General features: G+C 65.8%; 56 protein-coding genes (1 of these 56 running past the window's edge). 17 read left to right on the forward strand and 39 right to left on the reverse strand.

What is annotated here, in order from left to right:
* From VIQ49_RS24350 to rimP, 4 genes are all read right to left on the reverse strand, one after another.
* Positions 1-839: translation initiation factor IF-2 N-terminal domain-containing protein (locus tag VIQ49_RS24350; RefSeq protein WP_331889164.1), on the reverse strand; the 839-nt coding region annotated here is incomplete at its 3' end.
* An 80-nt stretch (positions 840-919) separates the two neighbouring features.
* Positions 920-1,240, reverse strand: coding sequence for a YlxR family protein (locus VIQ49_RS24355; protein ID WP_331889165.1), 321 nt, complete (start codon positions 1,238-1,240; stop codon positions 920-922).
* A gap of 104 nt (positions 1,241-1,344) precedes the next feature.
* Positions 1,345-2,370 carry a transcription termination factor NusA gene (gene nusA / locus VIQ49_RS24360; RefSeq protein ID WP_331889166.1) on the reverse strand — a complete coding sequence of 342 codons (1,026 nt, stop codon included), beginning with the start codon at positions 2,368-2,370 and terminating at the stop codon, positions 1,345-1,347.
* Positions 2,367-2,951, reverse strand: a complete 585-nt coding sequence (gene rimP / locus VIQ49_RS24365; RefSeq protein WP_331889167.1) for a ribosome maturation factor RimP — start codon at positions 2,949-2,951, stop codon at positions 2,367-2,369. The genes nusA and rimP overlap by 4 nt, the downstream gene beginning before the upstream one ends.
* A 245-nt stretch (positions 2,952-3,196) precedes the next feature.
* On the opposite strand from rimP, the gene VIQ49_RS24370 reads away from it, so the two are divergent.
* Together VIQ49_RS24370 and VIQ49_RS24375 are read left to right on the forward strand one after the other, a co-directional pair.
* A complete protein-coding gene (locus tag VIQ49_RS24370; RefSeq protein WP_331889168.1) occupies positions 3,197-3,727 on the forward strand; it encodes a hypothetical protein in 531 nt (176 codons plus the stop codon).
* Positions 3,724-4,155, forward strand: coding sequence for a ferritin-like domain-containing protein (locus tag VIQ49_RS24375; protein ID WP_331889169.1), 432 nt, complete (start codon positions 3,724-3,726; stop codon positions 4,153-4,155). The genes VIQ49_RS24370 and VIQ49_RS24375 overlap by 4 nt, the downstream gene beginning before the upstream one ends.
* Positions 4,156-4,238: 83 nt before the next feature.
* Here VIQ49_RS24375 and VIQ49_RS24380 read toward each other — a convergent pair whose 3' ends face one another.
* Positions 4,239-5,978, reverse strand: a complete 1,740-nt coding sequence (locus VIQ49_RS24380; RefSeq protein WP_331889170.1) for a proline--tRNA ligase — start codon at positions 5,976-5,978, stop codon at positions 4,239-4,241.
* A gap of 96 nt (positions 5,979-6,074) precedes the next feature.
* Between VIQ49_RS24380 and yaaA the strand changes: the two genes are divergently transcribed.
* Positions 6,075-6,818: a peroxide stress protein YaaA gene (gene yaaA, locus VIQ49_RS24385; RefSeq protein ID WP_331889171.1), complete on the forward strand. Its 744-nt coding sequence runs from the start codon at positions 6,075-6,077 to the stop codon at positions 6,816-6,818.
* Positions 6,819-6,867: 49 nt separating this feature from the next.
* Here the strand turns inward: yaaA and VIQ49_RS24390 are convergent, their stop codons facing one another.
* The 4 genes from VIQ49_RS24390 to VIQ49_RS24405 form a co-directional block, all read right to left on the reverse strand.
* On the reverse strand, positions 6,868-8,373 hold the full coding sequence (locus VIQ49_RS24390) for an MFS transporter (RefSeq protein ID WP_331889172.1): 1,506 nt from the start codon (positions 8,371-8,373) through the stop codon (positions 6,868-6,870).
* A 73-nt stretch (positions 8,374-8,446) separates the two neighbouring features.
* Positions 8,447-9,685 (reverse strand): uroporphyrinogen-III C-methyltransferase, encoded by a 1,239-nt coding sequence (gene cobA, locus VIQ49_RS24395; RefSeq protein ID WP_331889173.1) that lies wholly within the window; start codon positions 9,683-9,685, stop codon positions 8,447-8,449.
* Positions 9,686-9,793: 108 nt separating this feature from the next.
* Entirely contained in the window at positions 9,794-10,042 is a 249-nt protein-coding gene (locus VIQ49_RS24400; RefSeq protein ID WP_331889174.1) for a hypothetical protein, read from the reverse strand.
* Complete coding sequence (locus VIQ49_RS24405) at positions 10,039-10,998, reverse strand: acyl-ACP desaturase (RefSeq protein WP_331889175.1); 960 nt, start codon at positions 10,996-10,998, stop codon at positions 10,039-10,041. Before VIQ49_RS24405 ends, VIQ49_RS24400 begins: the two co-directional genes overlap by 4 nt.
* A 100-nt stretch (positions 10,999-11,098) precedes the next feature.
* On the opposite strand from VIQ49_RS24405, the gene VIQ49_RS24410 reads away from it, so the two are divergent.
* Positions 11,099-11,782: a response regulator transcription factor gene (locus VIQ49_RS24410; RefSeq protein WP_331889176.1), complete on the forward strand. Its 684-nt coding sequence runs from the start codon at positions 11,099-11,101 to the stop codon at positions 11,780-11,782.
* Positions 11,783-11,819: 37 nt separating this feature from the next.
* Here the strand turns inward: VIQ49_RS24410 and VIQ49_RS24415 are convergent, their stop codons facing one another.
* The 7 genes from VIQ49_RS24415 to mqo are packed head-to-tail and all read right to left on the reverse strand — an operon-like array spanning position 11,820 to position 19,939.
* Positions 11,820-12,314, reverse strand: coding sequence for a DNA glycosylase AlkZ-like family protein (locus VIQ49_RS24415; RefSeq protein WP_331889177.1), 495 nt, complete (start codon positions 12,312-12,314; stop codon positions 11,820-11,822).
* Entirely contained in the window at positions 12,311-13,930 is a 1,620-nt protein-coding gene (locus VIQ49_RS24420) for a GAF domain-containing sensor histidine kinase (protein ID WP_331889178.1), read from the reverse strand. Before VIQ49_RS24420 ends, VIQ49_RS24415 begins: the two co-directional genes overlap by 4 nt.
* Positions 13,931-13,932: 2 nt before the next feature.
* A complete protein-coding gene (locus VIQ49_RS24425) occupies positions 13,933-15,354 on the reverse strand; it encodes a cobyrinate a,c-diamide synthase (RefSeq protein ID WP_414731712.1) in 1,422 nt (473 codons plus the stop codon).
* Positions 15,351-15,965, reverse strand: coding sequence for a cob(I)yrinic acid a,c-diamide adenosyltransferase (gene cobO / locus VIQ49_RS24430; protein ID WP_331889180.1), 615 nt, complete (start codon positions 15,963-15,965; stop codon positions 15,351-15,353). The genes VIQ49_RS24425 and cobO overlap by 4 nt, the downstream gene beginning before the upstream one ends.
* Positions 15,966-16,002: 37 nt before the next feature.
* Positions 16,003-17,964 carry a VWA domain-containing protein gene (locus VIQ49_RS24435; protein WP_414731713.1) on the reverse strand — a complete coding sequence of 654 codons (1,962 nt, stop codon included), beginning with the start codon at positions 17,962-17,964 and terminating at the stop codon, positions 16,003-16,005.
* Complete coding sequence (locus VIQ49_RS24440) at positions 17,948-18,403, reverse strand: GNAT family N-acetyltransferase (protein ID WP_331889181.1); 456 nt, start codon at positions 18,401-18,403, stop codon at positions 17,948-17,950. Before VIQ49_RS24440 ends, VIQ49_RS24435 begins: the two co-directional genes overlap by 17 nt.
* Before the next feature lie 12 nt (positions 18,404-18,415).
* Positions 18,416-19,939 (reverse strand): malate dehydrogenase (quinone), encoded by a 1,524-nt coding sequence (gene mqo, locus VIQ49_RS24445; RefSeq protein WP_331889182.1) that lies wholly within the window; start codon positions 19,937-19,939, stop codon positions 18,416-18,418.
* Positions 19,940-20,106: 167 nt separating this feature from the next.
* Here mqo and VIQ49_RS24450 point away from each other — a divergent pair, with 167 nt between their 5' ends.
* Positions 20,107-21,123, forward strand: a complete 1,017-nt coding sequence (locus tag VIQ49_RS24450; protein ID WP_331889183.1) for an alpha/beta hydrolase — start codon at positions 20,107-20,109, stop codon at positions 21,121-21,123.
* Positions 21,116-22,528: a mycothione reductase gene (locus VIQ49_RS24455; protein ID WP_331889184.1), complete on the forward strand. Its 1,413-nt coding sequence runs from the start codon at positions 21,116-21,118 to the stop codon at positions 22,526-22,528. Before VIQ49_RS24450 ends, VIQ49_RS24455 begins: the two co-directional genes overlap by 8 nt.
* A 4-nt stretch (positions 22,529-22,532) precedes the next feature.
* On the opposite strand, the gene VIQ49_RS24460 is transcribed toward VIQ49_RS24455, so the two are convergent.
* The 3 genes from VIQ49_RS24460 to map form a co-directional block, all read right to left on the reverse strand.
* Entirely contained in the window at positions 22,533-23,354 is an 822-nt protein-coding gene (locus VIQ49_RS24460) for an alpha/beta hydrolase (protein ID WP_331889185.1), read from the reverse strand.
* Between the two features lie 78 nt (positions 23,355-23,432).
* Complete coding sequence (locus VIQ49_RS24465; RefSeq protein ID WP_331889186.1) at positions 23,433-24,986, reverse strand: cobyric acid synthase; 1,554 nt, start codon at positions 24,984-24,986, stop codon at positions 23,433-23,435.
* A gap of 2 nt (positions 24,987-24,988) precedes the next feature.
* The gene (gene map / locus VIQ49_RS24470) at positions 24,989-25,852 is read right to left on the reverse strand and encodes a type I methionyl aminopeptidase (protein ID WP_331889187.1); all 864 of its coding nucleotides are present in this window, start codon (positions 25,850-25,852) and stop codon (positions 24,989-24,991) included.
* Positions 25,853-25,946: 94 nt separating this feature from the next.
* Between map and VIQ49_RS24475 the strand changes: the two genes are divergently transcribed.
* The 3 genes from VIQ49_RS24475 to VIQ49_RS24485 all read left to right on the forward strand — a co-directional run bounded on the left by VIQ49_RS24475 (position 25,947) and on the right by VIQ49_RS24485 (position 28,917).
* Positions 25,947-26,999, forward strand: coding sequence for a heme/hemin ABC transporter substrate-binding protein (locus VIQ49_RS24475; protein ID WP_331889188.1), 1,053 nt, complete (start codon positions 25,947-25,949; stop codon positions 26,997-26,999).
* Between the two features lie 80 nt (positions 27,000-27,079).
* Positions 27,080-28,078, forward strand: a complete 999-nt coding sequence (locus VIQ49_RS24480) for an iron ABC transporter permease (RefSeq protein WP_331889237.1) — start codon at positions 27,080-27,082, stop codon at positions 28,076-28,078.
* Positions 28,075-28,917: a heme ABC transporter ATP-binding protein gene (locus tag VIQ49_RS24485; RefSeq protein ID WP_331889189.1), complete on the forward strand. Its 843-nt coding sequence runs from the start codon at positions 28,075-28,077 to the stop codon at positions 28,915-28,917. The genes VIQ49_RS24480 and VIQ49_RS24485 overlap by 4 nt, the downstream gene beginning before the upstream one ends.
* A 119-nt stretch (positions 28,918-29,036) precedes the next feature.
* Here VIQ49_RS24485 and VIQ49_RS24490 read toward each other — a convergent pair whose 3' ends face one another.
* The 6 genes from VIQ49_RS24490 to VIQ49_RS24515 all read right to left on the reverse strand — a co-directional run bounded on the left by VIQ49_RS24490 (position 29,037) and on the right by VIQ49_RS24515 (position 36,078).
* On the reverse strand, positions 29,037-30,854 hold the full coding sequence (locus VIQ49_RS24490; protein ID WP_331889190.1) for a penicillin-binding transpeptidase domain-containing protein: 1,818 nt from the start codon (positions 30,852-30,854) through the stop codon (positions 29,037-29,039).
* A 62-nt stretch (positions 30,855-30,916) separates the two neighbouring features.
* Positions 30,917-31,753 (reverse strand): GNAT family N-acetyltransferase, encoded by an 837-nt coding sequence (locus tag VIQ49_RS24495; RefSeq protein ID WP_331889191.1) that lies wholly within the window; start codon positions 31,751-31,753, stop codon positions 30,917-30,919.
* A 68-nt stretch (positions 31,754-31,821) separates the two neighbouring features.
* A complete protein-coding gene (gene ispG / locus VIQ49_RS24500; protein WP_331889192.1) occupies positions 31,822-32,985 on the reverse strand; it encodes a flavodoxin-dependent (E)-4-hydroxy-3-methylbut-2-enyl-diphosphate synthase in 1,164 nt (387 codons plus the stop codon).
* A gap of 52 nt (positions 32,986-33,037) precedes the next feature.
* Entirely contained in the window at positions 33,038-34,243 is a 1,206-nt protein-coding gene (locus tag VIQ49_RS24505) for a M50 family metallopeptidase (protein ID WP_331889193.1), read from the reverse strand.
* Between the two features lie 17 nt (positions 34,244-34,260).
* Entirely contained in the window at positions 34,261-35,439 is a 1,179-nt protein-coding gene (dxr, locus tag VIQ49_RS24510; protein ID WP_331889194.1) for a 1-deoxy-D-xylulose-5-phosphate reductoisomerase, read from the reverse strand.
* A gap of 345 nt (positions 35,440-35,784) precedes the next feature.
* Complete coding sequence (locus tag VIQ49_RS24515; RefSeq protein WP_331889195.1) at positions 35,785-36,078, reverse strand: sigma factor-like helix-turn-helix DNA-binding protein; 294 nt, start codon at positions 36,076-36,078, stop codon at positions 35,785-35,787.
* 241 nt (positions 36,079-36,319) lie between these two features.
* Here VIQ49_RS24515 and VIQ49_RS24520 point away from each other — a divergent pair, with 241 nt between their 5' ends.
* The gene (locus tag VIQ49_RS24520) at positions 36,320-36,556 is read left to right on the forward strand and encodes a DoxX family protein (RefSeq protein WP_414731714.1); all 237 of its coding nucleotides are present in this window, start codon (positions 36,320-36,322) and stop codon (positions 36,554-36,556) included.
* Positions 36,557-36,590: 34 nt separating this feature from the next.
* On the opposite strand, the gene puuE is transcribed toward VIQ49_RS24520, so the two are convergent.
* Complete coding sequence (gene puuE / locus VIQ49_RS24525; protein ID WP_331889196.1) at positions 36,591-37,532, reverse strand: allantoinase PuuE; 942 nt, start codon at positions 37,530-37,532, stop codon at positions 36,591-36,593.
* Positions 37,533-37,703: 171 nt separating this feature from the next.
* On the opposite strand from puuE, the gene VIQ49_RS24530 reads away from it, so the two are divergent.
* The 3 genes from VIQ49_RS24530 (at position 37,704) to VIQ49_RS24540 (ending at position 41,663) form a co-directional block, all read left to right on the forward strand.
* Positions 37,704-37,958, forward strand: coding sequence for a DUF2631 domain-containing protein (locus tag VIQ49_RS24530; protein WP_331889197.1), 255 nt, complete (start codon positions 37,704-37,706; stop codon positions 37,956-37,958).
* A gap of 129 nt (positions 37,959-38,087) precedes the next feature.
* Complete coding sequence (locus VIQ49_RS24535; protein WP_331889238.1) at positions 38,088-38,675, forward strand: ankyrin repeat domain-containing protein; 588 nt, start codon at positions 38,088-38,090, stop codon at positions 38,673-38,675.
* A gap of 72 nt (positions 38,676-38,747) precedes the next feature.
* The gene (locus VIQ49_RS24540) at positions 38,748-41,663 is read left to right on the forward strand and encodes an AfsR/SARP family transcriptional regulator (protein WP_331889198.1); all 2,916 of its coding nucleotides are present in this window, start codon (positions 38,748-38,750) and stop codon (positions 41,661-41,663) included.
* Here the strand turns inward: VIQ49_RS24540 and VIQ49_RS24545 are convergent.
* Complete coding sequence (locus tag VIQ49_RS24545; RefSeq protein WP_331889199.1) at positions 41,592-42,692, reverse strand: class I SAM-dependent methyltransferase; 1,101 nt, start codon at positions 42,690-42,692, stop codon at positions 41,592-41,594. The genes VIQ49_RS24540 and VIQ49_RS24545 overlap by 72 nt on opposite strands.
* A gap of 105 nt (positions 42,693-42,797) precedes the next feature.
* Positions 42,798-43,907 carry a 23S rRNA (adenine(2503)-C(2))-methyltransferase RlmN gene (gene rlmN, locus VIQ49_RS24550; RefSeq protein WP_331889200.1) on the reverse strand — a complete coding sequence of 370 codons (1,110 nt, stop codon included), beginning with the start codon at positions 43,905-43,907 and terminating at the stop codon, positions 42,798-42,800.
* An 85-nt stretch (positions 43,908-43,992) separates the two neighbouring features.
* Between rlmN and VIQ49_RS24555 the strand changes: the two genes are divergently transcribed.
* A complete protein-coding gene (locus tag VIQ49_RS24555) occupies positions 43,993-44,388 on the forward strand; it encodes a LapA family protein (protein ID WP_331889201.1) in 396 nt (131 codons plus the stop codon).
* 4 nt (positions 44,389-44,392) lie between these two features.
* Here VIQ49_RS24555 and VIQ49_RS24560 read toward each other — a convergent pair whose 3' ends face one another.
* The 5 genes from VIQ49_RS24560 to rpsB all read right to left on the reverse strand — a co-directional run bounded on the left by VIQ49_RS24560 (position 44,393) and on the right by rpsB (position 48,555).
* Complete coding sequence (locus tag VIQ49_RS24560; protein WP_331889202.1) at positions 44,393-45,265, reverse strand: phosphatidate cytidylyltransferase; 873 nt, start codon at positions 45,263-45,265, stop codon at positions 44,393-44,395.
* Between the two features lie 51 nt (positions 45,266-45,316).
* Positions 45,317-45,874 (reverse strand): ribosome recycling factor, encoded by a 558-nt coding sequence (gene frr, locus VIQ49_RS24565; protein WP_331889203.1) that lies wholly within the window; start codon positions 45,872-45,874, stop codon positions 45,317-45,319.
* 48 nt (positions 45,875-45,922) lie between these two features.
* Entirely contained in the window at positions 45,923-46,654 is a 732-nt protein-coding gene (pyrH, locus tag VIQ49_RS24570) for a UMP kinase (protein WP_331889204.1), read from the reverse strand.
* Positions 46,655-46,817: 163 nt separating this feature from the next.
* The gene (gene tsf / locus VIQ49_RS24575; RefSeq protein ID WP_331889205.1) at positions 46,818-47,642 is read right to left on the reverse strand and encodes a translation elongation factor Ts; all 825 of its coding nucleotides are present in this window, start codon (positions 47,640-47,642) and stop codon (positions 46,818-46,820) included.
* A gap of 58 nt (positions 47,643-47,700) precedes the next feature.
* The gene (gene rpsB, locus VIQ49_RS24580; RefSeq protein ID WP_331889206.1) at positions 47,701-48,555 is read right to left on the reverse strand and encodes a 30S ribosomal protein S2; all 855 of its coding nucleotides are present in this window, start codon (positions 48,553-48,555) and stop codon (positions 47,701-47,703) included.
* 332 nt (positions 48,556-48,887) lie between these two features.
* On the opposite strand from rpsB, the gene VIQ49_RS24585 reads away from it, so the two are divergent.
* Positions 48,888-49,442: a M23 family metallopeptidase gene (locus VIQ49_RS24585; protein ID WP_331889207.1), complete on the forward strand. Its 555-nt coding sequence runs from the start codon at positions 48,888-48,890 to the stop codon at positions 49,440-49,442.
* A 23-nt stretch (positions 49,443-49,465) separates the two neighbouring features.
* On the opposite strand, the gene VIQ49_RS24590 is transcribed toward VIQ49_RS24585, so the two are convergent.
* Both VIQ49_RS24590 and VIQ49_RS24595 read right to left on the reverse strand, forming a co-directional pair.
* A complete protein-coding gene (locus VIQ49_RS24590; protein WP_414731715.1) occupies positions 49,466-50,377 on the reverse strand; it encodes a tyrosine recombinase XerC in 912 nt (303 codons plus the stop codon).
* Positions 50,378-50,476: 99 nt separating this feature from the next.
* Positions 50,477-51,313, reverse strand: a complete 837-nt coding sequence (locus tag VIQ49_RS24595) for a siderophore-interacting protein (protein ID WP_331889209.1) — start codon at positions 51,311-51,313, stop codon at positions 50,477-50,479.
* A 136-nt stretch (positions 51,314-51,449) separates the two neighbouring features.
* Here VIQ49_RS24595 and VIQ49_RS24600 point away from each other — a divergent pair, with 136 nt between their 5' ends.
* Positions 51,450-52,289, forward strand: a complete 840-nt coding sequence (locus VIQ49_RS24600; RefSeq protein ID WP_331889210.1) for an SDR family oxidoreductase — start codon at positions 51,450-51,452, stop codon at positions 52,287-52,289.
* 10 nt (positions 52,290-52,299) lie between these two features.
* Here VIQ49_RS24600 and dprA read toward each other — a convergent pair whose 3' ends face one another.
* The 4 genes from dprA to VIQ49_RS24620 form a co-directional block, all read right to left on the reverse strand.
* On the reverse strand, positions 52,300-53,439 hold the full coding sequence (gene dprA, locus VIQ49_RS24605) for a DNA-processing protein DprA (protein WP_331889211.1): 1,140 nt from the start codon (positions 53,437-53,439) through the stop codon (positions 52,300-52,302).
* 9 nt (positions 53,440-53,448) lie between these two features.
* Entirely contained in the window at positions 53,449-55,005 is a 1,557-nt protein-coding gene (locus tag VIQ49_RS24610) for a YifB family Mg chelatase-like AAA ATPase (RefSeq protein WP_331889212.1), read from the reverse strand.
* 1 nt (position 55,006) lies between these two features.
* On the reverse strand, positions 55,007-55,402 hold the full coding sequence (locus VIQ49_RS24615) for a YraN family protein (RefSeq protein WP_331889213.1): 396 nt from the start codon (positions 55,400-55,402) through the stop codon (positions 55,007-55,009).
* 157 nt (positions 55,403-55,559) lie between these two features.
* The gene (locus VIQ49_RS24620; protein ID WP_331889214.1) at positions 55,560-56,561 is read right to left on the reverse strand and encodes an alpha/beta hydrolase family protein; all 1,002 of its coding nucleotides are present in this window, start codon (positions 56,559-56,561) and stop codon (positions 55,560-55,562) included.
* Between the two features lie 519 nt (positions 56,562-57,080).
* On the opposite strand from VIQ49_RS24620, the gene VIQ49_RS24625 reads away from it, so the two are divergent.
* Positions 57,081-57,671, forward strand: partial view of a condensation domain-containing protein gene (locus tag VIQ49_RS24625; RefSeq protein WP_331889215.1) — the 5' end (the start) only. Its footprint extends 846 nt past the window's final position; 591 of the gene's 1,437 nt are visible here — the first part of the coding sequence; its start codon is at positions 57,081-57,083; its stop codon lies beyond the right edge, outside the window.

Here is a 57,671-nt window from a genome sequence, read left to right on the forward strand (position 1 = left end):
CCGGGACCGCTGGGCCTGGCCGAGCGTGCCGGCATCGCACCGGGGTTGGGGCGAGGAGGCATGCTGCCGGGGCTGGGACGAGGTCCGCCTTGACCCGGTGCGGGACGGGGACCGCCCTGACCTGGGGCCGGACGACCGCCACCGGCCGCGGTGCCACCGGCACCGGGACGCTGACCTGAGCCGGGACGGGCTCCACCTTGTCCCGGGGCGGGACGCGAAGGCCGTTCGACGGGTGCTGCACTCGAATAGGGGTTGTTACCGACCCGCGGTGCGCGCGGGCCGGGCTTGGGTCCACCGGGACGTGCGGCCGGAGCCGGACGTGACTGGGGAGCCGCAGCCGGAGCTGCTTCTGCGGCGGCGGCCGGGGCCTCCGGCGCTGCGGGAGCGGGAGAACTCTTGGCCGGTGCTGCCGGTGCGGGTGCACTGGGAGCGGGTGCGGGCTTCGACGGGGCCGGAGCCTGCGCAGCGGGGCGCGGAGCCGGGACTGCCTTGGGCGCAGGGGCCGGCCGCGGTGCACCGGGCTTGGCGCCGGTGGACGGCGCTGCCGGAGCACCTGCATTGCTGGTGGGTGCCGGTCCCGGGCGTGCTGCGCCCGGCTTTGCCGGTGATGGTCGTCCGGCCGGGGCGTTGCCTCCGGCGGATGCTGATTGCCCTCCGGCGTTACCGGCGGGGGCGTCCTTCCCTGGGAAGGACTGGCGAAGTCGCCGGGCCACGGGGGCCTCAACGGTCGACGACGCAGATTTGACGAACTCGCCCTGCTCGCTGAGTCGTGCAAGCACTTCCTTGCTTGTCACTCCCAGTTCTTTGGCCAATTCGTGCACGCGGGCCTTGCCTGCCACTGCTCTCCTCACTTGGAGGTCGAGCGGCATTGCCCGCTACGACCTCGGTTTACGTCCGAAACGTGCTCATCGCAAGAACTTCACGGTGTGCTCATGTCTTCTGCTACCTGTTCCTTAGTGGCCGGCTGGTGCCGGCCTCTCTGTTTGGCCACCGATTCGATCTCTCGACTCAGTAGATCGGCGTCGACGGTCAACCCGCCGATCCGAAATGCCCTGGCGAAGGCCTTGCGCTGTATCGCGGTTCCCAGACAATCGGGATCCGGATGCAGCCAGGCGCCGCGCCCCGGCATGGTCCGCCGATGGTCGATCACAACCACCGTTTCTTTGTCGTCGCGCCGCGCGACCAGCCGAACGAAATCGGCGGTCGGGTGACACTGTCGACATCCGACGCAGGTACGCATCGGCAGATTTTCGCGGTGGGGCGAAGGATCACTGTGGACCACCGGTGAGTCTACCGTCCCCTGCGAGTCAGATGCTAATGACACCCGCCTCGGCGCGTTACCGATCAGCTCGCACCTGCCGCGGACGGCTCCGGGTCCGAGTCGGTCTGGGCATCGCTTCGGATATCGATCCGCCACCCGGTCAGCCGGGCAGCCAGGCGTGCGTTCTGGCCTTCCTTCCCGATGGCCAGGGACAACTGGTAGTCGGGCACCACGACCCGGGCAGCCTTGGCTGCGAGATCGACGACTGTGACCGATACCACCTTCGACGGCGACAGTGCGTTGCCGACGAACACCGCGGGGTCGTTGTCGTAATCGATGATGTCGATCTTCTCTCCGGCGAGTTCGCTCATCACGTTGCGCACCCGCTGCCCCATCGGGCCGATGCAGGCACCCTTCGCATTGAGTCCGGCCACCCCGGTGTGCACGGCGATCTTCGACCGGTGCCCGGCCTCGCGAGCCACTGCCACGATCTCGACCGATCCGTCTTCGATCTCGGGCACCTCGAGCGAGAAGAGCTTGCGCACGAGATTGGGATGCGTACGCGACAGTGTGATCTGCAGTCCGCGCGCCCCGCGGGCGACACCGACGACGTAGCACTTGATCCGCTCGCCGTGCACATAGGTTTCGCCGGGTACCTGCTCGGCGGGCGGCAGCACACCTTCTTGGCCGGTTGCCTCGCTACCGATGCGCACGACCACCATGCCGCGCGCGTTGGCTCGCGCGTCCTGCTGCACCACGCCGCCGACGATCTCGCCCTCATGGGTGGAGAACTCGCCAAAGTTCTTGTCGTGCTCGGCATCCCGCAGACGTTGCAGGATCACCTGACGTGCCGTTGTCGCTGCGATGCGCCCGAAACCCTCAGGGGTGTCGTCCCATTCGGAGATGACGTTGCCGTCGGAGTCACGCTCCTGCGCCATCACCCGGACCTGGCCGGATTTGCGGTCGACGTCGATGTACGCGTGCGGGTGGAAGCCGTCGGTGTGCCGGTACGCCGTCAACAATGCCGACTGGATGGTCTCGATCACGGCATCGATCGTGATGCCCTTCTCGGCTTCGATCATGCGGAGAGCTGCGATATCGATATTCATTTGTTCCCTTTCCTTCTTGCCTCGATCTGCTCGGGATCAAGGCCGCACACCTCGAGTTCGGCAGCACCCGGCTCACCGAAATCGACCTGCACAAACGCTTTGCGTACTGACGCGAGCGCCACCTTGGTGGTGGCGAAACCCTTACTCGTCTTCGTGACCAGCGCGACGCCCGATTGATCCTCGTCGAGGGCTCCGATCCGGCCGGCGAGTCGCTCCGGCGGATCGGCGAGGAGGTCGACCACCACTTTGCGGCCCGCAGCGCGGCGCCAGTGGCGCGGCAGCGTCAGGGGCCGGTCGACACCCGGAGAGGTCACTTCGAGTGTGTACGTCGGCAATGCTGCCAACACATCTTCGTGTTGCGCGCCGGTCTCTTCGTCCGTGCCGTCGAGGATCACCGAGATCGAGCGGCTCAACTCGGCCAGCTCGTCGAGCGAGGCGCCGCCGTCGCGATCGACCACCAACTTCACCAGGTTCTCCGGGCCCGTCGCCACAACCGACAGTTCCTCGACGTCGTACCCCTTGTCGGTGACCACCGGTTCGATCAGCGCACTGATCCGGTCGTGGTCGATTGCCCCGGGCATCGGCGTCTCCTCCATGTGCAGTTGTCAGGTTCTTTACTCAGAACAGCTTAACGCGCCGCCACACCTGCTCTTGACCATCCGCCGCGCCGATCGGTGACGAATGGGCCACAGCCGGGCCGGCACATGCGCGCAGCCGGGCCGGCACATGGACGCAGCCGGGCCGGCACAGACACGCAGTCGGTCCGCGAACCGCCGATCGGTGAGCAGATCTGCCCTCGCCCGCGCGGGCTGGCACTATGACCGTTGTGACGGTCAGCGAAGTTTCGGCAACAGGCGGCAGGTGGGGAATCACACCCTCCCGCCGCATATTTCTGCAATCAGCGGCGGCGTTCGCCGCGGGTGGGGCCACGATCTCCGTGGTCGCGGCCTGTGGCACGAGCGCCGAGATCACGGCGCAACAACGCCTTGCCGACCAGCTTCTGCCACAGGTGACCGCCGCCAACGCCGATGCCGCCGCGGCGACCGCGGCGATCGCGGCCAATCCGGACCGGGCCGCGGCCCTCGCCGTCATCGCCGATCAGCGAAAGGTGCACGCGGTTGCCCTCACCGACGAGATCACCAGGCTCGATTCCGGGCGGGCCGAGACCGCGTCGAGTTCGGCGACGGCGAGCCCGGCGGTGACGACACCACCGGACATCGACGCCCTGCGGACCCAGCTCACCGATTCAGCGACCTCGGCAGGCAACCTGGCGATCGAACTCGACGGTTATGTCGCCGGACTCCTCGGGTCGATCAGCGCCGCCACCACAACTCTTGCGGCGGTGCAGCTTTCATGACCACGACCACCGATGCGATCGCCGTCGCCCTCGACGCGGAGAATGCCGCGATCTTCACCTATGGCGTCGTCGCGGCACATGCGGCACCATCTCGCGACCAGATGATCAGCGAGTACACAGCCGAACACCGCGCGCGGAGAACCGAATTGGAAGAAGCCCTGACGGCTGCGCAAGCTGCCGTCCCGGCGGCGGCCGCCGGCTACAACCTGCCCGTACCGGTGACCGACCCGGTGTCGGCACTGACCGTTGCACTGGCTGCCGAAGAGGACTGCGCCGTGGCCTATCGCAGTGTGATCGAGCAGTCGGACGATCCGGTCGCCCGCCGGCTCGGCCTTCGCGGACTGACCGACAGCGCCGTCCGGGCAGCGAATTGGCGTGTGGTGCTGCGAATCTCACCTGCCACGGTCGCCCTGCCCGGCTCGGCCTGACGCCGGCGGGCAGACCCACCCGAAGTGGTCAAACCCACGGGTTTCAGACCCGTGGGTTTGACCGGACGAGGTGGGTGTGTCGGTCAGCGACCGGCGAGCAGCGTCTCGACCGCCACGTCGGAAGCAACCTCCGTTGCCTCGCCGGTGAACCGGTCGCGGATTTCGACTGTGCCGTTTGCCCAGCCACGTCCGACCACGACAACCACGGGCATGCCCAGCAGTTCGGCATCCTTGAACTTCACACCGGGCGAGGCCTTGCGGTCGTCGAGCAGCACCGACATCCCGGCGGCGTCGAGTTCGACCGCGAGACTCTGTGCGCCGGCCCATGCCTGCTCGTCCTTGTTGGCGATCACGAGGTGAACATCGTACGGCGCCACGGACTTCGGCCAGCGCAGGCCCTTCTCGTCATGATGCTGTTCGGCGATGACCGCGACCATGCGCGAGACGCCGACACCGTACGAACCCTGGATCAACCGGACCGGCTTGCCGTTCTCCCCCAGGACGTCGACGGAGAACGCATCGGTGTACTTGGTTCCGAGTTGGAAGATGTGACCGATCTCGATACCTCGCGCCGTGACCAGTGTTCCGATGCCGTCGGGTGACGGATCGCCGTCGCGGACCTCGGCGGCCTCGATGGTGCCATCCGGCACGAAGTCGCGGCCGGCCACCAGGTCGACGACGTGTTTGCCGGGTTCGTTCGCACCGGTGATCCAGGCGGTACCGTCGACGATCCGGGGATCGACCAAATAGCGAACCTCGTTGTCCTGCAGACTCTTCGGCCCGATATATCCGCGCACCAGGAAGGGGTTGGCCGCGAAGTCCGCATCAGTGATGAGCTCGACGGCGGCCGGTTCCAACGCAGCTTCCAGACGCTTCATGTCGACGTCGCGATCGCCGGGGATCCCGACCGCGAGGAGCTCGTTTGTGCCATCGGGGTGGCGCAGTTTCACCACGACGTTCTTCAGCGTGTCGGCCGCGGTGAATCCGCGGTCGGGCAGCGCTTCCTGCGCCCAGGCGACCAGCGTGTCGATGGTCGGGGTGTCTCCGGTGTCGTACACGGTGGCCGCGGGGAGGCCTTCGATCGGCAGTGCGGGCGGGGCCGGGGTGATGACCGCCTCCACGTTGGCCGCGTAGCCCGATTCCGGGCTGCGCACGTAGGTGTCCTCGCCCACTTCGCTTTCGGCCAGGAATTCTTCGGACGCCGAGCCACCCATGGCACCCGAGGTCGCGGCGACGATCACATAGCTGACCTGCAACCGCCGGAAGATCTCCTGGTAGGCCTCACGGTGCGCGTCGTACGACGCCTTGGCGCCGTCGATGTCGAGGTCGAAGGAGTACGAGTCCTTCATGATGAACTCACGCCCGCGGAGGATCCCGGCGCGGGGACGTTCCTCATCGCGGTATTTGGTCTGGATCTGGTAGATCGTCAACGGCAGATCTTTGTACGACGAGTACTCCCCCTTGACCAGGAGGGCGAAGAGCTCTTCATGGGTGGGGCCGAGGAGCATGTCGGCACCCTTGCGGTCCTTGAGGCGGAACAGCGCGTCACCGTATTCGGTCCAGCGGTTGGTGGTCTCGTACGGCTCGCGCGGCAGCAGCGCCGGCAGCGAGATCTCCTGGCCGCCGATGTTGTCCATCTCCTGCCGGACGACGTCCTCGACTTTCCGCAACACCTTCAGGCCCAACGGGAGCCAGCTGTAGACACCGGGGGCGACGCGGCGGACATACCCGCCTCGGACCAGCAGCCGGTGGCTGGGCACCTCGGCGTCGGCGGGATCGTCGCGCAGCGTGCGCAGGAACAGGGTCGACATGCGTGTGATCACGTCAGACACCATATCTCTGCGCCCGCGCGGGGCTGCATTCCAGTGACCCGACCAGGTTTGGGCACCGGCCGGTGCGGACGGCTACGGTCTATCACTGTGTTGATCGTGCTGCCCCCATCAGAGACCAAGGCCACCGGTGGCCGTGGCGCTCCCCTCGACCTCGACCGGCTGTCGCTGCCCACGCTGACGCCGCTGCGCCGCAAGATCGCCGACGCGCTGGTGACCCTGGCCGGGGATTCGGTGGCAGCCCAGAAGGCGCTGGGGCTCGGTGTATCCCAGTTCGACGAGATCGAGCGCAACGCCCAGTTGTGGTCGAGTCCGACGAGTCCGGCGATCGAGCGATATACCGGTGTGCTGTTCGATGCCCTCGACCACAAGTCGCTGACCCGGGCCTCGAAGACCAAGGCCGCCGAGCGGCTGGCGATCGGTTCCGCATTGTTCGGTGTGGTGCGGGCGTCCGACCCGATCCCCGCCTACCGGCTGTCGGCCGGATCGAAACTCCCCGGCTTCGGCACGCTGGCCGCCACCTGGAAGCCGGCGCTCACCGACGCGCTCGTCGGACTCGGCGAGGATCTGTTCGTCGACCTGCGTTCGGGTGGTTATCAGCAACTGGGACCGATCCCCGGTGCGATCACCGTCACCGTTCTGACCGAGAACGCAAGCGGCGCCAGGACAGTGGTGAGCCACTTCAACAAGCATCACAAGGGTGTTCTGACCCGGTCGCTGCTCAGCTCACGCAAGCAGGTCCGGGACGTGAATTCCCTCGCCGCTGTCGCCGTCGCCGGAGGACAACGCGCAGAGATCGGCTCAGACCACGAACTCATCATCCTGACGGACTGATCGGCCGGGCCGAGAGCTCAGGTGACGGGACCTTCAGTGGCCGGGACGCTCAGGCCGTGTGATCGTCGGGGTCGACCTGGGTGTGGGCGGCTTCCTGTGCAGCCTGCCCCTCGGCCACGTCCTCGGGTGTGAACCGCATGAACAGAACCACGATGCCGGCCGCCAGGGCAATGAGCGCGCAACAGACGAACGCGAGTCCGTAACCACTTGCCAGCGCGTCGAGCTGCGCGGGGTTCATCTCGTCGACCGGACCCGTCGTTCCACCCTCGGCCAGCGTTCGGCTGGTGACCATCGCGCCGACAGCAACAAGCGCGATCGCGCCGCCGAGGTTCTGGGCAACCTGTGCCAGTGCGGTGAGCGGACCGATTTCGTTGGGTCCGACCCCGGCCACCACCGACAGGGTCAGCGGGATGACCGCCAGCCCGACTCCGGCGCCGATCACCACGACCGGGAAGTAGATGTGCGGGAAGTAGGCGGGTGCGTCACGGGCGATGCTCGCCGCATAGCCGCAGCCGGCCATCACCACGACGCCACCGGAGAGCACCAGCCAGCGGGGCTGGAATTTGAGCGCAAGTTTGGATGCGACCGCCGCCGCTGTGCCGAGCCCGAAGGCAAACGGAACCACAGCCAGGCCGCTCTGGATCGGTGAGTACTTCAGGATGCCCTGGAAGTAGAGCGAGATGAACACCGCCATGCACATGATGATGGCGCCGGCCAGCAGGATCGCGATCAGCGCCGCCACCCGACTGCTGTTCGCGAAGAGCGAGAACGGCAGGATCGGATTGTCGGTCTTGCGCTCGACGTGAACGAACGCGGCCAGCGAGGCCAGTCCGACGATCAGCGGGATCACGACAACCGGCCGCAACCAGCCACCCGGACCCTCGTTCACCGCCAGCACGACCAGGGTGCAGCCGAGCGTCGCCAGCACCGCACCGCGCACGTCGAGCGTCAACCGTTCGCCCTGCGATTCGCGGAGGAACAGGAGCGCCCCGACCACCACGAACAGGCCGATGGGCACGTTGATCAGGAACACCAGACGCCAGGAGAGCTCGGTGAGCATTCCGCCGGCAACCAGTCCGATGACGGAGCCGATGCCGGTCATCGCGGCATACACCGCAAACGCCTGGTTCCGGGGCTTTCCCGGAGCGAAGGTCGTGGCGACCAATGCCATCGCGGTCGGTGCGGCCACCGCGGCCGACGCCCCCTGCAGGGCGCGTCCGACTATCAGGCTGATCGGGTCCCATGCCAGTCCGCACAACAGTGAAGAGGCGGTGAAGGCCGCGACACCGGCCATGAACATCCGTTTGCGGCCGAAGGTGTCGCCGAGGCGACCACCGAGCAACATGAGCCCGCCGAAGGCCAGCACGTAGGCCGTGATGATCCAGGCCCCGCCGCTGTCGGACAGTCCGAGCGCATTCTGAATCCTGGGTAACGCCAGCGCGGCGACCGTGCCGTCGAGCACCACCAACAGCTGCATCCCGCCCAGGATGACGATCTGCGGCCCCCACACACGGGTCTGTCCGATGTCAGCGGCCACGTGTGGTGATGAGGTCATGGGGAACGACGGTACCGCTGTCAGGCTCCCGTTTCACAATCATGGTTGTCACGATGACACGTCGATCTGCTGCTCAGAGCGCGGCATCAAATCCGGCAACCGGACCGATCACCACGATGGCCGGTGGTTTCACCTGTTCGTTCTTGGCGTCGACGGCGGCGGTGCCCAGTGTGGTGCGGACCACGCGCTGGTTGCTCAGCGTCGCGTTTTCGATGATCGCCACCGGGGTCGACGCGTCTCGACCGCCTTCGACCAGTGCTTCGGCGAAGATGTCGAGTCGCTCGACCGCCATCATCAGGACGATGGTGCCGCGCATCTGTGCCAGGGCAGTCCAGTTGACCAGTGAGTCGGGGTGGTCGGGCGGGATGTGCCCGGACACGACAACCACCTCGTGGGTGACGCCGCGATGGGTCACCGGGATGCCCGCGGACGACGGGCCGGCGATGGCACTGGTGATGCCCGGGACCACGGTCACCGGGACCCCTGCCGCCACACATGCCTCGAGTTCCTCGAAGCCCCGGCCGTAGACGTACGGGTCGCCGCCCTTGAACCGGACCACGAACTTCCCGGCCTTCGCGCGGTCGATGAGGACTTCGTTGATGGCTTCCTGTTTCATGGCGCGGCCATAGGGCACTTTCGCGGCGTCGATGATCTCGACGTGGGGTCCGAGTTCGGCCAGTAGGGCCGGCGGGGCGAGCCGGTCGGCGACCACCACGTCGGCTGCGGCGAGCAGGCGTCGTCCGCGCACGGTGATCAGGTCCGGGTCGCCGGGTCCCCCACCGACCAGGGCCACCCCGGCCGGTTGCCGTTCCTGAGCCGCCGCCTCGATCCCGGCGGCGCCGAGGTCGCCGCCACCGAGCGCCGCGCCGATGGCGTTGCGGATGGCGGCCGAGCGACGATGATCGCCGCCGGCCAGGACACCGACGGTCAGGTTGCCCTGATGCAGCGAGGCCGGGGTGACGGCGGTGCCGTGGCGGGCATCGTCGGCGCGTACGCAGAAGATCCGGCGTTGTTCTGCTTCGGCGACCACGGCGGCGTTGACGGCCGGGTCGTCGGTGCAGGCCAGGACATACCAGGCGCCCTCGAGGTCACCTCGTTCATAGGGACGGGCGTGCAGGCTGATCCCGGCGAACGACTCCACAGTGGGCGTCGCTTCCGGGGTGATCACGTGGATGTCGGCGCCGCTGTCGGCGAGTGTGCCGAGTCGGCGTTGCACCACCGAGCCCCCGCCGATGATCACCACCCGCCTGCCAACAAGATTCAGCCCGACGAGGTAATGGTCGTGGGCCATCTCGGATGTCGATTCGGTCATGCGTAGACCGTACTGTGGGCCGGGGTCACCGACCGATTTGGACATGGCTGCGCCGGAACTCACCACATCTACGCCGCGGATCGCCGGGGGTGACGCCGGTCCGGTCGGTCAGAGGGGCAGGTTGCCGGACTCACGGATCCGTGCCCACACGTCGGCGGTGGGTATCCCCTGCCGATGCGCCGCCGCGGCGATCAGTCGGGCGAGCATCCGCGAGGCCAGGTACTCGGTCTCGGCACTGTCCGCGGAATCAGCGCGGATCTGATTCCACCAGCTGATGTTCCCGCAATGCGCGGCCTCGGCCATCGATATCGCGGCATCGAACGGAACCTTCCGATGCCCGACGTCCCCGACCGTCACGACGCCGCCTGTTCCTCGCGAGCGAGCATGCGTGCCCGCGATCGCTCGAACCGATCGACTTTGCCCTGCAGATCGTCGAGGAAGACGGCCAACTCGTCGCGGGTGCGTTCGCCTTCGGGTCCGAAGTCGTTGCGATCGAAAATGTTCCATTTGCGCAGGACGGGTTCGACAACCTCGTGCAGATGCTGCGGGAGATCGTAGATCCCGGCCTTGGCGATCAGCACCGCATTCCCGCGGAATCCCGGCATCGAGGCACCCGGCATCTGAAACATGGCCAGGACCAGTGCGATGGCCTTGATCGTCTGGTCGGGAGTCAGGTCGAGCGCGCCGGCAACGATGTTGCGGTAGAAGAGCATGTGCAGGTTCTCGTCCGCGGCAACCCGCGCGAGCATCCGGTCGGCGATCGGGTCTCCACACGCCTTTCCCGTGTTGCGATGTGAGACCCGGGTCGCGAGTTCCTGGAAGGTCACATAAGCCACCGCGAACAGCATGTCCGACGAGCGATCCCGATTGCCGTCGTCCGCGGGCATCGGGTTGAAACCCTGGGTCATGTGGATCATCCGGGCTTCCTCCAGCGCCACCGGATCGACACCGCGGGTGACGACCAGGTAATCGCGCATCACCACGCTGTGCTTGTTCTCTTCGGCGGTCCACCGCCCCACCCAATGGCCCCACGCGTCGTCGAGGGTGAAGTTCTCGGCGATCACCCGGTGATAGGACGGCAGGTTGTCCTCGGTCAGCAGGTTGGTGAACATCGCCGCCTTGGCCGTCTCGTCCAGCCGGGACTGGGTCGGGTCCCAGTCGATTCCGCCGAGCGCGGCGAAGTTCCGGCCCTGATCCCACGGCACGTAGTCGTGGGGATGCCACTCCTTCGACATCGCCAGATGCCGGTTGACCTCACCTTCGCAGACAGGCAACAACTCGCGCAGCAGATCCGACCCGGACATCGTTTTCATGCAATCGAGTGTGCCCGCGGACAGCGCGCCGGCGCGTGGGCCGAAAGTCCCTGTTCACCGAGGCCATCGTCGCCTTTTATGGTGCGGTACTTTGAAATCCATGACAGCGAGAATCAAGGCGTTCCTGGTCGATGACCACGAACTGGTACGCCGCGGACTCCGCGACCTCCTCGGGACGGCCGAGGACATCGAGGTGGTCGGTGAGGCCGCAAGCGTCAGTGAGGCATTGGTCGCGATCACCGCTGCGGTACCCGACGTTGCCATCCTGGACGTCCGCCTACCCGACGGCAGCGGGGTCGAGTTGTGTCGCGAGATCCGCAGTGCCACACCGTCGGTGCAGTGTCTGATGCTCACGTCGTACGCCGACGACGAAGCGTTGCTGGCAGCTGTGATGGCAGGTGCCTCGGGGTTCGTTCTCAAACAGATCCTCGGCCACAACCTGGTGGCGGCGGTGCGCACGGTCGGTAGCGGTGGTTCGCTGCTCGACGCCGGGAGTACGGCCGCGCTGATGGCCAAGTTGCGGGCCGACGGCAACGGCACCGATCCGCTCTCCGAGTTGACCGGTCAGGAACGCGAGGTCTTCGCATTGGTCGGAGAGGGAATGACCAACCGCCAGATCGCCGCGAGGATGTTCCTCGCGGAGAAGACGATCAAGAACTATGTGTCCCGGATCCTCGCCAAGCTCGATCTGCAGCGGCGGACCCAGGTTGCGGTGATGGCCACCAAATTGAAGGACAAACAGGCCAGGGCCGGCTATCTGGAACCGCCCGCCGACGGCATCTGACGATCACAAAACCCCTGGGCACGCACTCAGAAAGTACTCAGCCACCATCGAACTCGATCTCCACATCCGACGCGTCTCGAAGCGCCCCGATCTGGTCGGCTTCGTCCCGCAGCACACTGCGTTGACGGTCTGACAGCGAGCCGAAAACCGCGACGGTCATTGTGAGCGCGTGACCTTTCCTGCGGGCCCGCCAGGTCCCGGCGATCTCACCGGCGGCGAGAATGGTCCCCGGTGCGCCGACCATCTTCCACACATCCCGTTGGCGAGGTTTCTCGACGATCGTGTCGCGGTCACGCGTCTGGATGTACGGGTCACCTGGCGGGAGCAAGCGCACGCCGGTCGGCATCGATGCCGACCGGAGGGTCCCGCACCGACCGGCGGCCGCGAGTAGTTCACCTGTGCCCAGCCGCTCTGAGAGGTTATGGGAGGCAAGGCGAAAGGCGATGACCTCACCTCTCGAAACCCGTTCGACCACAGGAACAGACCATCGCCGCACCGACCCGGATTCTGCTGATCGTGGCCGCGCGTTCACAGGGGTACCGTCCAGGTGATGGTGGTCCCGCCGCCGACGGTGTCGGAAATGGTGAAGGTGCCGTCGTTCTGTTCGGCCCGCCGCGCCAAATTGTTCAATCCGCTGTGGGTCACGGCCGCACCGATTCCGGTCCCGTTGTCGGTGATCGAAATGCTCAGGACCTCGTCCGCGGAGACGAGGACGTCGATCCGGTCCGCCATCGAATGCCGCAGTGCATTCGAGATACCTTCGTGCAGAACAGCTTCGATATGCCCGTCCAACCGAGACGGAACCAGCGTGTCGACGGGTCCGGCAAAACGCACCGACGGTGAGACCGGCGAGTGCGCCGACAGCTCGGTGACGATGTCCAGTGCGCGCCGCCGCAGGGTGGCCGAATCCTGGGCACCCTCGCCCGTGGTGTTGAGATCGAAGATGGCCGTGCGGATCTGCTCGACGGTCCGATCCAGGTCGACGATCGCCTGGTCGAGCTGTCCATCACCGCCGCTGCGGGCCGAGAACGACTGCAACGACATCCCGATCGCGAACAACCGTTGGATCACATGATCGTGGAGGTCCCGGGCGATCCGGTGACGGTCGGTGAGCATGTGCATCTCCCTCGTCACCGCCTGCTGCAGGTCGTAGGCCAGTGCCATCGAGGCGATGTCGGCGGTGGCTGTCAGTCCGGACTCTTCCTCCTCGGCCCAGGCCGGTGGCCGGCGATGCGTCAACATCATCACGCCGAAACGTCCGCCCGCACGCAACAGCGGCACAAACGTGACCCACTGGGCACCGTCCCGCACGAGCGGGGCCGGAACCTCGTCGACGCCGGCGACGACGATCTGCGAAGACTGCCGCAGTTCGAACGCGCCGAGTTGAGGCAATTCTCCGGTGTGCGCCAACACGGTGGCCCGGTTGTCATCTGTTCCGAGAATGAAAACATCTGTGGCGCAGTCCAACTCGGCGAGGTCCACCGCGAGCGAGGTGAGGGTGTCCTCGAGTGCGGCTCCCACCAGCGGGCCGGCGCCGCGGCGCGCGAGCATCCGCATCCATCGTTCCCGGGTACGTGCACTCTCGAACAGGCGGGCGTTGTCGATCGCCACACCGGCTGCGGCGGACAGGACCCGAACGGCCACCTCGTCCGCGTCCGTGAATCCGCCGGAGGTGACCTTTTCTGTGAGATAGATGCTGCCGAACACCGATCCCCGGACGACGATCGGCGCCCCGAGAAAGGTCGCCATCGGTGGATGGTTGACCGGGAACCCCACCGCGCTCGGATGTGCGCCCACCTGGTCGATGCGCAACACCTGCGGATGGTTGATCAGCAGGCCCAGCACTCCACGGCCGACCGGGAGGTGACCCATCGTCTCCCGCACCGTCGGTTCGATGCCGGTGTGCACGAAGGCCGAGAGCTTACCGTCGTCGCCGCGCACCCCGAGCGCGCCGTATCGGGCATCGAGCGCACCCACCGCGACGTTGATGATCCGCTGCAGAGTGGCATCGAGATCCAGGCCACTGCCCACGGCCAGCACCGCTTCGAGGAGATCCCGCATGACCACCGGGCTTTCGCTCAGGTCGGTCATGTCCAGTCCCGCCAGCAGACCCGCGGACAGGTCCAGGTCCGGCGACCCGTCTGTCATCGCTACCCCACCCGCATCCGGCGGGCGGCACCCACCAGTCGCGACACCGCCCCGGGATTTCCGGCGGGGTGCGTGTGCAGGTACGAGGCGTGCACCGCGGAACCCGGCGCCGACGACGCCCAGCCTTCGGTCTCGGCGACCCCGTCGCGACGCCAGCCCCACGCCGACGGCGTCGAATCGCCCACCGCGGTCACCGTCGTCCGGTGGAACTCGTGGCCCCGGACCCGCGTCCCGGCGTCGAACAACACCGAATCGGTGATGGCCACCGCATCGCGATAACCCAAAGTCAGTCTCTTGCCGAATGTTCCATGAAGTGGCAACACCCCGGCCATCGCATGGTTGTCGAGACTGCGCGACAGATACAGCAGCCCCGCGCATTCGGCATGGATCGGGATCCCCGACCCCGCGGCCGCACGCAATGCGGTGAGCAACGGCCTGTTCGACGCCAACGCCGCGGCGTGTTCCTCGGGGAATCCGCCCCCGATCACCACCCCGGCGCAACCGTCCGGAAGGAGATCGACCACCGGATCGAAGGTGACGACCTCGGCTCCGGCCGCCCGCAGCAGTTCGCCGTGTTCGGCGTAGCCGAATGTGAAGGCGGCACCGGCCGCAACCGCGATCACCGGGCGCTGACCACTGCCGTCTCGGACCTTGCTCGTCGACTCCCCGACCTCGTCGTCGGCCGACCAGACCGGACCCGACCGGCCGGCCGGACCGATGTCGGCCGCGGCCACCAGCGCCTCGACATCCACGGCGCCACCGACCAATTCGGTCATCGCCTCGATGGCGGCGATCGCCTCGGGTCCGCGTTCGGCAGCCGGGATGAGACCGAGGTGGCGGGAGGGCACCGCCATCTCCGGATTGCGCGGCACAGCACCGAACACCTGGAGTCCGGCGCGGTCACAGGCCTGGCGCAACACGTATTCGTGTCGTGGTGAACCCACCCGGTTGAGGATGACACCACGGATGTCGATACCCGGGTCGTAGCTGACGAATCCGTGCAGGATCGCCGCCAGAGACTGGCTGTGCCCGGACGCGTCGACGACCAACACCACCGGGGCGCCCAAGATATTGGCCACCTGTGCTGTCGATCCGGGCGCGATCGCAGGCATGTGGTCCTCGGTGATCCGGCCGTCGAACAGGCCCATCACACCCTCGACGACGGCGATGTCGCAGCCGGCAGAACCCGACCGGTACAGCGGACCGATCCGATCCTCCCCGACCAGCACCGGATCGAGATTGCGACCCGGCCGACCCGCGGCGATGCCGTGATAGCCGGGGTCGATGTAGTCCGGCCCCACCTTGAACGGCGCGACCTGATGTCCACAGCGGGCCAGCGCACCGATCAAACCCGTTGTGATCGTGGTCTTTCCGCTGCCCGAGGACGGGGCGGCGATGACGATGGCGGGCGGGGAACCGGTCACCACTCGATCCCCTTCTGACCTTTCCGCCCGGCGTCCATGGGATGGCGGACCTTGACCATCTCCGTCACCAGATCGGCGGCCTCGATCAATGCGGTCGGTGCGCGGCGCCCGGTGATCACCACGTGCTGTTTGCCCTCGCGACTCGCCAGCACCTCGATGACATCGTCGAGGTCGATCCAGCCCCAGTTGATCGGATAGGTGAACTCGTCCAGAACGTAGAACTGATGCTGCTGATCGATGATGCGACGACGGATCTCGGCCCAGCCCTGTGCCGCCTGCTCAGCATGATCGGCGTCTGCGCCGGCATGGCGAATCCACGACCACCCCTCGCCCATCTTGTGCCACTGCACCGGACCTCCCTGACCGGTCGTGGCATGCAACTCCCCGAGGGCCGTCAGCGCATTCTCCTCGCCCACTTTCCATTTCGCACTCTTCACGAATTGGAAGACGCCGATGTCCAGGCCCGCGTTCCACGCGCGCATCGCCATCCCGAAGGCCGCCGTCGATTTACCCTTGCCGTCTCCGGTGTGGACCGCGAGTACCGGCTGATTGCGCCGCGCGCGCGTGGTCAGCCCGTCGTCCGGAATGACTGATGGAACACCCTTGGGCACAACAATTCCCTTCTGACACCACACATGCCGGACTCACTCAGGCCGCCGACCGGACAACTGCGGCGACACCACCGGAGGTCAATTCGGCCAACTCCACACAATCGCCGCCCAATTGGCCGGCCAGTACCCGTGCGAGACCGAGACGAACCATGCCTTGTTCACAATCCACCACGATTGTCGACGTTCCGTCGCGTCGCAGGCGATCTGCGGCGGCGCCGGCGCGGGCGAGCGCGCCGGAACCCGATGTTGCGCGTCCGTCCGTCAGCACCACCAGTAGCGGTCGCCGATTGGGTTCCTTGTAGGTGTTGCGGCGCACCACATCCCGCGCGGTCAGCAATCCTTCGGCCAGCGGCGTCCGGCCACCGGTCGACACACCGGTCAACCTGCGCACCGCGGCGTCCACCGAGCGGGTCGGCGGCACGGTGACCTCGGCTCCGGCACCCCTGAGGGTGACCACAGCAACCCGGTCGCGGCGCTGGTATGAGTCGGTGAGCATAGACACGACGGCGCCCGACACGGCGTCGAGACGCTTACGGGCCGTCATCGAACCCGACAGGTCGAGGACGAACACGACGAGGTTGCCCTCTTTGCCACGGCGCTGCGCCTTGCGGATGTCTTGCGGCAACACCTGCAAGCGGGTGTGTCCACGTTCGATGTGCTCGTCAGCCGCCGCCAGCACCGTGTCCATCAGATGCACGCCGTGGCCTCCCGCGCGCACACCACGCACGGCCTGGCCCCGACTGCTCAACGACGGCGAGCGCCGGCCGGGTTCACCGTTGCCAACCCCCGTGGCACGCAACGCTTTCACCGCGACACCGCGGCGATCCGGCGAGAAACCGGGCCCGGGTGGCGGCGCCCCGCCACCGCCGGGGCCGTCGGGATCGGGATCGGGCTTGTCCGACTGCGATTCGCCGGCATCAGGCGTCGCAGAGTCCTGAGGGGAACCGTTGTTCTCGGCACTGTCAGGCGCTTGCGACTGCTGATCGGCACTGTCAGGCGCTTGCGACTGCTGATCCGCGCTGTCGAGCGCGTCATCGATCTGCTGCTCGGTCAAGCCGGGTTCGTCGAAGGGATCGCGCCGGCGACGGTGCGGCAACGCCAACTCGACGGCACGCCGAATGTCGATGTCCTCGACCACATCTGCCCCACGCCACGCCGCGTGGGCCCGGGCCGTGCGGGTGACCACGAGGTCGCCGCGCAGACCGTCCACATCCAGTTCCAAACAGATCGCCGCGATCCGGCGCAGCTGGGCAGGCGGCAAGGTCACGGATTCAAGTGCTGCCCTTGCTTTTTCGATCGCAGCAGCGATCTCGGCATCGGCATCGGTGTACCCGGCGGCAAATCCGGCCGGGTCGGCCTCGTACGCCATCCGTCGTTCGATCACCTCGACGCGCTGCGAAACCTCCCGCGGCGCAGTGACATCGACGGCCAGCCCGAATCGGTCGAGCAGCTGCGGCCGCAGCTCACCCTCCTCAGGGTTCATGGTGCCGACCAGCACGAAACGCGCGGATTGCGTGTGCGACACACCATCTCGTTCGATGACCACCCGGCCCGTCGCAGCCGCGTCGAGCAATACGTCGACCAGATGGTCGGCGAGCAGGTTGACCTCGTCGATGTACAGGACACCGCCATCGGCGTGGGCTAGCAGACCGGGAGTGAAGGCCTTGGCACCCTCGGAGAGGATCTTCTGCAGATCCAGCGAACCGATCACGCGGTCCTCGGTGGCGCCGATCGGGAGTTCCACAACAGCCGCGGCCGTATTCGAGCGCCGAGGCAGCAACGGACCCAGCGCCCGAACCACCGTTGTCTTCGCGGTGCCCTTTTCCCCGCGGATGAGTACACCGCCGATCGACGGCGCGATCGCGGACAGGATCAGCGCGAGCTTGAGCTGTTCCTGCCCGACCACCGCACTGAACGGAAACGGAAGATCCGGGGCCGCCTCGCGAGCAACGACACCCGGACCGGACGGGACTGTCGGACCGTCAGCGATATCCGCCACGCTTCATCGGGACGTGCGGCACGCCGTCGAGCAGGTACTCGTCACCGTCGACCACAAAGCCGTGCTTTGCGTACATGTCCACCAAGTACGTTTGGGCGTGGATCTTGCAGAGGCTCGATCCGACGTCCGCCAGCGCGGTTTGAAGCAGGCGGCTCGTGTGGCCCTGTCCACGACGTGAACGTTCGGTGCACAGTCGCCCGATCCGGAACGACTTACCGCCATCGTGCTCTTCGATCAACCGCAGCGTGCTGATGATCTCGCCGTCTTCCTCGAGCCACAGATGCCGGGTGTCCGAGTCGAGGTCGCGACCGTCGAGTTCGGCGTACGGACAGGACTGCTCGACAACGAACACCTCGATCCGCAACTGAAAGAGCTTGTACAGGGTCGACAAGTCGATGTCCTGGGCATAACTGCGGTGAAGGCTAGCGGTGGCTGTCATATGCGATACCTATCACACGCCGGCAGGTGCTGCCAGGTGAGCAGGTGCCTCACCTGCGCGCTGATCGGTGTTCTCGGTCAATTTCAGGACTTTTGATGACCAATCCCACACCTGTCCGAACAGGCCGGGGTTGTCGTTCAGCTTGGTGCCGTACGACGGGATCATCTCGGTGAGCTGTGGCTCCCACGACTGGTAGTGCTTCGGGAAGCAGCGCTGGAGGACGTCCAACATGGCCGGAACCGCGGTCGAGGCACCCGGTGAGGCACCCAGCAGACCGGCGATGCTGCCATCTTCAGCGGCGACCACCGCGGTACCGAACTCGAGCACACCACCGCGACCCTTCTTACGGATCACCTGCACACGCTGGCCGGCGACGATCATCTCCCAATCCTCGGCGGCAGCCCGGGGCACGAACTCGGACAGTGTCTCCACCCGGTCGGCGGGGCCGGCGGCCAGTTCGCTGATCAGGTACTTCAGCAGGCCGAACTCCTTGGGAGCGATCGACAACATCGGGATCGCGTTGCCCGGCTTGATCGACGCGAGCAGATCGGTGTTCTTACCCTCTTTCAGGAACTTCGGCGACCAGCCGGCGTACGGCCCGAACAGCAGGCCTGCCGTGCCGTTGATCACCCTCGTGTCGAGGTGCGGGACGGACATGGGCGGTGCGCCGACCGCCGCCTTGCCGTACACCTTCGCGCTGTGGTCAGCGATCAGATCTTTGTTGGTGCAGCGGAAGAACGCACCGCTGACGGGGAAGCCGCCGAAGCCCTTGGCTTCCTCGATGCCCGACTTCTGCAGGAGCTGCAGTGCGCCGCCACCGGCACCGACGAACACAAAGCTCGCCTTGACGGTGGTCTTTTCCTTGGTGCGCAGATTCTTGACCTTGATCTGCCAGCTGCCGTCGGACTGCTTGTTCAGGTTCGTGACGGCATGGCCGAAGTTCACGGTGCCACCGGAGCGGCCCACGAAACCGAGCATCTGCTGGGTCAGGGCACCGAAGTCCACATCGGTGCCGCCGGTGAACCAGTTGAGCGCCACCGGATCCGAGAAGTCGCGGCCGGCCGACATGAGCGGCAGTCGCTTGGCGAACTCGCTGGGGTCGGTGATGTATTCCATCCCCTTGAAGAGGGTTTCGCCGGCGAGGTTGTCGTAACGCTTGCGGAGGTAGTCGACATTCGACTCGCCGTGGACGAAGCCCACGTGAGGAATGGGGTTGATGAACTCTTCGGGAGTACCGAGGACGCCGGTCTCGACCGAGTTGGCCCAGAACTGCCGGGACACCTGGAATTGTTCGTTGATCGTCAGTGCCTTGGTGATGTCCACATCACCATCGGCGGTCTGCGGAGTGTAGTTCAACTCACACAGTGCGGAGTGCCCGGTGCCCGCGTTGTTCCACGGATCACTGCTCTCGGCGGCGGCAGCGTCGAGTCGCTCGAAGATGCTGATCGACCAATCCGGCTGCAGGCGATGCAACAGCGTCGCCAGCGTGGCGCTCATGATTCCCGCGCCTACCAGCGCAATGTCGGTTGTTATCACTCCACCGTCACGCGGAGTTGCAGACTCAGACACTCCAGCTCAACTTCCTGTTTCAGCCTATCTACCTGTGCCGCACATTCTCCCTCATCCGCCGGGGCCATCTCCAACCGGCCATCCGTGCAGCGCCACGGCGCCGCCGACACCCGCGCGCTCTACAGTGAACAACCGTGGCACCTTCAACCTGGCAGCCCGATGCCCTCGGCCCGGACTTCTCGACATTGACCTTCGACCTGGGAGCCGATCCCGACGGGGAAGGCCAGATCGCGGCGACGCTCGTCCGGCATCGCCCACCTGCGTCCGCGGCCGCAGCAGTCCTCTACGTCCATGGCTTCACCGACTACTTCTTCCAGCGCGAACTCGCCGAGTTCTTCACCTCGCGAGGTTACGCGTTCCATGCCTTGGATCTGCGCAAATGCGGCCGTTCGCAACGACCCGGGCAGACACCCCACCAGATCACCGACCTCGCGGCCTACGACACCGAACTCGACCTCGCCCTGGAGCAGATCAACACGGACACAGGGGGTGTCCCGGTGATCGTGGTCGCCCACTCCACCGGAGGTCTCATCACCCCGTTGTGGCTCGACCGGCTTCGCTCACGGCCGGACAGCTCGTCCGGTCGCCCGGCGGGTCTGGTCCTGAATTCGCCCTGGTTCGATCTGCAGGGCGCGCCGATCCTCCGCACCGTCGGCACCACCGTCATCAATTCGGTCGGCCGGGTGCGGCCGCTGCAGGCGATCCCCCGCAAACTCGAGGGGGCGTATGGCCGGAGCCTGCACAACTCCGTCCACGGTGAGTGGGACTACGACCTGAATTACAAACCACTGGACGGATATCCGGTGACATTCGGATTCCTCAGCGCGGTCCGCCGCGGACAGGCCCGCCTGCATCAGGGTCTCGATGTCGGCGTCCCGTCGCTGGTGCTCCGCTCGGATGCGACAACACTGGCGGGTCCGGGACCCGATGGCGTGGTGGCGCACATCGATTCCGCCGACGGCGTTCTCGACACTCGTCAGATCGCACGCTGGGCCGGATGCCTGGGCGATCGAACCAGCGTGGTGCCCGTGCCGGGTGCCCGGCACGACGTCTTCCTGTCGAGCGCCGGTGTCCGCGAACTCGCGTACACCGAAATGGACAACTGGTTGCTGAGCAATCAAGAACGAATACGAGGTGGACAGAATGCCTGAACCGACGGCCGAACCCGAAGCGACGAGGGTTGATCTGGCGATCATCGGATCGGGTACCGGAAACTCCATCCCCGACGACCGGTTCCAAGACCAGCAGATCGCGATCTTCGAAGAGAGCATCTATGGCGGCACCTGCCTGAATGTCGGCTGCATTCCCACCAAGATGTTCGTCTACGCCGCAGAGGTCGCCGAGACGATCCGCGAGGGTGAGCGTCTGGGTGTCAGCGGCTCGATCAACAAGGTCGACTGGCCGGGAATCGTGGACCGGATCTTCGGGCGCATCGATCCGATCTCCGCCGGCGGCAAGCGGTATCGCGTGGAGGACTGCGACAACATCACGGTCTACCCCAGTCACGTGCAATTCGACGGAACCGACACCGACGGCCGGTATCGGCTGCGCACCGCCACCGGCGATCTGGTGCTCGCGACCCGGGTGGTCATCGCCGCGGGTTCTCGCCCGGTCATCCCCGACATCATCGCCGACAGTGGCGTGGTCTATCACACCAATGACGACGTCATGCGACTGCCGAAGGTGCCCGATCATCTCATCATCGTCGGCAGCGGCTACATCGCGGCGGAGTTTGCGCACGTGTTCGGGGCACTGGGTTCGAAGGTGTCGATCATCGCCCGCAGTGGCGCCATGCTTCGGCATCAAGACGAGGACATCTCGTCAAGATTCACCGAAATCGCCACTGCTGCTTGGGATGTGCATTTCCATGCCGCCATCGAGAAGCTCGAGGCCGTGGGCAGCGGTGTGCGAATGGAACTCGTCGACGGAACGGTGCTGAACGCCGACGCGCTTCTCGTCGCCGTCGGCCGTACACCAAACTCCGACAGCCTCGCGCTCGAGTCCATCGGCGTCGGTGTCGACACCGAAGGCCGGATCCGCCGGGATGCGTACGGCCGCACCGCAGCTCGAGGCGTGTGGACACTGGGTGACGTCAGTTCCCCGCACCAGCTCAAGCACGTCGCCAACCACGAGGGCCGCGTCGTCCAGGCAAACCTGTTGCGCGACTGGGACGGAACCGATCTCGATTCCTTCGACAACCGGTTCGTCCCGGCTGCCGTCTTCACCCACCCACAGATCGCGTCGGTCGGGATGACCGAAACCGAGGCCATCGCCACCGGTCTCGACATCACTGTCAAGATCCAGGCCTACGGCGACGTCGCCTACGGCTGGGCGATGGAAGACACCACCGGCCTGTGCAAGGTGATCGCGGAGAAGGGCACCGGCCGCCTGCTCGGCGGGCACATCATCGGCCCTCAGGCCCCGACCGTGATCCAGCCACTGATCCAGGCGATGTCCTTCGGCATCGACGCACACACCCTGGCCCGGGGCCAGTACTGGATCCATCCGGCGATGCCCGAGGTGCTCGAGAACGCCCTGCTCGGCCTGGAGATCTAGCGCTTCACCACACGGAGGACCGCAGGGCGACCTCGCTGGCAACAGCCGCGGGGGCGTTCTGCGGAATCCAGTGATCAACACCTTCGAGTGCCGAGAACCGGAAGTCCGAGTACACGAATCGACCGCTGGCCTCGGCCTGTTCGCGTCCGAGTGCGGCATCGCCGTCACCCCAGAGCACCGTGGTCGGCGCCTCGATCGGCCCGCAGGCGAGGTTCGACTTGATGTCACCTGTGAAGTTCGCGCGGTACCAGTTCAGTGCGGCGGTCAGCGCCGATCGTTCGATGAGGGGCAGAACGCTGTCGTCCGGCACGAGATCGCGCAGAGCCTTACCGTCGTCCGCGAGCAGCACGTCCTCGGATCCGGGCTTCACGAAGTCGAGGATGTACGACGACCTGTCGCGTTGATCGCTGGAAGCCAGCGCTGTCGCGATGGCCGACGGATGGCCGACACTGATCGCCACCAGTCCGGTGACCCGCTGTGGGTGTTTCGAGGCGAGGTGCCAGGCGACCAGCGACCCGAAGTCGTGGCCGACCACCATCGTGTAGGCGATGCCCAGGGCGTCGAGGATGCCGATGGCGTCGGACACCAGGTGCCCGAGCTGATAATTCTCGGGCCCCTCCGGGCGGGCCCCGGCGCTGTAACCACGTTGATCGGGAACGATCGTCCGGAGGCCGGATTCGTGCAGCCGGCCGACAACCTGGTCGAAACAGGCTCCGGTGGTCGGGAATCCGTGCAACAGGAGGACGGCTGGTCCGTTGTCCGGGCCGCCGATCCGGACGTCGAATTCCAGGTCGCCCACGGTGACACTGCGGTGTTCGATGCTCACCTGCGTCAGCCTACGTGCCGATGACCGCGCTGCGGGTGAACCCGGCCACAGCTGCGCCCGACACCATCTGTGTACGGGTCAGCTCAACGCGGTCGTGATCACCGGCAACCCGCCGGTCGGTCCGGTCGTGATGATCTCTGTCACGCGATCGAAGTCCAGGTGTGTCTCCACCAGATCGGCGATCAGATCGAGTTGCGCCATGCGGGCATCGTCGAACGAGGTACGGCCGACCACGAAGCCGGGCCGTTCGGCCTGCTCCGCCACGATCCTCAGGTAATCCCGCCGGAACTCGTCGCAGGCCAGCAATCCGTGCCAGTGCGTCCCGACAACCGCACCGCGGACACTGCCCTCTGGACCGAAGTCGCCATCCGTGAGCAGGGCCGCATCGCTGTTGGCAACAACCCGTCCGTGATGGATCTCGTACCCGTGCACCGGCTTTCCGGAAGCGGTGCCACGGACCTGCCGCAGCACCTTGTCGGTCTCGAATCGCACCCACAGATCGAGGACACCGAGTCCCGGTACCGTGCCCGACCCGGCCTCGACGTCGTCCGTGATCTCGCGTCCAAGCATCTGGTAGCCCCCACAGACCCCGAGCACCGGGCGCCCGGCCGCCGCCCGGTTGGTCAATGCGACGTCCAGACCACGCGATCGCAACCAGGCCAGATCCGAGACGGTGGCCTTGCTCCCGGGCAGCACTGCGAGATCCGCCGCCGCCACCGCTGCCGCGTCGTCGACCCACCGGACATCGACACCCGCCTCGCAGGCCAGTGCCTCGACATCGGTGGAGTTCGAGATCCGGGGCAGCCTGATCGCGGCCACCGACAGGCGCTCGGTGCCCAACGCCGGGGACGACCGGCCGACGGTGTGACCGACCACGGACGCCAGGGAATCCTCCGCGTCGAGCCATAGGTCGTCGGCGAACGGCACCACGCCCAGCGTGGGCCGCCCGGTGAGCTCTTCGAGTTGTGCCAGACCCGGCTCCAGCAAAGAGAGGTCGCCGCGGAACTTGTTGATCACGAATCCGGCGATGCGGGCCTGATCCGACGGACTCAAGCAGGCCACTGTCCCGAGCAGATGGGCCAGCACTCCCCCGCGATCGATGTCGCCGACCACCACCACAGGGAGATCGGCCGCCTCTGCCAGACCCATGTTGGCGATATCGGAGCGACGCAGGTTGATCTCGGCCGGTGAACCCGCTCCCTCACAGATCACCACGTCGAAATCAGCACGCAGAGAAGCCAATTCATCGGCAACGATATGTGCCAGTGCCGCGCGCCGGGTGTGGTAGTCGGCAGCGCCGACTGTTCCGTCCACACGTCCGAGGACAACCACCTGCGATTGCCGATCGCTACCGGGTTTGAGAAGCACCGGGTTGAACCGGACCGACGGCGCCAATCCGCAGGCAGCGGCCTGCATGGCCTGGGCCCGGCCGATCTCACCGCCGTCGAGCGTGACCGCCGAGTTGTTCGACATGTTCTGCGCCTTGAACGGCGCCACCGACACCCCGCGTCGATGGAGTGCGCGGCACAGACCCGCCACGATCAGACTCTTGCCGGCGTCAGAACTCGTTCCGGCGACCAGCAGCGCGCCCCGGACCTGCCCGGCAACCGCTTTCCCACGGGCGTCCGGCAATGTCAGGCGTCCGGCAATGTCAGGATCTCGGTACCGGTGTCGGTCACAACCAGGGTGTGCTCGAACTGCGCGGTCCACTTCTTGTCGGCGGTCACCACGGTCCAGCCGTCGTCCCAGATGGTGTATTCGAGAGCGCCGAGATTGATCATCGGCTCGATGGTGAAGACCATGCCGGGCTCGATGACGGTGTCGACGTTGGGCTGGTCGTAGTGCAGGATCACCAGGCCGTTGTGGAACGTCTCGCCGATCCCGTGGCCGGTGAAGTCGCGGACGACGTTGTAGCCGAACCTGTTTGCGTACGACTCGATGACCCGGCCGATCACGTTGAGTTCACGCCCCGGACGCACTGCCTTGATCGCGCGGGCCGTGGCCTCCCGGGTGCGGTCCACCAGGTCGACAACCTCGGGCGCAACGTTGCCCGCCAGGAACGTCGCATTCGTGTCGCCGTGCACGCCGTCGATGTAGGCGGTCACGTCGATGTTCACGATGTCGCCGTCCTCGATCACCGTCGAGTCCGGGATGCCGTGGCAGATCACCTCATTGAGTGAGGTGCAGCACGATTTGGGAAAGCCCTTGTAGCCCAGGGTCGACGGGTAGGCGCCGTGATCGATCATGTACTCGTGTGCCACTCTGTCCAGCGCATCGGTGGTGACGCCGGGGGCCACGGCCTTACCTGCCTCGGCCAACGCGTTGGCGGCGATCTTCGACGCCAGGCGCATCTTCTCGATCGTCTCCGGGGTCTGCACCCACGGCTCACTGCCTTCGTTGACAGTGGACTTCCACGCATATTCTGGTCGAGCGATCTTGCTGGGGACCGACAGTGTCGGCGAGATCTTTCCGGGGGCGAGGGCGGCACGAACTGGCATGCGCTCCAGCCTAGCCCGCGACGTCGCGCTTCAGGCCTGAGGTCGCCGTACCCGCAAGTAAGGTTATGCTCACATGGCCTGGGAGGAGTGACGTATGACAGACAACCGGAGGCCGGTTGCACGCGGATACACAGCCGTCGTCGCGATGCTGGCCGTCGTCGCGTTTGGTATCGCGGGCTGCTCGACCGCCCCGATCACGGACCCCTCGCAGAGTTCCGCGGCGCCCAGCGGATTCCTGCGAGAAGGACCTCAGACGGCGGTCATCGAAGGTCCGGTTGTCGAACCGATCGCGGTGGATCCCACTCCGGTTCTGCCCGTGACCGTTCCGTCCCTGGGCCACGGCGAGGTCACCGTCACCGACGTGAGCCGGATCATCCCCATCGACCGCGGCGGCACGATCGCGAACATCGTCTATTCACTGGGTCTGGGCCCCAACGTGGTCGCGAAATCACGCGCCGCCGGAATCCCGGAAGCCGACAATCTGCCCGTCATCACCGACACCGGCCACGCGGTCAACACCGAGGCCGTCTTGGCTCAGAACCCGACCGTTGTGCTCGTCGACGAATCGACAACACCGCCGGGAACCATCGATCAACTGATCGCGGCCGGCCAGACGGTGGTGGTGTTGACCAGCGAACGGAACATCGCCACAACGCCGACGTTGATCCAGGACGTCGCCGATGCGCTCGGCGTACCCGAGGAGGGCGAACAACTCGCCACCCGCACCGAGAACCAGATCAAGGCCGCCGAGGAACTGATCCCGGACACTGCACGCGGCGCGAAAATGGCCTTTCTGTACCTGCGCGGACCTCGACTCCAGCTGCTCTCGGGCCCGGGATCCGGCGCCGACGATCTGATCGCCACACTCGGTGGTGTCGACGCGGGTACCGCGGCCGGACTCAAGTCGGCGTTCACAACGGTCAACACCGAGGCCATGATCAATGCGGACCCGGACGTGATCCTCGTGATGACGCAGGGCGCCGACTCAGTCGGCGGCATCGACAAGGTCGTGGAGTTGCCCGGCCTGGCCCAGACCGATGCCGGACGCAACAAACGGGTGGTCCAGATGGATGAGGCCGAGGTCCTGACCTTCGGACCCAACACGGGGCGGGTGCTCGCCGCGCTGGCCCAGGCGATCTACCGGTGACCTCACTCAAGGATCGAACCGCCGCGACAACCACCACGCGGAAGATCCTGTGGACCCGCAACGCCGCGATCATCACCTCGATGCTCGTGTTGCTGGTCGTCCTCGTCGGCTGGTCGGCATCGGTCGGCCAGGTCTCGATCCCACCCGCGGAAGTCTTCGGTTCGGTCATGCATCACCTGGGTCTCGACATCGGTCCGATGCCGAGTTCACCCAATGGCGAGGCAACGTTGTGGGAGGTCCGCTTCCCGCGCATCGTGATGGGTCTGCTCGTCGGAGCGACACTGGCCTGCGGCGGCTGCCTGCTGCAGGGCGTACTCGCCAACCCGCTGGCCGAGCCCGGTGTCATCGGGGTGTCCGCGGGAGCCGCGGTCGGCGCCTGCGTGACGATCGTCTCCGGCGGGATCTGGGCCAGTGTCTGGGGTACCGCGGGGGCCGCGTTCATCACCGCGCTGATCACCGTGGCGATGGTCTACACGCTGTCGATGCGAGACGGCTCGTCGTCGCCGGTGATGTTGATCCTCATCGGTATCGCGGTCAACGCCTTCGCCTCCGGGATCATCGCATTCCTGACGTTCGCCGCCGACACCAATGACCGGGAACAAATCGTCTTCTGGCAGTTGGGATCCCTGCAGGGCATCGGCTGGAAGCCGGTGTGGGTGGTCTTGCCGATCGCCGTCGTCGCCATCTCCGCGAGCATGCTGCTGGTGCGCCGGCTCGATCTGCTCTCGCTCGGCGAGATTCAGGCCGCAGCCCTGGGTGTGCACGTGGAGACCGTGCGACGCATCGCAATCCTGCTGGTCGCGTTGTTGACCGCGGCCGCAGTCGCCTTCACCGGCATCGTGATGTTCGTCGGTCTCGTGGTGCCGCACGTGATGCGGCTCATCGTCGGCCCACGGCACCTCATCCTGTTGCCCACCAGCGTCATCGGCGGGGCCATCGTCGTCTGCGCCGCCGACCTCGGTTCGAGGACCCTGATCGACGGGGCCGACATACCGATCGGCGTCCTCACCTCGTTGGTGGGCGGGCCGGTGTTCTTCCTGTTGCTCCGGCGAAGCCGTCACGCGGGGGTGGGCTGGTGAATCGCAACGCCCTGACCGCTGCCGGCGCCGAGGTGACGATCGGCTCTCGTCGCATCGTCACCGGCGTCGACCTGGAACTGAACCACGGTGAGATCGTCGCTCTGGTCGGCCCCAACGGCTGCGGCAAATCGACGCTGCTGTCCGGACTCGCCGGCCTGCGACCGCTGTCCGCGGGATCGGTGACACTCGACGGCACAGACCTCACCGCCATCGGCGCGCTGGAGCTGGCCCGTCGGCGAGCCCTGGTCACCCAATCCGGACGGACTGACATCCCATTCATGGTCCACGAGGTGGTCGAGATGGGCCGCTTTCCGTGGAGCCGCACGCCGCAGGCGGCACAATCCGCCGCGATCATCGAGGAGTCGATGATCGAGTGCGATCTTCTCGAGATCAGGGATCGGCCGTTCAGCCAGCTGTCCGGTGGCCAGCAGGCCCGGGTCTCACTCGCGCGGGCGCTGGCGCAACACTCCGGCATCCTGATGCTGGACGAACCGACTGCGGCCTTGGACATCCACCATCAGGAACGTGTGCTCACACTGCTGGTCAAACGTCGTGCGGCCGACGCCGCGGTACTCATGGTGGTCCATGACCTCTCGCTCGCGGCGGCCTATGCGGACCGGGTGATCCTGATGAAGGCCGGGCAGATCGTGGCAGCCGGCCCAACCGAATCGGTGATGACCGCTGAACTCTTGTCGACCATCTACGACCATCCCGTGCTGACGTGGACACACCCGGACACCGGTGAACTGGTGGTGCTGCCGGACAGGTCGCATGCCCCGATCGACCGGTCACCCGGATCGGCGGGAAACTCCCCTCTAGTGCCCCGCCGACCCGAGTGATGATCTGACGTCGGTAATTCCTCTGTGGTTCCACTGACAACCGAATCCGCAAATAGGAGCAACCGGGGAAATTATAGGCAGGGTGTCTTTTCGAAAGCCAGCGCAGCGCTGATCTGCGACTACTCCGGTAGCACGGCCAACATCTCGTGGGTGACGGCCACCGCGTTGTCAGAGCTGCCGCCGAGGACAACCAGCGTCGCAAATGCCAGGTCACCGCGGTATCCGGCGAACCAGGCGTGCGAGCCGCCGTCGACCTCGGCCTCGCCGGTCTTGCCGTAGACAACCCCCAGATCCGCCATCCGGAGGGCGGTACCGGAGGCGATCACCTCACGCATCATCGGACGGATCCCGTTGATCGCATCCGCATCGGCCGCAGGATGCGGGCCGGCAATCGTGGTTTCGCGCCCCAGGATCAGCTGGGGAACCGGTGTCGAACCGTGTGCGACCGTCGCTGCCACCATCGCCAATCCAAACGGGCTGGTCAGCACTTTGCCCTGACCGAAGCCGTCTTCGGTCCGTTGCACCAGCTCCGGTGCGATGGGCACCGACCCGGAATCGAGGGGCAGACCGACCACGGAATACTCCGGCCCGATACCCATCGACGCCGCGGCCCGAGTCAGGTCGGACGGACCCATCTCACTGGCGAGTTGTGCGAAGGTGGTGTTGCACGACCGGGCGAACGCGGTCTGCATCGGCACGACGCCAAGCGCGAAACCGTTGTAGTTCGGCACACTTCGTTCACCGATCGTGATCTCCCCCGGGCACCCGACCATCGTCGAGGGTGTCGCCAGCCCGGTCTCCATCGCCGCCACCGACGTCACGACCTTGAACGTCGAGCCCGGCGGATACAGGCCGATCGTCGCGATCTGTCCGTCCTTGTCCGCCAACTCGTTCTGCGCCACGGCGAGAATCCGCCCGGTCGACGGCTGGATGACAACCATCGCCACCTGAAAGTCGTTGCGGGTGTTGACCGCTCGCTGCGCGGCTTCCTGCACCTGCCGCGACAGGCTGATGTCGACCGCCGGCGCCGGATCCGGGAGCCTTTCGGCCAGGACACCCGCATCGGCGCCATTGGGGTTGACTGCCAGCACCTGCCAGCCCGCTTTGCCGTCGAGGTCTTTCGACACCTCTTTCTTGACCTGCGCGAGCAGGGCCGGTGCGAACTCCGGATTCGGGGCCACCAGATCCGACTGCTCGATGGCGCTGACACCCGGAAGTCCGGCCAGGCGATCCCGCACCAGGTCGTAGTCGCGTTCGCTGAGGATGATCACCGAGTACGTACCGCTGTGACCGGTCGCCTGCTCGGCGATCACCTGCGCCGACATGTCCGGCTCGAACATCCTCAGCGCGTCGGCGAGCGCACCGGCCGTCGACGCGACCGCACCTGACTGTGCCGCCACCCCCGCGTCGAACTGGATGTTCAGGACCGTGCCGGGGACCAGGACGTTGGTTCCGTCACTCTCGCGAACCGGGGCACGATCCGGCGTCAGGGTCCGCAGCGACATCCTCTGGGTGCCGCCGAGCTGAGGGTGGATGGCAGTGGGTACCCAGCGAACCACCCATCCGGTGTCGTTGCGGGACATCTGCAATGTCGCCTGGTACTCCCAGCTGTCCTCACCTGGGAGCTCCCAGGTGTAGTCGACTCCGATCGTGGCGGTGTCGCCGGTGATCTTCACCTGCCCGGCATCGGCCGACATCTCGGTCGCCCGTAGTCCGTCCCAGGTCGCCGTCACCGCCGCTGCGGCGGGATCGGGGAGGTCGGTCGAGGCGCCGGCTTTCTCGGGATCGTTGTCGGCGAATGCGGTCAGGAAACGCTGCGCGGCCGCACCCGGGCCGTTGTCGTCGGCCGAGCACGACAGAGTGGTGACCGACAAGACGACTGTGGTGACAACAACCACGAGCGTCTTGATCGGCCGGCGGCGCGCGATACGGATCATCACCGGTCATGCTATTTGCGAGCAGCACCGGAACCGGAGTTGCCACGCGGGAGAGTCCGAGGTCAGTCGACCAGAACCGTGGCGAAAGTGCCCACCTCGTGCATTCCGACGCGCCGATAGGCCTCGCGGGCAGCGATATTGAACGAATTGACGTACAGGCTCGCCGTCCGGCCACCGGCGACGATCGCCTCGACCACCGTCGCCGTGCCGGATGCGCCCAGGCCCAGACCACGTTTGTCGGGCGACACCCAGACACCTTGGATCTGGCCGACTCTGCGCGAGAGCGCACCGACCTCGGCCTTGAACACCACCTCGCCGTTCTCGAACCGCGCGTACGCCCGGCCAGCGTTGATCAATCCCGCGATCCGGCGGCGATACGAACGACCGCCGTCTCCGGCGCACGGATCAACCCCGACCTCACCGATGAACATCTCCACCGCGGCGGGCAGATACGCGTCGATCTCATCGAGGCGGACGCGCCGGACCTGTGGATCCCCGGCGATCACCGGTGCCGTTGCCAGTGCCAAAAGGGGCTGACTGCACCGTATTTCACGCGCCGGGCCCCAGTACTCGCTGGTGTGCTCCCACAAGGGCATCACCAGTTCGGACGGTCCGACGATCGACGAGCAGGCCCGCGGATTCCGAACCGCACGCTCCGCGAAGATCCGGATGTCGTCCTGGGTGCCGAACAGGGGCACCAGATTGGCCCCGGAAAAGCACAGCGACGATGCCGGTTGGTCGTTGCTCCACAGCTCGCCGCCGAGGGATCTGGGATGGATGCCGTGGTCTTCGACCCGCGCGGCGACCATGCATGAGGCGACCGGATCCTGGGCCAGGGCATCGGTCACGGCACAGAAGTCCCGCTCACCGAGGGGACGGTCACCCAAAAGCTTCAGCACCGCGGCTCCCAGAGTCGTAGCAGACGTTGACGTTCTCTCGTCATTCTGCCAGTCGGGTGCCCCGGCGGTCAGCTCACTGTGACAATCGGTGCGCCGGATTCCGATTCGCCCGCGGCTTCGGCGATGCGCATGGCCTCTTCGATGAGCGTCTCCACGATCTGCGCTTCGGGAACGGTCTTGATGACCTCGCCCTTGACGAAGATCTGGCCCCGTCCGTTGCCCGAGGCAACACCGAGGTCGGCCTCCCTGGCCTCGCCCGGTCCGTTGACCACACACCCCATCACGGCCACCCGCAGTGGGATCTCCATACCCTCGAGCCCGGCGGTCACCTCTTCGGCGAGCTTGTAGACGTCGACCTGGGCGCGACCACAGGACGGGCAGGACACGATCTCGAGTTTGCGGGGGCGCAGGTTCAGCGACTGCAGGATCTGGTTGCCGACCTTGATCTCTTCGATCGGCGGCGCCGACAGCGAGACGCGGATGGTGTCGCCGATGCCCTCGGCCAGCAACGCCCCGAAGGCGACGGCCGATTTGATGGTGCCCTGGAATGCCGGGCCGGCCTCGGTCACACCGAGATGAAGTGGGTAGTCGCAGGCAGCCGCAAGCTGCCGGTACGCCTCCACCATGATCACCGGGTCGTTGTGTTTGACCGAGATCTTGATGTCGCCGAAGCCGTGCTCCTCGAACAGGCCCGCCTCCCACAGGGCCGATTCCACCAGCGCCTCGGGTGTGGCCTTGCCGTACTTCGCGAGCAGGCGCGGGTCGAGCGAACCGGCGTTGACACCGATGCGGATCGGGATCCCGGCGGCACCGGCGGCCTTGGCGACCTCTTTGACGCGGCCGTCGAATTCTTTGATGTTGCCGGGGTTGACCCGCACGGCCGCACAACCGGCGTCGATCGCGGCGAAGATGTACTTCGGCTGGAAATGGATGTCGGCGATGACCGGGATCTGCGACTTCTTGGCGATCGCGGGAAGCGCTTCGGCGTCTTCGGGACGTGGGCAGGCCACCCGGACGATGTCGCAGCCCGAGGCGGTCAGTTCGGCGATCTGCTGGAGCGTCGCGTTCACGTCGTGCGTCTTGGTGGTCGTCATCGACTGGACCGACACCGGGTGGTCGCTGCCCACCGGTACCGAACCGACCTGGAGCTGGCGGGTCTTGCGGCGCGGTGCGAGTACCGGTGGAGGTACCGGCGGCATCCCCAGACCGATGGCGATGGGGTCTGCACTCATCGTGTCACTTCCTGATCTGTGAAGGGCTGATCTGTACTGGGCTGGGCCTGGTCTAGAACGCCTTGATGGGGTTCACGATGTCAGCGGTGAGCGTGAGGGCCATGTACCCGCCCATGATCGCCAGTACGACATACGTGATCGGCATCAGTTTCATGTAGTCCACGGGCGGTCCGGCAGCCAGGCCACGGGAGCCGCGCAGGAGGTTGCGCACCTTCTCGTAGCCCACGATTGCCATGTGCCCACCATCCAAGGGTAGTAGCGGCACCAAATTGAACAGTGCCAGAAAGAAGTTGATGGAAGCCAACAGGAAGATGAAGAACCACCACACACCGTGGTCGGCCGCGTCACCTCCGATGACCGAGGCGCCGTACACGCTGACCGGGGTGTCGGCGGCGCGTTCCCCGCCGGTGACCGATGTCCACAGGGCACCGATCTTGGACGGCAACGACATCAGCGAATCCCAGGTGCGCACCATCAGGTCGCCGGTGAAACCGACCGCGGCAGGGACCGCACCGAGTACCGAGGGGTTCTGCCAACCGGTGTCGTAGCCGATACCGACCATCCCGATCTCCTTGGTGACCGGCGCACCCTGCTCGTCGGTGCCGCTCACGGTCACCTTTTGCGGTGTGACGATGACCTCACGCTCGGAACCGCTGCGCTCCACGGTCAGGGTCACCGGATCGGTTCCGGCCCGCAGCACCTCGCTCAATTCGGTGGTGCTGCTGATCTTCTCCCCGTTGGCGGCCACCACGGTGTCGCCGACCTCCAGTCCGGCCTGCTGCGCCGGACCCGCGCCGGAGCAGTCGGCGAGTTCGTTGTTGTCGATGGTGGTGCCCACACACGACAGCGATCCGACCTTTGCCGGCAGCGTCTCGCTCAGGCTCGGCAGACCCCAACCGATCGCCATCACCACGATGAGCGCGAACCCGAGGATGAGATTCATCGACGGCCCCGCGACGAGCACCACGATCCGTTTCCACGGTTTCTGCCGGAACATGGCCCGGGATTCGTCCTCGGGTGCCATCACGTCGTGGGTGGTCATGCCTGCGATATCGCAGAATCCTCCGAGCGGCACGGCCTTCACGCCGTACTCGGTCTCGCCTTTACGGGTGGACCACAGGGTCGGGCCGAAACCCACGAAGTAGCGGCGAACTTTCATGCCGGTGCGTTGCGCGGCCCACATGTGGCCACATTCGTGCCAGGCGATCGAGGCCAGCAAACCGAGAGCGAAGAGCACAACGCCCAGGACAAACATCATCGGTCGTACTTACCCTTCTAGGACTGTTGGCGACGTGCACCGGCAGCAACAAGTGCACGGGCACGTTCGCGCGCCCAGGCATCGGCCGCCAGGACCTCATCCACCGTACCTGGGTCCGCAGACCACTGATCTGCATCATCGAGCACCTCGCCGACGATTCCGACGATGCGCGGGAAGGTGATCTCACCGGCGAAGAAGCCGTCGGCGGCGGCTTCGTTGGCGGCGTTGAAGACCGCCGTGAGGCATCCGCCCCGCGTGCCGGCCTCCCTGGCGAGGTCGATCGCCGGGAACACCTCGTTGTCGACGGGCGCAAAAGTCCAGGTACTCGCCTGGCTGAAGTCGCAGGCGAGCGATGCCCCGGCGATCCGGTCGGGCCACCCGAGCGCCAACGCGATCGGCAGTTTCATCGAGGGCGGCGAGGCCTTGGCGATGGTCGCCCCGTCGATGAAGGTCACCATCGAGTGCACGATCGACTGCCGGTGCACGGTCACGTCGATGCGGTCGTACGGAACACCGAACAACAGGTGCGCCTCGATCACCTCGAGCGCCTTGTTCACCAGGGTCGCAGAGTTGAGGGTGATCATCGGGCCCATCGACCAGGTCGGGTGCTTACCCGCCTGCTCCGGTGTGACATCGGTCAATTGTGTTGCGCCCCAGCCGTAGAACGGCCCACCCGATGCCGTCAGCACCAGGCGATCGACTTCCGCCGCGGTACCGCCGCGCAGGCACTGCGCGATGGCCGAATGCTCGGAGTCGACCGCGACGATCTGCCCGGGTGCGGCAGCCGCCAGCACCAGGGCGCCGCCGGCGACAAGCGACTCCTTGTTCGCCAACGCCAGCCGGGCCCCGGACTTCAGCGCGGCCAGTGTCGGGCGTAGTCCCAGAGAGCCCACCACCGCGTTGAGGACAACGTCGGCCTCGACGTTCTCGATCAGTTCGCACATCGCATCCGGGCCGCTGCGGACGCCGTCGACACCGGCCATCGAGGCGACACGCTCTGCCTTGCCGTGGTCGGCCACCGCCACGGCCGAGCCCGGCAGACCGAGGTCCACGATCTGTTTCGCAAGCAGATCCACATTTCCGCCGCCGGCGCCGAGACCCACCACCGTGAAGCGGTCACGGTTGGCGGATATCACTTCGAGCGCCTGGGTACCGATCGATCCGGTGCTGCCGAGGATGAGAACGCGTGTGGTCACCTACCCAGTGTCCTCGATCCGGTGGACACATGGGTACCGCACCCGGTGATGCGGTCAAGGTGAGCCGGGCCGAGATCAGATCGGCTGCCGCGACAAGACGACCCCGCGGTGTGATGAGTACTGACGGCGCGCCGTCGACGAGCGCAACGAACGACACTGCCGCACGGTCGGCGAAGTACCGCGTCTGATCTGCGATCGCATCCGCCCGCGAATCACAGGCGCCACGTGCGGGGGCAGCATGCGCTATCGGAGATTCTGACCACATCCGGGGCGAGCAGCGTCAGCAGAGTCGCGACGTCGCCGTCGCGAGGGGCATCGAGATACGCCTTGACGAGAACGGTGTCGCTACACCACGGCGATGTCTTCGAACGGCATCGCGAACAGGTCGTGCAGCACGAAAGCGACACGTTGGGCGGGCGAGAGCCGGTCGAGGACAACGAGCAGGGCTGGTCCGACGGACTCGACCCACAGCGCCTCCTCTCCCGGCCCCGGCTCCGCTGCCGCGTGGTCATCGAGTCCATCGATGTCGACCTCGGCCTGTCGACGCCGGCGCCGAAGCACGCCCAGCGCGTCTCGGCAACGGCTCTCAGATGGGACCGGATCTCCTCGAACTGTGAGACCAACGTCTTTAGGATCCATGGGGTCACCTTTCGGGTGTCACCGACATCAAAGAAGTGTGAACAAGCCTCGCGCGACGACATCACGAGCAGGAACCACCGTGGCCTTACAAGGAAATCTCTGTCACTTCAGACTCGAAAGGGCGTGAAAGAGGCATGCACACAATCTATCTCGTCGTCGGCGGGATCGCCGTGGCATCAACGCGGCCATAGCCGGCGCCGACTGGTTCCGCGTTCGGTGCGTACTGGCCAACTCCGCCGAGGTGAACGTACCGATCCGCTGGCTGCCTTGGCCGGCAGCGTGCAAGGCGGCAGGAGCACTCGGAGTCCTGGTCGGGCTGATCTTCGACGTCCCTGCGCTGGTGGTTACCGCGTCCGCCGGACTCGTGCTGTCCTTCGTCGGTGCGATGGTCTTCCACGTACGGGCCCGTGGGTTCCACAACATCGCATTTCCCGGCGTCTACCTGCTCGTCGCCATCGCAACACGGGGCTGGCGATGACCGAGATCTCGTAGTCCAGCCGGCGCCGCCCGGGCTATCCGGTCGGCGGGTGAGTTGCGATCCAGTGCTGCGCGATGTCGATACGTCGGGTGATCCAGACCTTGTCATGGGACTGGACGTGGTCTAGAAACCGTTCGAGGGCCGCGGTCCGTGCGGGACGCCCCGCCAACCGGCAGTGCAGGCCGACCGAGAGCATCTTGGGTGCGCCCGCCTGACCTTCGGCGTAGAGAACGTCGAACGCATCTCGTAGGTGGGCATAGAACTGGTCCCCCGACGGAAACCCGGCCGGTGACGCGTATTTCATGTCATTGGTGTCGAGCGTGTAGGGCACCACCAGATGGTCGACCTGCGATTCGCCGGAGGGGACCTTCACCCAGTACGGCAGGTCGTCGGCGTAGCTGTCGGAGTCGTAGACCAGGCCACCGTGCTCGACGACCAGACGCCGGGTGTTCGGGGAGTCACGGCCGGTGTACCAGCCGAGCGGCGCGGTCCCGGTCAGTTCGGTGAGGATCTCCATCGCCTCTGCCATGTGCTCGCGCTCGACGTCCGGGTCGGTGAGTTGGTAGTTCAGCCATCGCAGTCCGTGTGAGGCGATTTCGTCGCCCCGTTCGACAAAGGCTGCCACGGCCTCGGGATTTCGCGCCATCGCCCTGGCCACCGCGAAGATCGTCAGCGGGAGGCCTCGGCGTCCGAACACCCGCAAGATCCGCCACAGGCCGGCACGAGAACCGTACTCGTACAGCGATTCCATACTCATGTGCCGGTTCGGGAACGCGGTGGCACCGGCCATCTCCGAGAGGAACGTCTCACTGCCCTGGTCGCCGTCGAGGACGTTGTTCTCCGCGCCCTCTTCATAATTCAGGACGAACTGGACGGCGATGTTCGCGTGGCCCGGCCACTTCGGATCCGGCGGCGTCGGGCCGTATCCGATCAGGTCTCTCGGATAGTCGGCATGGGTGTGATTCTCGAACGGCACGGCCATCATTCTGGCACCGGCCCCGCCACACCGCTGGTCGAGTCCGATGACGCTCCTCCGGTGCGCGCGGCCCCGTCTGTCCGTGGCAGACGGGGCCGCGACTGCTGGTGCTCGCCGGGTCACGATATGCTCAGCGCAGCACAAGTCGGATCGAAACCAGCAGGAGTAGCCGTGGCCAGCACTGAGGTCGAGTACAAGCCCGAACCCGCCGAAGCGCCTTCCTCTCGGTTCGGCTGGCACGGCGAAGGCATCAGAACCTTCAAGATCGCCGCCTGGGTCTCGGTCGTCGCACTGCTCGGCATGATCATCGGCAACCACGAAGGCCACGTCGAGGACTTCTACCTCCTCGGCTTCGTCGCCGTCATCGTGTTCATCCTCGTTCGCGGCGAGATCTTGAGCCGCGGAAAGTGGAAAAAGAAGAAGTAGGTTCACGATCCTCTCCGCCACCGTGCCGTGATGCGGGCCTGGCGGAACGTGCCGGTCGCGGCCTGCCTGGTTGTCACCGCGACAGCCTGTTCGGCCGCGTCCGCGCCGGATCGGGCAAACACCGGTTCGATGGATCAACAATCGACCAGTATCTCCGCAAGCCCCCCGATTCTCTCGGTTCCCCCGACAACTGTTGCTCCGCAACCTGATCTGGAACTCGAGACGAGGGACGCAGACGGTCGAACTCCGCTGGTGGTCGCAACGAAGGCCGGTGACGTCGAGGCCGCGAGAACGTTGATACTCGCCGGCGCCGACGTCAATGCCGAAGACAACATGTCTGACTCGGCCTTTCTCTATGCCGGGGCCGAAGGAATGGACGAGATCCTCATCTTGACCCTGGCCCACGGCGCCGACGTCCGATCGCTGAATCGATTCGGCGGGACCGCCTTGATACCCGCGGCCGAGAAGGGCCACCCCACCACGGTGCAATTGCTCATCGACGCCGGCGTCCCGCTCGATCATGTGAACGACTCCGGCTGGACCGCGCTTCTCGAAGCAGTGGTCTACGGCGACGGTTCACAGAGCTACCAGGAGGTCGTCGGGCGACTGGTCGCCGCCGGCGCCGACCCCGACATCAGAGACCTCCAGGGCCGAACCGCGCTGGACAACGCCCGAATCCGAGGCCAGTCCGGGGTGGTACGCCTCCTGGGTGGCTGATCGCCGACACCTGTCATCGCGAACACAACGCATCGCCGGCATCCGCAAGATCGGGTGTCTATCCTGTTCAGCATGGACATCCGCGTCCTGGGGCCGCTTCAGGTAGTGAGCTCTACCGGTGTGGATGTCACTCCCACCAGCCCGAGCCAGCGAACGGTGATTGCCGTCCTGGTCGCCGAATTCGGCTCCTATGTCGACCCCGATTCGCTGACCGAGGCCTTGTGGGGCGCCGAGCCTCCGGCCTCGGCGCACCGAACACTTCGTAGCTACCTGTCCCGGCTGCGCTCGGCGCTCGGTCCGGTGATCCTCTCCAGCGCTGCCGGATACGCGCTCGACCAGACGCGGATCCGCCTGGATGCAGCCGAGTTCCGAACGGCGACCGAGGTTGCCGGGGGTCTCCCCGCAACAACCGCCGCCGATCAACTGCGCGGTGCACTCGCCCTGTGGCGTGGCAAGGCGTTCGGGGAACTCGCCGGGCTCCCCCAGATCGCCGCCACCGCGCATGGACTCGAATTGATCCGGCTCGATGCGCGCGAGCAGTTCGCCGATGCCCTGCTGAGATCGGGTGACCACGGCGGCGCGATCGTCGAGGCCGACGCCATGGTCACGGAAGATCCACTCCATGACTCCGCGTGGGTACTGCTGGTACGGGGCTTCACCGCGGCCCGGCGCCAGGCCGAGGCGATCAACACCTTTCGCCGTGCCCACCGAGCCCTGACCGACGCGGGACTGGAGCCGTCCGAGCACCTTCATCGAGCGCAGCGGGCCGCGTACGACACAGCCGGCGCACCCCGGCAATCCCCTGATGCCGCAGACGAATCCGGGCTGATCGGCCGGGACACCGACCTCGACGCCATCTGCGCACTGCTCGAACGGTCGACTCTGGTCACGGTGGTGGGCCCCGGAGGCGTGGGCAAAACCGCAGTCGCGCAGGCTGTGATCGATCGTCACCGCGACCTCCACAGCAGCGATGTGCGCGTTGTCGAACTCGCAGCCGTCTCCGATCCGGGCGCGGTACCCGATGCGGTGATCACCGCGATCGGCCTGACCAGCGACGCCGGCAACCCGCTGGACGTTCTGCGGCAGGCACGGCATCTGGATCTGCTTGTACTGCTCGATAATTGCGAACACGTCCTCGACTCGGTCTGCGCCGTGATCGACGCACTGCTCGGTGGTGGGGACGGATCCCTGCGAGTTATCGCCACCAGCCGTGAACTGCTGGGCATGCCCCGCGAGTACGGCTGGCCGCTACGCCCACTGGACACCGCAGGCACCGATCCCACTGCGCAACAGTACTTCCGCATCCGCGCGTCGGCGGCCCGCCCTGACGCACTGGGGTCGGACGACGATCCTGTCGTCGACCGCATCGTCCGGGACCTCGACGGTCTCCCGTTGGCAATCGAGTTGGCGGCGGCGAGGCTGGCCACACTGGGTGTGGCCGACCTCGCGGATCAGATCGAGGCGAACATCAGCGGATCCACCGACACGACGCCGCTGACCCGGCGCGGAGGCGAACCACGACATCGAACCCTCAAGGCCGCGATCGACTGGTCCCGTGCGCTACTACCTCCCGACGCCGGTGACGCGCTGGGCCGGTGGACGGTGTTCGCCGGATCCGTGGGCGCCGATGACGCCGCCGCGGTCCTCGACGTCAGCCCGGCGATCATCGACCTGTTGGCGCAACAGTCGTTGCTGTCCACCGAAATCCGTTCCGGTAGAACCTATTACCGGATGCTGCAGACCGTTCGCGCGGTGGTGGGCGCGCCCGACGACCGCACCGTGCGGGCTCACCTCCGGCACTTCGGCGCGGTCGCGGCCACCTGCGCGCACACCCTGCAGACGGCCGGTGAGTACGATGCACACACGCGGCTGACCGGGCTGATCGACGAACTACGCATCGCCCACAGCCGGGCGCGGACACTCGACATCGATGCGGCGGTGGCCCTGTCGGTGAATCTGCACTGGTTCGGCGTGTCGCGTCTGCATACCGAATTGCTCGGCTGGGCAAGCAAACTGACGCCGCTCGTCCAGCATCGCCCCGAGCTCGCGGCGGCCGTCGATGCAACGCTGTCGTATCGTCTGGTGATCGCCGAGCAACTCGAGCCGGCCCTGATCCGGGCCACCGATGCCATCCGGGCGAGCTCCGACCACCGCACCCGTGCCCATGCTCTCGAGGCGCTCGGCGATTGCCGCCTGTTCGAAGGTGACCTCACAGCGGCGTACGGCCACTACGACATGCTCAGCGGTGTCGGTGTCGCGATTGGCAACACCTACTACGAACTGATCGGCAGGGTCGGCCAGATCATGACGCTGGCGTACGGGAATCGGCGCGCCGAGGCGTCCGACCAACTCCGCGCCCTCGGCGACGACTTTGCCGGCCGTGTGCTGAGTCCGACCCAGGCGAGCTGGCTGGAGTACATCCGCGGCGAAGCAGTCCTCGACGACGAACCGCTGGTCGCCACCGCGGCGTTCGACCGGTCGATCGAACTCGCCGACTCCGTCGGGAGCCGCTACGTCGCCGGTGTCGCGCGGGTCTCCGCGGTCAGCCTCGGGGCCCGCACCGGTGACCCGGCCTCCACACTGCCGCGGTATGCCGATGTGATCGAACACTGGCTCGGCACCGGTTCGTGGTCACATCTGCTCACCACGATGCGCAATCTGGCGCCCACGCTCGAGGCAGCGGGAGGCGCCGACCGCGCCGCGGCCCAACTGATCGGCGCGGTGTCACGTCCCGACCAGGCACCGTCATACGGAACCGAGGCCGCGCGCCTGTCGGACGCCACCGATACCCTGCGGGCCAGGCTCGGCACCGCAACCTTCGACAACGAGTATGCAACCGGTGCGAGCCGAGACCTGGCGAACGCCGGCGCTGCCGCCGTCACCGGGATCCGAGATCTGCTCGGCAACCGGACCCGGTCATTGCAGCCGGTAGAACCGGAACATGTCGTGGTCGATGTCGACGATGGTCGCTCCGTCGAATCCGGCTGAACGAGCGTAGCTTTCGAGCGTCGAATGCCGCATCACCGTCCCGGTGGCCGCACTGTCCGGGTCGGACATCCCGTCGGGGAGGCAGCACAGGATCGAGAATCCGTAGAGGAGTTGCTCAACGGGTCCGGCGTCGGCGGCGAATGATTCCGCCGTGCGTTCGTCCATGATCACCACCGGCGCGCCCGGCGCCGCGATACGCCGCGCAGTCGAGAGGAAGGCCACCGGATCGGACAGGTCGTGGACACATTCGAATGCGAAGACCGCGTCGTACCGGCCGGTCAGCTCGGCATCCCGCAGATCGGCGATCCGGAAATGCACCCGATCTCCCACCCCGTGAGCGGCCGCGTTGCGCGTCGCCGCAGCGATGGACGCCGCGTCCACATCGAACCCGTCGACCGCGATCTCCGGATATCCCAGGGCCAGAGCGATCGCCGACCAGCCTTCGCCGCAACCGATGTCGGCGACCTGACCACCGGATTGCAAACGTTGGTGCAGGTCCGGGATCTGCGGGAGGAAGTCCTGGGTGAGCTGGCCGAGGAACATGGGCCGGTTGGCGTAGGCCTGCGCCTCACGGGCGTCGGTGCCGAGTTGCTGCCACGACACCCCACCTCCGTTGCGGTAGGCCTGGACCAGCGACGGCAGGGCCGCTCCGGTCGCGGCAAAGAATCGCGACAACGACGCCATGTAGCTCAGACTGTCCTGGTTCACCAGAACCTCGGCATGAGCCTGCGGTAACTCGAACCGGACGGGATCGTGCCGCACCTGCGCAGTGAGGTATCCGGCAACACTTTGATGTTCGAGCCACTCGCGGGCATACCGCGGGACGGTGCCGGTGCGATGCGCCAGTTCGTCTGCGGTCATCGGCCCCTCGGTTGCGAGCGTCCGGTACCAACCGAGTCGGTCGCCGAGATAGAGCGCTGACACGTTCTGCGCTCCGAGCAGGTCGGCGAAGACGGTGTCGGCGAACTGTTCGACCGTGGATTCTGTTGTAGCGGGTGACGTCGTGCCGGTTGTCGTCGTTGTGTCCATGTCACGATTCCTTTCCTCGTATCGAATGATGCGAGTTCCAGAATCGCGGGCCGACGTTGCAGCCCGGATGCAGCTCGATTGCAGCGTCGGAGCCGAAGCCCGACGCTACTTCTCCTCGGCCGCCAACTGCCCGCAGGCCGCGGCGATCTCCTGCCCGCGGGTGTCCCGGACCGTGCACGACACACCCTGCGCGATGACCCGCCGCACGAACTCTCGCTCGGCGGGCTTCGGGCTGGCATCCCACTTCGACCCCGGTGTCGGATTGAGCGGGATCAGGTTCACGTGAACCAGCGGTCCGAGAGCCTTGCGCAGCTTCTCACCGAGCAGGTCCGCACGCCACGGCTGATCGTTGATATCGCGGATGAGGGCGTATTCGATCGAGACCCGGCGACCGGTGTTGTCCGCGTAGTAGCGGGCGGCGTCGAGCACTTCCTTCACCGACCACCGGTTGTTCACGGGTACCAGCGTGTCCCGCAGTTCGTCGTCCGGAGTGTGCAGCGAGACGGCCAATGTGACGGTCAGGCCCTCATCGGCCATCCGCCGGATCGCCGGCGCCAGACCCACCGTCGAGACCGTCACCGAACGCTGAGAGATGCCCAGTCCCTCGGGTGCCGGTGACGTGATCTTGCGGACCGCATCGATCACGCGCTTGTAGTTGGCCAGCGGCTCACCCATGCCCATGAACACCACATTCGACAGGCGTCCGGGCTCACCCAGCTCGCCGTCGCGCATCGCGCGGGCCGCCGACCGGACCTGATCGACGATCTCGGCGGTCGACAGGTTGCGGTCCAGTCCACCTTGCCCGGTGGCACAGAAGGGACACGCCATACCGCAGCCGGCCTGACTCGAGATACAGAGTGTGGTGCGGTCGGTGTAGCGCATCAGCACCGATTCGAGGAGCGTCCCGTCGTGCAGCCGCCACAGCGTCTTGCGGGTGGTGTTGTCGTCGCAGGCGATGTGCCGGACCACGGTCATCAGCTGCGGGAACAGCGCTTGGCCCACCGACTCCCGCATTGCTGCAGGTAGATCGGTCATCTCCGCCGGATCGGCGTTGAGCCGGGTGTAGTACTGGCGGGCCAACTGGTCGGCGCGGAACTTCGGCAGGCCGAGCTTGGCAACGGCCTCGACGCGGCCTGCGGCGTCCAGATCCGCCAGGTGCTGCGGAGGTTTGCCGCGTTTGGGCGCGTCGAACACCAGCGGAATCGGAACAGTCATCCTCAAAGCGTGACGTAGATCGGCCGGAGATGCCAATTTCGCAACTGTGATTGTCGTCGGCCGGTTGTGAGAGCACCATGGTTGCATGACGCAACCGCCAGAGGGATACCCGCAGGAACCGACCGGTGACTACCTGCCACCCAATCAGGCGCCGCAAGGCAACCACCCCGCCGCGGAAGACGTCCCGGTCGCCGATCATCGCGATGAACTCAATCGCCAGGCCCTCGAGGACGTGAAGCACACCCGAACCCGTGCCTTGTGGGTCGGTTTGATCGCCGGTGCGATCATCACGCTGCTATTGCTGATCTTCATCGTGCAGAACGTCGACAGCCAGAGCATTCACCTGCTGTTCTGGACCGTCGATCTGCCACTCGGTGTCAGTCTGCTGATCGCGGCCATTCTCGGTGCGGTGATCACCGGACTCGTCGGCAGTCTCCGGATGTACCAGGTTCGCCGGGCGGTCAACAAGGCGCAGAAGTAGGGGGTCAGAGCAGAGCGCCCAGGATCGCCCACACCACAAACGCGGAGGGCAAGAGGGAATCGAGGCGATCCATGATGCCCCCGTGTCCGGGCAGCAGCGTTCCCATGTCCTTGATCTTGAGGTCCCGTTTGACCTGCGATTCGACGAGGTCGCCGAGGGTGGCGCAGACGACCAGGACCGGACCGAGGATCAGGCCGATCCACCACTGCGCGTCGACGACGAACATCACGGTCAGGATCGAACCGACAACACCGAAGATCAGTGAGCCGACCATTCCCTCCCAGGACTTCTTGGGACTGATCGCCGGCGCCATCGGATGTTTGCCGAACGTGACGCCGAAGACGTAGCCGCCCACGTCGGAGCACACGACCACGATCATCAGCGTGAACACCCGTGCGGCGCCGTTGTCCTCGAGTACCATCGACGCGCCGAAAGCGCCCATCAGGGGCAGCCAGCAGAGCACCAGAGTGGTGCCGGCCAGGTCCTGCAGGTAGTTCTCGGGCGCCGACTGCAGCCCTTGGGCCAACAGCTTCCAGATCATCGAGACCAGCACGGTCGCGGCCAGGGCCACGATCGACGCGGTGACACCCCACGGCCAGCTGACCCACATGATGGCCTGGCCGCCGAGCAGGATCGGAACCAGCGCGACCTTGATTCCGCTCTCGCGGAATCGCTTGGTGACTTCCCAGCTCGCGACACCGATCGCCACGGCCACCACCGGAAACCAGACCTCGGGCACAAAGCTGAGGATCAGGATGAGGCCCACACCGAGTGTGCCGCCCACCCCGATCGCGGCAGGCAGGTTTCGTCCCGCTCGGGAGGTGGATCCCTTGGGCTTCGGATCCGGTGTGCCCTGCGGCCGATCTGTGTCGGTCACCTGTTGCACTGCTCCTTTGGTCACCACCTGAGATGTGTTGTCGACGATGACTCAGACCTCGAGTAGTTCGGCTTCTTTGTGCTTCACCAGATCGTCGATCTGGGCGACGTACGACGCGGTGGTCTTGTCGAGATCCTTCTCCGCGCGACCCACCTCATCTTCACCTGCCTCGCCGTCTTTCTGGATGCGTTTGAGCTCATCGACCGCTTTGCGCCGCACGTTGCGGATGGAGACCTTGGCGTCTTCGCCCTTCGACTTGACCTGCTTGACGAGCTCGCGGCGACGCTCCTCGGTCAGCTGCGGGATCGAGATCCGGATGATGTTTCCGTCATTGGTCGGATTGACGCCGAGGTCGGAGTTGCGGATGGCGGTCTCGATCGGTCCCAGCGAGCTGGCCTCATAGGGCTTGATCACCACCATGCGCGCCTCGGTGGTGTTGATGGAGGCCACCTGGGTGACCGGTGTCGGGGAACCGTAGTAATCGATCATGACCCGGTTGAACATCGCCGGGTTGGCGCGGCCCGTACGGACTGAGCCCATATCGTCCCGCGCGACACTGACGGCCTTTTCCATTCTTTCCTCGGCGTCTAGTAGCGCGTCGTCGATCATGGTGTCCTCCGTTGTCGGTGTGTGTGGCGTCCGGGGTGTGGCTACCGGTCAGGTGGTGACCAGTGTTCCGATCTTCTCACCTGCTACCGCTCTGGCAATGTTGCCCTGCTCGAGCAGGTTGAAAACCAGGATCGGCATCTGGTTGTCCATGCAGAGGCTGAATGCCGTGGCATCGGCGACCTTGAGGCCCTTCTCGAGGACCTCGCGATGGCTGATCTCACGGAACAGGGTGGCGTCGGGATCGACGCGCGGGTCGGCCGAGTAGACGCCGTCGACGCCCTTGGCCATCAGGACGACCTCGGCCTGGATCTCGAGTGCGCGCTGGGCTGCGGTGGTGTCGGTGGAGAAGTACGGCATGCCCATGCCGGCACCGAAGATGACGACGCGGCCCTTTTCCAGATGCCGCTGCGCTCGCAGCGGAATGTAGGGTTCGGCGACCTGGCCCATGGTGATGGCGGTCTGCACACGCGTCACGATTCCGCGCTTTTCCAAGAAGTCTTGCAGTGCAAGGCAATTCATGACCGTACCGAGCATGCCCATGTAGTCCGAGCGGGACCGGTCGAGGCCACGCTGCTGCAGTTCTGCGCCGCGGAAGAAATTTCCGCCACCGATGACCACGGCCACCTCGACACCCGAGTTGACCACCTCGGCGATCTGGTCGGCGACCGTGGAGACGACGTCGGGATCGAGCCCGACCTTTCCGCCGCCGAACATCTCACCACCGAGCTTGAGAAGCACGCGCTTGAATCCGGTGCGGGTTGGCGCGCTGTTCTCGGTCATGTGGGGAGTCCCTTCGTTGTGCCGGTGTTCCTCGGGCCAATTCTCACGCCCGCCACGCTGCGATGCATCTGGGTGATCTGCGTCGGGCTCGATCGTATCGAGACCGTTGCACAAAAGAACCCCGGCGAATCAGAGGATTCGCACGGGGTTCCTTGCACAAAAATCAGGCCTGTCCGACCTCGAAACGGGTGAACGACACTACTTGTGCGCCCGCTTCCTCGAGAACAGCCTTGACCGTCTTCTTCGACTCGGTGACCGACGCCTGGTCTACGAGGACAACGTCCTTGTAGAACCCGTTGACGCGACCTTCGACGATCTTGGGGAGCGCAGCCTCGGGCTTGCCCTCCTCACGAGCGGTCTGCTCGGCGATGTGACGCTCGGAAGCGACAACCTCCTCGGGGACCTCGTCGCGGGTGGCGTACTTGGCACGCAACGCAGCGACCTGCATCGCAGCGCCGCGAGCGGCCTCCGCTGCAGCGTCGGTGTCGCCGGTGTACTCGACCAGGACACCAACGGACGGCGGCAGATCAGACGCGCGCTTGTGCAGGTACGAGGCAACCTTGCCCTCGTGGAAGGCAACGCGACGCAGGACCAGCTTCTCGCCGATCTTGGCAGCGAGTGCCTGGACGAGCTCGTCGACCGTACTGTCGCCGACCTTGGCGGCCTTGAGGACCTCCACGTCGGACGTCTTCGCAGCGACTGCAGCATCGAGAACCTGAGCCGCGAGGGCCTGGAACTCTTCGTTCTTCGCCACGAAGTCGGTCTCTGAGTTGATCTCGATCATCGCGCCGTCTTTGGCGGCGATCAGACCTTCGGCGGTGGACCGCTCGGCGCGCTTGCCGACGTCCTTGGCGCCCTTGATCCGCAACTCTTCGACGGCCTTGTCGAAATCGCCATCGTTAGATGCCAGAGCATTTTTGCAATCGAGCATTCCCGAACCGGTGAGTTCGCGGAGCCGCTTGACGTCAGCGGCGGTGTAGTTCGCCATGGGTGGGCGAGCCTCCTGTAGTCGAGTGTTTCTCAGAAGTGGTTGAGCCAGAAGGAAATCAGGCCTGTGCGGGGGTTTCGGCCTCAGCGGCCGGAGCCTCTGCTGCCGGTGCCTCTGCGGCAGGAGCCTCGGCGGGTGCGGTGGCCTCCGTCAGCAATTCCTGCTCCCACTCGGCGAGGGGCTCTCCGGCTGCGTTCTCCGGCTTGGCATCGGACGAGCTCTGCCCGGCGCGTGCCTGCACACCCTCGGCAACCGCGGCAGCGATGACGTGGGTCAGAAGAGCAGCGGAACGGATGGCGTCGTCGTTGCCCGGGATCGGGTAGTCGACGAGGTCGGGATCGCAGTTGGTGTCCAGGATCGCGATGACCGGGATGTTCAGCTTGCGAGCCTCGGAGACCGCGAGGTGCTCCTTGTTGGTGTCGACGACCCAGATGGCCGACGGAACCTTGGCCATGTCGCGGATACCGCCGAGGGTGCGATCAAGCTTGGTCATCTCACGCGTGAGCATGAGGATTTCCTTCTTGGTGCGTCCTTCGAAGCCGCCGGTCTGTTCCATTGCCTCGAGGTCCTTCAGGCGCAGCAGGCGCTTGTGGACGGTCGAGAAGTTGGTCAGCATGCCGCCGAGCCAGCGCTGGTTCACGTACGGCATGCCGACGCGGGTGGCCTCTGCGGCGATGGATTCCTGAGCCTGCTTCTTGGTACCGACAAACAGGATGGAGCCGCCGTGGGCAACCGTCTCCTTGACGAACTCGTACGCCTTGTCGATGTAGGTCAGCGTCTGCTGCAGGTCGATGATGTAGATGCCGTTGCGATCGGTGAAGATGAATCGCTTCATCTTCGGATTCCAACGACGGGTCTGATGCCCGAAATGAGCGCCGCTGTCCAGCAGCTGCTTCATGGTTACGACAGCCATGTGTTCACTTTCATGTGCAGTTGACGTCGGCATCCGGGTTGGTTGCCGACCCTGGCACCTGTCAGGTGTGGAACCTTCTCGAAAGAAGGACTGCCCACACCCCGTGTCGGACGAACTGACGTTGGCCGACCGCAGGCGCGCGAAGTCACTCCCGCCGAGGCGAGAGCGCCATATGAGTCTACGCGCGTGGGCCTCACAGGCGAAATCGTGTCGCCACCTCAGTCATGGGCGCCCGTCAAGCCCTTCGGCCGAACTGTGGATGACCGGTCAGGTTCTCCACAAACAGGTCACCGACCTGGACTGATCCCCTAGTTGACACCACCATCGTCGACATGACCTCGGGACGGGCATTTCACCGGGCGACAACCGTCCTTGTCGCCGCCGCAGTCATCGTCTCGATCCTCTCGGCACCCTGGACCCCGGCTGCCGGTGCCCTACCCGCGCCCGGCACCGATCAGGCGTTCAGCTGGCCGCTGTCGCCGGTGCCGTCTGTGGTGCGTCGATTCGAACCGCCCGCGCAACGGTGGCTCGCCGGGCATCGGGGGGTCGACCTCGCCGCCGGCGTCGGCGCGGTTGTCAGATCGGCCGGTGACGGCGTCGTCCACTACGCGGGCCAGGTCGGCGGAAAACCGGTGGTGTCCATTCGGCATCCGGACGGGTTACTGACCACCTATGAGCCCGTGACCGCCTCGGTCCGGGCCGGGACGCCCGTCATTCGCGGATCGCCGATCGGCGTGCTCGACGCCGGCCACATCGGCTGCCCCGGCGCCTGCCTGCATTGGGGTGCCCGCCGCGGTGCCGGTGCATCGGCCGTGTACATCGATCCCCTGGCATTGCTCGGCTTGGTACGCGTCCGCCTCAAACCACTACAAGCGGGCGATCGATGACCACGCGGCGGCCGCGACCGGCGTCACGCCCGAGGATGTGCCTGGTCGTGGACTCGTCGCAGACGTTCGACGCTGACGTGGGTGTAGAGCTGGGTGGTCGCCAGGCTGGCGTGCCCGAGCAGTTCCTGCACGACCCGAAGGTCGGCACCGCCTTCGAGCAGGTGGGTCGCAGCGCTGTGGCGCAGGCCGTGGGGTCCCAGATCGGGTGCGTCGGGTGAGGCCGACAGCACCCCGTGTACAACGGTCCGCGCCATTCGCTGATCGAGTCGCCCGCCCTTGGCGCCGAGCAGGAGGGCGTGACCGGATTTGAGCTGAGCCAGCACCGGCCGACCGCTCCCCAGCCACCGGTCGATGGCCGCGGCCGCCGGGGTACCGAACGGTACCGTCCGTTCTTTGTTGCCTTTACCGATGACCCGCAACACATTTCGCGAGCGGTCGACGTCGTCGATGTCGAGGCCGCAGAGTTCACCGACCCGGATACCGGTGGCATACAGTAGTTCGACGATGAGCTGATTGCGCTGCGCGATCGGATCGTCGGGATCGTGGTCGGGCGCAGCCGGCGTCAAGGCGATCTTCGCCTGATCGGCACTGAGCACACCCGGCAGCGTGCGGTGCGCGTTCGGTGCCTGCAATCGGGTGCCGGGGTCGGCGGCGAGGATGCCTTCGCGCGTGGCCCAGCCCGTGAACCGCTTGGCCGACGAGGCCTGCCGCGCAATGGTTGTCCGGGCCGCGCCGCCTTTGCTGTGGGCGGCCAGCCACGCTCGCAAGGTGGCCAGGTCGATATCCGAGGGACCCTGACCTCGCACCCCGGCAAAGCTGATCAGCGAGCGGATGTCACCGATGTAGGCGCGAACGGTGTGCTCACTGTGTCCACATTCGAGGCGCAGGTAGCTCTCGTACTCGTCGATGATCGATGTGCTCACCCGCTCAGACAATCGACCTGCGTCCAGGACTGCAAGCCGCCACACCCCCAGACCCGATAATGTGTTGTTTTGGTTACGCCCACTCGGGAATATGCTCGCCAAAACAACACATCATCGGGATTCCTCCAGCGTGCGCTGACCGGCTTTCCACTGACGGAAGCCCTCTTCGGTGTGGCCGCGTCGCCAGTAGCCACTGATCGATGCGTTGGCCGCCGGAACGCCGCGCTCTTTGCGGATGTATCCGCGCAGATTCTGCATCACCACTTCGGCTTCACCGTGGATGAACACCTGCACTGAACCCGGCAGCCATTCGGTGGCCCGGACGGCCGCGACGATCGGGGCGTTGGCCCCACCGAATTCGTCGGTGATCGCATCTGAACTGACACCGCGATGCAGCCAGACGATCTCGGCGGTGTCGGGGGCAACCAGATCGACCTCGTCTTCGGGCCCCCCGACCTCGATGAACGCCTTCACAACTGTGCCGTCGGGCATGGCCTCGAGTGCCGCGGCCACCGCGGGAAGTCCCGCCTCGTCGGCAGCCAGCAAATGCCAGTCGACGTCGGTCTTGGGGCGGTACCCGCTACCGGGGCCCACAAATCGGATCTCTTCGCCAGGTTGCGCCGCGGCCGCCCAGGGCCCGGCGATGCCCTGGTCACCGTGAACAACGAAGTCCACCGCGATCTCACGTGCCGCGTGATCGACCCGCCGCACCGTGTACGTGCGCAGGATGGTCGGTTCGTCGCCGCGGAGCTTGGCCCGGACCCGTTGCAGCCCGCGCGGTTTGGCGGCCGCCGCTTCCTCTTCCGGGAACATGAACTTGATGTACATGTCGGTGTCGTCGTTTGCCTGGAAGTCGTCGAACCCGGGATCACCGAGGTACACCCGCACCAAGTGGGGTGTGAGCTGTTCGGTCCGCCGAACCGTCATCGTGTTTTCTCGCCTGGCCACGTGTGAGTCCTCTCGTCGATGCGGCTGCGGGCCGGCATCTTTCTCAGCGCCGGCTCCGGCCACCCGGTCCACCGTACCCGAATATAGGGGACCCTAAGTCGTGTGCAATTCGCTCGCGAGCCGATAGCGTGGTCGGATGCCAACGATTTTGATCACCGGAGCATCCCGCGGTATCGGCCGGTCCACGTCCCTGCGGTTGGCATCAGCGGGATGGGATGTGATCGCCGGCGTGCGTGATGCCGCTGTGGGCGACGAGCTGAAAGCCGCCGCACCCGATCGAATCTCCCCGGTCATCCTCGACATCACCGACGCCGAACACATACGCGCCGCGACAGATGCGCTGCCCGACCGTCTCGACGCGGTGGTCAACAATGCCGGGATCGTTGTCGGTGGACCTGTGGAGACCATCACACCCGAACAGTTGCGTCATCAGCTGGAGGTGAACGTGGTCGGGCAGCTCGCGGTGACGCAGGCCGTGTTGCCACTCCTGCGACGCTCGAAGGGCCGGGTGATCTTCGTGTCGTCGGTCAGCGGTCGGATCGCGACGCCGATGACGGGGGCGTACAACGCGTCCAAGTTCGCCTTGGAGGGGATGGCGGACGCCCTTCGAATCGAATTGCGGCCGTGGAAGATTCCGGTAGTCCTCGTGGAACCCGGCCAGACCGACACGGACATCTGGCGCGACGCCGAGTCCACCCTCGACGCCAGCACCACCGCACTCTCCGAGTCGCAACTCGGCCTGTACTCGAAGCACATCAACGGTTATCGCAAGACGATTGCGTTGTCGCAGAAGGCCGCGGTCCCGGCCGATCTGGTTGCGGCCTCGATCGAGTCCGCGCTGACGGACAAGCGTCCGCGCGCCCGCTACGTGGTGGGAACTGCGAACAAGATCCAGGCACCGCTGGTCGGATTGCTGCCGACCAGACTCTCCGACATCATCATCGGGAAAGTGACCGGCGTTCCCCGCACTCCGTGAGGTCGGCGGGTTACCGGCCACGCGCCAGACTCCAACCCGATCCATCGGTACTGAGCATCCCGCGGGCCTCGAGGACCGCAAGCGCCGAGCGCACCTGACGCAACTCGAGTCCACAGGCGAACGAGATCTCACCGATCGTGAGCGTGCCTGTCGCCGGAACCGTGTCGTAGACCCGCAGTTGATTCGCATCGAGGTTGTCGGTCGGACGTTCTCGTGATCCGGTGGACCGCTGAACATCCTCACCGCCGGGCCGGGCGAGGCGCAGGATGTCAGCAGAGTCGGTGACCAGATGCGCGACCCCGTCGGCGATCATTCGATGGCAACCCACCGATGTCGCCGAGGTGACCGGGCCAGGAACCGCCCCCAGCGGGGTCCCGAGTTTGCGCGCCCAGGCGGCGGTGTTCGCGGCTCCGCTCCGTTGGCCGGCTTCGACAACAACCACCGCCGACGACAGCGCGGCCACCAACCGGTTCCGCGTCAGGAATCTGTGTTTTGCCGCGGTGGTCCCGGGTGCGTACTCGCTCACCACCAGTCCGGTGCGGGCGATCTCGGACAACAACCTCGCATGTCCTGACGGATAGTCGCGGTCGATACCGCACGCCAGTACCGCGACCGTGACACCGCCGGACGCAAGAACATTGCGATGTGCCACACCGTCGATGCCATATGCACCACCGGAGACCACAGACCAGTTCTCGGCGACCAGACCGCTCGAGATGGTCGCGGTGACATGTTCGCCGTACCCCGACGCCGCGCGTGAGCCCACGATCGCGATCGATCGGTCGACGGCCTGGTCGAATTGCACGGGCCCGCGCATCCACAGCGCCAGCGGTTCGCCGCCTTTGGCGGATGTATCGGCCTTGCTCAGCGCCAGCAGTTGCCAACCCGGCCACTCGTCGTCATCTGGTGTCACCAACCGTCCTCCCACGCGCGCCGCCGCATCCAGGTCTTCGGCAGAGGTGTTCACGCCGTGGCGGGCTTCGGTCGCTCTCAGCACCTCGGCGTGTCCGGACGGCATCGATCGGCCGGCGACGGCCCTCGCCGCCTCGGTGATACCCACTTCTGTGATCAGTGTCCGCAGAGCCGCGCAGGGCGGTTCGGCAACGCCGGCAAGGTACGCCCAGGCACGCCGTTCGTCTTCGTCGACCACTACTCCCCCTCAGTTGTATCCGCGGTCGCGAAACATCAGCGCTTGCGCCACATGGTCTTCCACCGGTTCCCCATTGCCGGACAAATCGGCGAGTGTCCAGGCCAATCTCAATGCCCTGTCCGCCCCGCGAGCCGTGATGCGCCCATCGCGCATGAAGAGTTCGATCGGCCGCGTCACCCCGGGCGGCAGGCGAAAGTGCCCGCGCCGCAGTACCGAACCCGGCACCTCCGAGTTGGTCTGCCAGCCTTGACCGCTCCAGCGTTCCCGGGCGGCCGACCGCGCGGCGATCACCCGCTCGCGGACCTCGGCACTCGACTCGGCAGCGCCGGCGGTCAGTGCCGCGTTGCCGGGTGGATCCATCCGGACCCGGATGTCCACCCGATCCATCAGTGGTCCGGACAATTTGCCCAGATATCGTCGGCGAGCGGTTGGCGAACACACACAATCCACATCGTTGGCCGGTGCGCATGGACAGGGGTTCGCGGCGAGTACCAGCTGAAATCGAGCCGGGAACCGCGCGACCCCGTCGCGGCGGGCCACCCGGACCTCGCCGTCCTCCAAGGGCGTTCGCAATGTCTCGAGGACCTTGACCCCCAGTTCCGCGCACTCGTCCAGAAACAGGACGCCGCGATGCGCCCGGGACACCGCACCCGGTTTGGCCATGCCGGTGCCCCCACCGATCATCGCCGTCACCGTCGTCGAATGATGCGGCGCGATGAACGGCGCCTCCGTCACCAACGGATGGTGCTCCGGCAACCCGCCGGCAATCGAATGAATCGCCGTGACCTCCAACGCCTCCGATTCCCCCAACGGCGGCAGGATCCCCGGCAACCGACGCGCCAGCATCGTCTTCCCGATCCCCGGCGGCCCCGTCAGCAACAGATGATGCGCACCGGCAGCCGCGATCTCCATCGCATACCGCGCCTCATCCTGGCCCACCACATCGGACAGATCCGGAGACAGCGGCACCGGCGCCCGCTCCACCACCTCGCACACCGTGTCCAGCACATTCACGCCACGCAACCACCCCAGCACCTCCCTCAGATGCGACGCACCACCGACGTCGATCCCGGACACCAAAGCCGCCTCCGCAACATTCGGCAGCGGCACAACCACGTTCGCGAACCCCGCCTTGCGCGCCGCCACCACCGCCGGCAACACACCGCGCACCGGCCGCAACCGCCCATCAAGAGCCAACTCCCCGATGAACACCGACTTCTCCAACAACCCCGACGGCTTGTCGGAGTTCGCAGCCAACACCGCAAGCGCAAGCCCGAGATCAAAAATCGAACCGGCTTTCGGCAACGTCGCCGGCGACAACGCCAACGTGATCCGCCCCTCCGGCCACTTCTCGGCATCGCCACCTGACTCACCATCGGCACCTTTGCTCACCGACGCGGTATTCGTGATCGCAGCCCGCACCCGATCCTTGGCCTCCTTCAACGCCGCATCCCCCAAACCCACCAGATGTACTCCCGGCAATCCCTGCCCGATCGACGCCTCGATCTCCACCACGATCCCCTCGACACCACTGATGGCCACCGACCGCACCCGCCCCAGCTTCATCTCAGAACACCCCCCGCAGATGCGAGAACGTCGGCTCCCCTGACGAATTCAGCTGCACCGCAACCACATCAAATCGCACCACCGGCCAGCGGCGATCCTGCTCCCGCAACCACAACCCCGCCAGCCGGCGCATCCTCTTGTACTTCTCGAACGACACCGCCTCGGCGACATCACTGAACAACGCGCCCGTCCGAGCCTTGACCTCCACCACCACCAACGCCACACCATCAACAGCGATCACATCCAACTCGCCATACCGACAACGCCAATTACGCTCCACAACAACCCAACCCGCATCCTCCAGAAATCGAACAGCCAGATCCTCCCCCAACTGCCCGACCTCACGACGCGACCGCCTCGCACCACCCTGCCCCGACTGATCCCCCGGCTGATTCATGCCCCAACAATGACCAGAAACACCCACACGCCAACAGGAAAACCCACCCCAACACCACCCACCTGTGGAAGAAAAACGAAACTGTGGATACCCGCCGGCCCATGCCACCCCCGGGGAGTGCGATTCGACCCGGATCAGGACATGGGGAGCACGGGGCTCACCCGGCCAGTGCCGAGCGGAACAACGGCCACGACTCGTGGAGGTCGTCCTGCCAGTACGCCCAACTATGTGTGCCCGGGTCACCGAGATCGATGGTGGCTGGAATTCTCAACTGCTGCAGTCGGTCCCGCATTCGGACAGAACACCGATTCGTGGCGGTCTCGATCACAGCGCCAACGGCGACCTGGTCCGCGAGCTTGGGAACGTCACCGTTGATACCCGGTCCGTCCAGGACATCATATTCACCTGGCAGACCGGTCCCGTTCGACAAATAAATCGCTTTGCCCCGGAGTTTCTCGGCATTGACGTACGGGTCATTTCGCACCCATTCGGGATCAGTGGGAGGCCCCCACATGTTCACCGTGTTGCCACCGCCACGCCCCTCGACGGTGAGCCGGACGAACGCCTGCCCCTCGGGGTCGCTGGTCATCGCGCAACCGCTGTAGGCGCCGACGGCCCGGTAGAGGTCCGGTGCCCGCAGTACCAATTGGAACACCGAGGTTCCTGCCATCGAGATCCCGGCGATGGCGTTGCGACCGTTGCCGTTGAATTCCGAATCCATCAGCGGCGGCAACTCCTCGGTCAGAAATGTCGCCCATTTCTGTCGGCCCAGCGTCGGATCGTCGTGTCTCCAGTCGGTGAAGTAGCTGGCGGCGCCGCCCATCGGGACCACGACGTTCACGTCCTCGCCTGCGAAGAAGCTCGTGATATCGGTCCGGTCGAACCAACTGCTCCCACCTTTGCCGCCCGCAGCGCCGTTGAGCAGATAGGTGGTCGGAACCGGACTCGACCGGTCCGCCGCCGGGAGCACCTTCACCGCCATGTCAGAAGACATCGCCGCCGAATGGACAACCACGTCCACAACGCCATCGGGCCCGACGGCCGAGCTGACGATGTGTGAACCATCCGCGGCGCCCTGGGTTCCGCCCGGCGGAATTTCCCCGGGCTCGGCATTCGCGGGTCCGGCTGCAACGAACTGTGCGCCACACAGAATCACCATAAGAGTTACAAGAGCACACTTCACAATGTCTATTTTCCCTTGGTTGGCGTAACGCATCGATAGATGAGGTATCACGAATCCCCCTCCGCCACCGGCAAGTTCCCCACACTGCTGAGCAGAATAGAGCACATCGATCCCTTGTAGGACCGGGGAACAGCCTGCAGAGGCACGTCCGATAATTCTCGGAATTCGATGTAAACATGTTGAAAATTCTTTGCGAAATGACGGATTCCGAACGCCCTGATCGTGGACGCGCGCGGACAATTGGCAGCATACTCGACCTCCATAAATGCGCCGGAGAAGTCTTTTGAACGCCGGTCCAATTCGAAGTCTGTGCACAATGTGTCGGGTGACTTTGACCTTGCACTTGCCTCGTAGCTAACGCATGCTGTGTGTACGAACGCGAAAACCAGTGAGCGACTTGCCGAAACACAACGGACGACAATTCGGTTCGGTGCGATTGCAGAAGCCCACGCACATCGAATTCGTCATTCCCAGTGCCAGGCCAGAGGGGAATACATGGTCAGCTTTGGACTCATCGACGATTGGCGGCCAGCGACCGGGGAATTGACCATCTGGTCCGCGTCCGCAGCCGCCGTCGACGCCGCCCGGCGCGCGCCCGTTCACGCGACGCCTCCATCACACCAGCAGGAGGAATACCTGCGAACAGCATTGTGGAAGAAAGACGACCAGAGCAGGGGTTCGCGACTCTATGTCGGAACCTTTGATTCGCGTGAGAGACTCGATCGTGCCGCAATGTCGGCCACCATCAACGCATTCCTGCGCCGCCACGACACCCACCTCAGCTGGTTTTCCGCCGAGCCCGACGGGAGCATCGCGCGCCACGTGATGGACCCGGACGATGTCGATTTCACACCTCGCGAGTTCGGGCAGATCGACGAACCGGAGAGAATTCGGACGCTCGCCCAGGAGATGACCCCGGGGCCTTTCGACTGGAACTGCTTCACCTTCGGGACCATTGAACACCCGGGTGGATTCACGATGTACGGGGCAATCGACCATCTCCACTCGGATCCGGTGTCCCAGGCCATCTCACTGGTCGACGCGATGTCGTTGTACTCCAACGCCGTTTATCCGGAATCGGCCACA

It is taken from the genome of Williamsia sp. (assembly GCF_036566845.1).
Taxonomy (GTDB): domain Bacteria; phylum Actinomycetota; class Actinomycetes; order Mycobacteriales; family Mycobacteriaceae; genus Williamsia.

Bases quoted from the DNA above. Each gene is read 5' to 3' on its own strand.
- VIQ49_RS24420 (WP_331889178.1), bottom strand. From the start codon at position 13,930: ATGACAGACGGGTCGCCGGACCTGGACCTGTCCGCGGGTCTGCTGGCG.
- VIQ49_RS24540 (WP_331889198.1), top strand. From the start codon at position 38,748: ATGGACATCCGCGTCCTGGGGCCGCTTCAGGTAGTGAGCTCTACCGGT.
- VIQ49_RS24585 (WP_331889207.1), top strand. From the start codon at position 48,888: ATGACCTCGGGACGGGCATTTCACCGGGCGACAACCGTCCTTGTCGCC.
- VIQ49_RS24600 (WP_331889210.1), top strand. From the start codon at position 51,450: ATGCCAACGATTTTGATCACCGGAGCATCCCGCGGTATCGGCCGGTCC.
- VIQ49_RS24545 (WP_331889199.1), bottom strand. From the start codon at position 42,692: ATGGACACAACGACGACAACCGGCACGACGTCACCCGCTACAACAGAA.
- VIQ49_RS24355 (WP_331889165.1), bottom strand. From the start codon at position 1,240: ATGCGTACCTGCGTCGGATGTCGACAGTGTCACCCGACCGCCGATTTC.
- map (WP_331889187.1), bottom strand. From the start codon at position 25,852: ATGCCAGTTCGTGCCGCCCTCGCCCCCGGAAAGATCTCGCCGACACTG.
- VIQ49_RS24480 (WP_331889237.1), top strand. From the start codon at position 27,080: ATGCTCGTGTTGCTGGTCGTCCTCGTCGGCTGGTCGGCATCGGTCGGC.
- nusA (WP_331889166.1), bottom strand. From the start codon at position 2,370: ATGAATATCGATATCGCAGCTCTCCGCATGATCGAAGCCGAGAAGGGC.
- VIQ49_RS24410 (WP_331889176.1), top strand. From the start codon at position 11,099: ATGACAGCGAGAATCAAGGCGTTCCTGGTCGATGACCACGAACTGGTA.
- cobA (WP_331889173.1), bottom strand. From the start codon at position 9,685: ATGACCGAATCGACATCCGAGATGGCCCACGACCATTACCTCGTCGGG.
- VIQ49_RS24610 (WP_331889212.1), bottom strand. From the start codon at position 55,005: ATGAAGCTGGGGCGGGTGCGGTCGGTGGCCATCAGTGGTGTCGAGGGG.
- rimP (WP_331889167.1), bottom strand. From the start codon at position 2,951: ATGCCCGGGGCAATCGACCACGACCGGATCAGTGCGCTGATCGAACCG.
- VIQ49_RS24505 (WP_331889193.1), bottom strand. From the start codon at position 34,243: ATGATGTTTGTCCTGGGCGTTGTGCTCTTCGCTCTCGGTTTGCTGGCC.
- VIQ49_RS24455 (WP_331889184.1), top strand. From the start codon at position 21,116: ATGCCTGAACCGACGGCCGAACCCGAAGCGACGAGGGTTGATCTGGCG.
- VIQ49_RS24375 (WP_331889169.1), top strand. From the start codon at position 3,724: ATGACCACGACCACCGATGCGATCGCCGTCGCCCTCGACGCGGAGAAT.
- rlmN (WP_331889200.1), bottom strand. From the start codon at position 43,907: ATGACTGTTCCGATTCCGCTGGTGTTCGACGCGCCCAAACGCGGCAAA.
- VIQ49_RS24615 (WP_331889213.1), bottom strand. From the start codon at position 55,402: ATGAATCAGCCGGGGGATCAGTCGGGGCAGGGTGGTGCGAGGCGGTCG.
- VIQ49_RS24515 (WP_331889195.1), bottom strand. From the start codon at position 36,078: ATGGATCCTAAAGACGTTGGTCTCACAGTTCGAGGAGATCCGGTCCCA.
- frr (WP_331889203.1), bottom strand. From the start codon at position 45,874: ATGATCGACGACGCGCTACTAGACGCCGAGGAAAGAATGGAAAAGGCC.
- VIQ49_RS24440 (WP_331889181.1), bottom strand. From the start codon at position 18,403: ATGACAGCCACCGCTAGCCTTCACCGCAGTTATGCCCAGGACATCGAC.
- VIQ49_RS24535 (WP_331889238.1), top strand. From the start codon at position 38,088: ATGGATCAACAATCGACCAGTATCTCCGCAAGCCCCCCGATTCTCTCG.
- rpsB (WP_331889206.1), bottom strand. From the start codon at position 48,555: ATGGCTGTCGTAACCATGAAGCAGCTGCTGGACAGCGGCGCTCATTTC.
- pyrH (WP_331889204.1), bottom strand. From the start codon at position 46,654: ATGACCGAGAACAGCGCGCCAACCCGCACCGGATTCAAGCGCGTGCTT.
- VIQ49_RS24555 (WP_331889201.1), top strand. From the start codon at position 43,993: ATGACGCAACCGCCAGAGGGATACCCGCAGGAACCGACCGGTGACTAC.
- VIQ49_RS24390 (WP_331889172.1), bottom strand. From the start codon at position 8,373: ATGACCTCATCACCACACGTGGCCGCTGACATCGGACAGACCCGTGTG.
- ispG (WP_331889192.1), bottom strand. From the start codon at position 32,985: ATGAGTGCAGACCCCATCGCCATCGGTCTGGGGATGCCGCCGGTACCT.
- VIQ49_RS24405 (WP_331889175.1), bottom strand. From the start codon at position 10,998: ATGAAAACGATGTCCGGGTCGGATCTGCTGCGCGAGTTGTTGCCTGTC.
- VIQ49_RS24620 (WP_331889214.1), bottom strand. From the start codon at position 56,561: ATGGTGATTCTGTGTGGCGCACAGTTCGTTGCAGCCGGACCCGCGAAT.
- VIQ49_RS24490 (WP_331889190.1), bottom strand. From the start codon at position 30,854: ATGATCCGTATCGCGCGCCGCCGGCCGATCAAGACGCTCGTGGTTGTT.
- tsf (WP_331889205.1), bottom strand. From the start codon at position 47,642: ATGGCGAACTACACCGCCGCTGACGTCAAGCGGCTCCGCGAACTCACC.
- VIQ49_RS24475 (WP_331889188.1), top strand. From the start codon at position 25,947: ATGACAGACAACCGGAGGCCGGTTGCACGCGGATACACAGCCGTCGTC.